Annotated in this window: 58 protein-coding genes and 1 riboswitch (1 of these 59 cut by a window edge); of the genes, 43 read left to right on the forward strand and 15 right to left on the reverse strand. The window is 46.6% G+C overall.

The features are described 5' to 3' along the window. The first annotated feature begins 331 nt into the window (after positions 1–331). Positions 332–730 carry a VOC family protein gene (locus BIT28_RS03265; protein WP_075762214.1) on the forward strand — a complete coding sequence of 133 codons (399 nt, stop codon included), beginning with the start codon at positions 332–334 and terminating at the stop codon, positions 728–730. Positions 731–787: 57 nt separating this feature from the next. Here BIT28_RS03265 and BIT28_RS29475 read toward each other — a convergent pair whose 3' ends face one another. Together BIT28_RS29475 and BIT28_RS03270 are read right to left on the reverse strand one after the other, a co-directional pair. Further along, positions 788–955 carry a hypothetical protein gene (locus BIT28_RS29475; RefSeq protein WP_175577486.1) on the reverse strand — a complete coding sequence of 56 codons (168 nt, stop codon included), beginning with the start codon at positions 953–955 and terminating at the stop codon, positions 788–790. A gap of 305 nt (positions 956–1260) precedes the next feature. Continuing rightward, positions 1261–1572: a DUF3081 family protein gene (locus BIT28_RS03270; protein ID WP_075762215.1), complete on the reverse strand. Its 312-nt coding sequence runs from the start codon at positions 1570–1572 to the stop codon at positions 1261–1263. Positions 1573–1829: 257 nt separating this feature from the next. On the opposite strand from BIT28_RS03270, the gene BIT28_RS03275 reads away from it, so the two are divergent. Then, positions 1830–3011 carry an amino acid aminotransferase gene (locus tag BIT28_RS03275; RefSeq protein WP_075762216.1) on the forward strand — a complete coding sequence of 394 codons (1182 nt, stop codon included), beginning with the start codon at positions 1830–1832 and terminating at the stop codon, positions 3009–3011. A 23-nt stretch (positions 3012–3034) separates the two neighbouring features. Here the strand turns inward: BIT28_RS03275 and BIT28_RS03280 are convergent, their stop codons facing one another. The 4 genes from BIT28_RS03280 to BIT28_RS03295 form a co-directional block, all read right to left on the reverse strand. Continuing rightward, complete coding sequence (locus tag BIT28_RS03280) at positions 3035–4756, reverse strand: ATP-binding protein (RefSeq protein WP_075762217.1); 1722 nt, start codon at positions 4754–4756, stop codon at positions 3035–3037. Positions 4757–4758: 2 nt separating this feature from the next. Beyond that, complete coding sequence (locus BIT28_RS03285; RefSeq protein ID WP_075762218.1) at positions 4759–5298, reverse strand: heme NO-binding domain-containing protein; 540 nt, start codon at positions 5296–5298, stop codon at positions 4759–4761. A gap of 207 nt (positions 5299–5505) precedes the next feature. Then, complete coding sequence (locus BIT28_RS03290; RefSeq protein ID WP_075762219.1) at positions 5506–6024, reverse strand: hypothetical protein; 519 nt, start codon at positions 6022–6024, stop codon at positions 5506–5508. An 82-nt stretch (positions 6025–6106) separates the two neighbouring features. Then, positions 6107–6835 (reverse strand): nitroreductase family protein, encoded by a 729-nt coding sequence (locus BIT28_RS03295; protein ID WP_075762220.1) that lies wholly within the window; start codon positions 6833–6835, stop codon positions 6107–6109. 232 nt (positions 6836–7067) lie between these two features. On the opposite strand from BIT28_RS03295, the gene BIT28_RS03300 reads away from it, so the two are divergent. The 5 genes from BIT28_RS03300 (at position 7068) to BIT28_RS03325 (ending at position 12060) form a co-directional block, all read left to right on the forward strand. Continuing rightward, positions 7068–8090: a sensor histidine kinase gene (locus BIT28_RS03300; protein WP_075762310.1), complete on the forward strand. Its 1023-nt coding sequence runs from the start codon at positions 7068–7070 to the stop codon at positions 8088–8090. Continuing rightward, the gene (locus tag BIT28_RS03305) at positions 8090–8884 is read left to right on the forward strand and encodes a LytR/AlgR family response regulator transcription factor (protein ID WP_075762221.1); all 795 of its coding nucleotides are present in this window, start codon (positions 8090–8092) and stop codon (positions 8882–8884) included. The genes BIT28_RS03300 and BIT28_RS03305 overlap by 1 nt, the downstream gene beginning before the upstream one ends. Positions 8885–9205: 321 nt before the next feature. Further along, positions 9206–9931 (forward strand): ABC transporter ATP-binding protein, encoded by a 726-nt coding sequence (locus BIT28_RS03310; RefSeq protein WP_075762222.1) that lies wholly within the window; start codon positions 9206–9208, stop codon positions 9929–9931. Positions 9932–10536: 605 nt separating this feature from the next. Then, a complete protein-coding gene (locus BIT28_RS03320) occupies positions 10537–11355 on the forward strand; it encodes a hypothetical protein (protein WP_075762224.1) in 819 nt (272 codons plus the stop codon). A gap of 210 nt (positions 11356–11565) precedes the next feature. Further along, entirely contained in the window at positions 11566–12060 is a 495-nt protein-coding gene (locus BIT28_RS03325; protein ID WP_075762225.1) for an acyl-CoA thioesterase, read from the forward strand. A 94-nt stretch (positions 12061–12154) separates the two neighbouring features. Here the strand turns inward: BIT28_RS03325 and BIT28_RS03330 are convergent, their stop codons facing one another. Next, positions 12155–13783: a methyl-accepting chemotaxis protein gene (locus BIT28_RS03330; protein WP_075762226.1), complete on the reverse strand. Its 1629-nt coding sequence runs from the start codon at positions 13781–13783 to the stop codon at positions 12155–12157. A 215-nt stretch (positions 13784–13998) separates the two neighbouring features. Between BIT28_RS03330 and BIT28_RS03335 the strand changes: the two genes are divergently transcribed. From BIT28_RS03335 to BIT28_RS03345, 3 genes are all read left to right on the forward strand, one after another. Further along, positions 13999–14847 carry a patatin-like phospholipase family protein gene (locus BIT28_RS03335; RefSeq protein WP_245823639.1) on the forward strand — a complete coding sequence of 283 codons (849 nt, stop codon included), beginning with the start codon at positions 13999–14001 and terminating at the stop codon, positions 14845–14847. A gap of 31 nt (positions 14848–14878) precedes the next feature. Further along, the gene (locus tag BIT28_RS03340; RefSeq protein WP_075762311.1) at positions 14879–15337 is read left to right on the forward strand and encodes a GNAT family N-acetyltransferase; all 459 of its coding nucleotides are present in this window, start codon (positions 14879–14881) and stop codon (positions 15335–15337) included. Between the two features lie 87 nt (positions 15338–15424). Beyond that, positions 15425–16852 carry an NAD-dependent succinate-semialdehyde dehydrogenase gene (locus tag BIT28_RS03345; RefSeq protein WP_075762228.1) on the forward strand — a complete coding sequence of 476 codons (1428 nt, stop codon included), beginning with the start codon at positions 15425–15427 and terminating at the stop codon, positions 16850–16852. A 3-nt stretch (positions 16853–16855) separates the two neighbouring features. Here the strand turns inward: BIT28_RS03345 and BIT28_RS03350 are convergent, their stop codons facing one another. Then, positions 16856–17338, reverse strand: a complete 483-nt coding sequence (locus BIT28_RS03350) for a GreA/GreB family elongation factor (RefSeq protein WP_075762229.1) — start codon at positions 17336–17338, stop codon at positions 16856–16858. A gap of 135 nt (positions 17339–17473) precedes the next feature. On the opposite strand from BIT28_RS03350, the gene BIT28_RS03355 reads away from it, so the two are divergent. Both BIT28_RS03355 and BIT28_RS03360 read left to right on the forward strand, forming a co-directional pair. Continuing rightward, a complete protein-coding gene (locus BIT28_RS03355) occupies positions 17474–18301 on the forward strand; it encodes an N-acetyltransferase (RefSeq protein ID WP_075762230.1) in 828 nt (275 codons plus the stop codon). 123 nt (positions 18302–18424) lie between these two features. Further along, positions 18425–18787, forward strand: a complete 363-nt coding sequence (locus tag BIT28_RS03360; RefSeq protein WP_075762231.1) for a cupin domain-containing protein — start codon at positions 18425–18427, stop codon at positions 18785–18787. 74 nt (positions 18788–18861) lie between these two features. Here the strand turns inward: BIT28_RS03360 and BIT28_RS03365 are convergent, their stop codons facing one another. Both BIT28_RS03365 and BIT28_RS03370 read right to left on the reverse strand, forming a co-directional pair. Next, positions 18862–19857, reverse strand: a complete 996-nt coding sequence (locus tag BIT28_RS03365; RefSeq protein ID WP_075762232.1) for a Gfo/Idh/MocA family protein — start codon at positions 19855–19857, stop codon at positions 18862–18864. A gap of 2 nt (positions 19858–19859) precedes the next feature. Then, positions 19860–20174 carry a putative quinol monooxygenase gene (locus BIT28_RS03370; RefSeq protein WP_245823640.1) on the reverse strand — a complete coding sequence of 105 codons (315 nt, stop codon included), beginning with the start codon at positions 20172–20174 and terminating at the stop codon, positions 19860–19862. A gap of 106 nt (positions 20175–20280) precedes the next feature. Between BIT28_RS03370 and BIT28_RS03375 the strand changes: the two genes are divergently transcribed. The 3 genes from BIT28_RS03375 to BIT28_RS03385 all read left to right on the forward strand — a co-directional run bounded on the left by BIT28_RS03375 (position 20281) and on the right by BIT28_RS03385 (position 23980). Then, complete coding sequence (locus tag BIT28_RS03375; RefSeq protein ID WP_075762234.1) at positions 20281–21159, forward strand: LysR substrate-binding domain-containing protein; 879 nt, start codon at positions 20281–20283, stop codon at positions 21157–21159. 269 nt (positions 21160–21428) lie between these two features. Further along, entirely contained in the window at positions 21429–22085 is a 657-nt protein-coding gene (locus BIT28_RS03380) for a Qnr family pentapeptide repeat protein (RefSeq protein ID WP_075762235.1), read from the forward strand. Positions 22086–22405: 320 nt separating this feature from the next. Continuing rightward, a complete protein-coding gene (locus BIT28_RS03385; RefSeq protein WP_075762236.1) occupies positions 22406–23980 on the forward strand; it encodes a BCCT family transporter in 1575 nt (524 codons plus the stop codon). A gap of 50 nt (positions 23981–24030) precedes the next feature. On the opposite strand, the gene BIT28_RS03390 is transcribed toward BIT28_RS03385, so the two are convergent. From BIT28_RS03390 to BIT28_RS03400, 3 genes are all read right to left on the reverse strand, one after another. Further along, positions 24031–24768 (reverse strand): 3'-5' exonuclease, encoded by a 738-nt coding sequence (locus BIT28_RS03390; RefSeq protein WP_075762237.1) that lies wholly within the window; start codon positions 24766–24768, stop codon positions 24031–24033. Further along, on the reverse strand, positions 24768–26648 hold the full coding sequence (locus tag BIT28_RS03395; RefSeq protein ID WP_075762238.1) for a DUF294 nucleotidyltransferase-like domain-containing protein: 1881 nt from the start codon (positions 26646–26648) through the stop codon (positions 24768–24770). Before BIT28_RS03395 ends, BIT28_RS03390 begins: the two co-directional genes overlap by 1 nt. 101 nt (positions 26649–26749) lie before the next feature. Beyond that, the gene (locus BIT28_RS03400; protein ID WP_075762239.1) at positions 26750–27499 is read right to left on the reverse strand and encodes a LuxR C-terminal-related transcriptional regulator; all 750 of its coding nucleotides are present in this window, start codon (positions 27497–27499) and stop codon (positions 26750–26752) included. A gap of 181 nt (positions 27500–27680) precedes the next feature. Here BIT28_RS03400 and BIT28_RS03405 point away from each other — a divergent pair, with 181 nt between their 5' ends. The 5 genes from BIT28_RS03405 to BIT28_RS03425 all read left to right on the forward strand — a co-directional run bounded on the left by BIT28_RS03405 (position 27681) and on the right by BIT28_RS03425 (position 31271). Continuing rightward, positions 27681–27920 (forward strand): hypothetical protein, encoded by a 240-nt coding sequence (locus BIT28_RS03405; protein ID WP_075762240.1) that lies wholly within the window; start codon positions 27681–27683, stop codon positions 27918–27920. Between the two features lie 39 nt (positions 27921–27959). After that, positions 27960–28331, forward strand: coding sequence for a GNAT family N-acetyltransferase (locus BIT28_RS03410; RefSeq protein ID WP_075762241.1), 372 nt, complete (start codon positions 27960–27962; stop codon positions 28329–28331). Between the two features lie 69 nt (positions 28332–28400). Continuing rightward, positions 28401–28922, forward strand: a complete 522-nt coding sequence (locus BIT28_RS03415; RefSeq protein ID WP_075762242.1) for a GNAT family N-acetyltransferase — start codon at positions 28401–28403, stop codon at positions 28920–28922. Positions 28923–29053: 131 nt separating this feature from the next. Beyond that, complete coding sequence (locus tag BIT28_RS03420) at positions 29054–30106, forward strand: lipase family protein (RefSeq protein ID WP_075762243.1); 1053 nt, start codon at positions 29054–29056, stop codon at positions 30104–30106. 73 nt (positions 30107–30179) lie between these two features. Continuing rightward, the gene (locus tag BIT28_RS03425) at positions 30180–31271 is read left to right on the forward strand and encodes a hypothetical protein (RefSeq protein WP_075762244.1); all 1092 of its coding nucleotides are present in this window, start codon (positions 30180–30182) and stop codon (positions 31269–31271) included. Positions 31272–31288: 17 nt separating this feature from the next. Here the strand turns inward: BIT28_RS03425 and BIT28_RS03430 are convergent, their stop codons facing one another. Further along, on the reverse strand, positions 31289–31513 hold the full coding sequence (locus BIT28_RS03430) for a YgjV family protein (RefSeq protein WP_075762245.1): 225 nt from the start codon (positions 31511–31513) through the stop codon (positions 31289–31291). Positions 31514–31744: 231 nt separating this feature from the next. Between BIT28_RS03430 and BIT28_RS03435 the strand changes: the two genes are divergently transcribed. The 22 genes from BIT28_RS03435 (at position 31745) to BIT28_RS03540 (ending at position 53306) form a co-directional block, all read left to right on the forward strand. Beyond that, positions 31745–32152, forward strand: coding sequence for a hypothetical protein (locus tag BIT28_RS03435; RefSeq protein WP_139310429.1), 408 nt, complete (start codon positions 31745–31747; stop codon positions 32150–32152). A 35-nt stretch (positions 32153–32187) separates the two neighbouring features. Continuing rightward, entirely contained in the window at positions 32188–32649 is a 462-nt protein-coding gene (locus tag BIT28_RS03440) for a methyltransferase family protein (RefSeq protein ID WP_075762247.1), read from the forward strand. 197 nt (positions 32650–32846) lie between these two features. Further along, positions 32847–33599, forward strand: coding sequence for a metal-dependent hydrolase (locus tag BIT28_RS03445; protein WP_075762312.1), 753 nt, complete (start codon positions 32847–32849; stop codon positions 33597–33599). Between the two features lie 88 nt (positions 33600–33687). Further along, positions 33688–33862: riboswitch (cobalamin riboswitch) on the forward strand. Between the two features lie 249 nt (positions 33863–34111). After that, positions 34112–34711 (forward strand): cobalt transporter CbiM, encoded by a 600-nt coding sequence (cbiM, locus tag BIT28_RS03450; protein WP_075762248.1) that lies wholly within the window; start codon positions 34112–34114, stop codon positions 34709–34711. Positions 34712–34727: 16 nt separating this feature from the next. Continuing rightward, positions 34728–35327, forward strand: a complete 600-nt coding sequence (locus tag BIT28_RS03455) for an SdrD B-like domain-containing protein (protein ID WP_139310430.1) — start codon at positions 34728–34730, stop codon at positions 35325–35327. After that, entirely contained in the window at positions 35324–36121 is a 798-nt protein-coding gene (locus tag BIT28_RS03460; protein ID WP_075762249.1) for an energy-coupling factor transporter transmembrane component T family protein, read from the forward strand. Before BIT28_RS03455 ends, BIT28_RS03460 begins: the two co-directional genes overlap by 4 nt. Next, complete coding sequence (locus BIT28_RS03465; protein ID WP_075762250.1) at positions 36118–36849, forward strand: energy-coupling factor ABC transporter ATP-binding protein; 732 nt, start codon at positions 36118–36120, stop codon at positions 36847–36849. The genes BIT28_RS03460 and BIT28_RS03465 overlap by 4 nt, the downstream gene beginning before the upstream one ends. Beyond that, entirely contained in the window at positions 36846–38129 is a 1284-nt protein-coding gene (locus BIT28_RS03470; RefSeq protein ID WP_075762251.1) for a cobalt-precorrin-5B (C(1))-methyltransferase, read from the forward strand. Before BIT28_RS03465 ends, BIT28_RS03470 begins: the two co-directional genes overlap by 4 nt. Next, positions 38086–38739: a precorrin-8X methylmutase gene (locus tag BIT28_RS03475; protein ID WP_075762252.1), complete on the forward strand. Its 654-nt coding sequence runs from the start codon at positions 38086–38088 to the stop codon at positions 38737–38739. Before BIT28_RS03470 ends, BIT28_RS03475 begins: the two co-directional genes overlap by 44 nt. Next, on the forward strand, positions 38736–39995 hold the full coding sequence (locus tag BIT28_RS03480) for a bifunctional cobalt-precorrin-7 (C(5))-methyltransferase/cobalt-precorrin-6B (C(15))-methyltransferase (protein ID WP_075762253.1): 1260 nt from the start codon (positions 38736–38738) through the stop codon (positions 39993–39995). Before BIT28_RS03475 ends, BIT28_RS03480 begins: the two co-directional genes overlap by 4 nt. Beyond that, the gene (cobI, locus tag BIT28_RS03485) at positions 39988–40770 is read left to right on the forward strand and encodes a precorrin-2 C(20)-methyltransferase (RefSeq protein WP_075762254.1); all 783 of its coding nucleotides are present in this window, start codon (positions 39988–39990) and stop codon (positions 40768–40770) included. The genes BIT28_RS03480 and cobI overlap by 8 nt, the downstream gene beginning before the upstream one ends. A gap of 7 nt (positions 40771–40777) precedes the next feature. Continuing rightward, the gene (locus BIT28_RS03490) at positions 40778–42403 is read left to right on the forward strand and encodes a cobalamin biosynthesis protein (protein WP_075762255.1); all 1626 of its coding nucleotides are present in this window, start codon (positions 40778–40780) and stop codon (positions 42401–42403) included. After that, positions 42400–43272, forward strand: coding sequence for a sirohydrochlorin cobaltochelatase (locus tag BIT28_RS03495; RefSeq protein ID WP_075762256.1), 873 nt, complete (start codon positions 42400–42402; stop codon positions 43270–43272). The genes BIT28_RS03490 and BIT28_RS03495 overlap by 4 nt, the downstream gene beginning before the upstream one ends. After that, complete coding sequence (cobJ, locus tag BIT28_RS03500) at positions 43265–44089, forward strand: precorrin-3B C(17)-methyltransferase (protein WP_075762257.1); 825 nt, start codon at positions 43265–43267, stop codon at positions 44087–44089. Before BIT28_RS03495 ends, cobJ begins: the two co-directional genes overlap by 8 nt. 11 nt (positions 44090–44100) lie before the next feature. Then, the gene (gene cobM / locus BIT28_RS03505) at positions 44101–44937 is read left to right on the forward strand and encodes a precorrin-4 C(11)-methyltransferase (protein WP_075762258.1); all 837 of its coding nucleotides are present in this window, start codon (positions 44101–44103) and stop codon (positions 44935–44937) included. Next, entirely contained in the window at positions 44924–46312 is a 1389-nt protein-coding gene (cobA, locus tag BIT28_RS03510) for a uroporphyrinogen-III C-methyltransferase (protein ID WP_075762259.1), read from the forward strand. Before cobM ends, cobA begins: the two co-directional genes overlap by 14 nt. After that, positions 46302–47300: an adenosylcobinamide-phosphate synthase CbiB gene (gene cbiB, locus BIT28_RS03515; protein ID WP_075762260.1), complete on the forward strand. Its 999-nt coding sequence runs from the start codon at positions 46302–46304 to the stop codon at positions 47298–47300. Before cobA ends, cbiB begins: the two co-directional genes overlap by 11 nt. A gap of 14 nt (positions 47301–47314) precedes the next feature. Then, positions 47315–48337: a threonine-phosphate decarboxylase CobD gene (gene cobD / locus BIT28_RS03520; RefSeq protein ID WP_075762261.1), complete on the forward strand. Its 1023-nt coding sequence runs from the start codon at positions 47315–47317 to the stop codon at positions 48335–48337. Between the two features lie 68 nt (positions 48338–48405). Next, positions 48406–49434, forward strand: a complete 1029-nt coding sequence (locus BIT28_RS03525; protein WP_075762262.1) for a nicotinate-nucleotide--dimethylbenzimidazole phosphoribosyltransferase family protein — start codon at positions 48406–48408, stop codon at positions 49432–49434. 58 nt (positions 49435–49492) lie between these two features. Next, positions 49493–50857 (forward strand): cobyrinic acid a,c-diamide synthase CobB, encoded by a 1365-nt coding sequence (locus BIT28_RS03530; protein WP_075762263.1) that lies wholly within the window; start codon positions 49493–49495, stop codon positions 50855–50857. Further along, a complete protein-coding gene (locus BIT28_RS03535) occupies positions 50854–51429 on the forward strand; it encodes a histidine phosphatase family protein (RefSeq protein ID WP_075762264.1) in 576 nt (191 codons plus the stop codon). Before BIT28_RS03530 ends, BIT28_RS03535 begins: the two co-directional genes overlap by 4 nt. A gap of 245 nt (positions 51430–51674) precedes the next feature. Next, a complete protein-coding gene (locus tag BIT28_RS03540) occupies positions 51675–53306 on the forward strand; it encodes a methyl-accepting chemotaxis protein (protein ID WP_075762265.1) in 1632 nt (543 codons plus the stop codon). A gap of 188 nt (positions 53307–53494) precedes the next feature. On the opposite strand, the gene BIT28_RS03545 is transcribed toward BIT28_RS03540, so the two are convergent. Continuing rightward, complete coding sequence (locus BIT28_RS03545; protein ID WP_075762266.1) at positions 53495–54136, reverse strand: T3SS effector IpaJ family cysteine protease; 642 nt, start codon at positions 54134–54136, stop codon at positions 53495–53497. 500 nt (positions 54137–54636) lie between these two features. Here BIT28_RS03545 and BIT28_RS03550 point away from each other — a divergent pair, with 500 nt between their 5' ends. Continuing rightward, positions 54637–57313, forward strand: partial view of a hypothetical protein gene (locus tag BIT28_RS03550; protein ID WP_139310431.1) — the 5' portion only. Its footprint extends 1598 nt past the window's final position; the window shows 2677 of its 4275 coding nt (coding positions 1–2677); it begins with the start codon at positions 54637–54639; its stop codon lies beyond the right edge, outside the window.

Here is a 57313-nt window from a genome sequence, read left to right on the forward strand (position 1 = left end):
ATTCGGAACCGCCGTATGCGACCCACGCTTGTACGGTGGTGTGAGAGGACGGAGGCCGCGAGGCCTCCTCCTACTCGATTCATTCTAGTGTGATCCAGAGCCGAAAATGTGCGGTGTTCAGCAAAGCTGCATTCTTAACTTTGATTAATATATCTAATGGCTTGACGGTATGGGCAATAGCTGTAAAAGTATGGGTATATTCAACCCTTTGAGTATTGAGGGTGAAAAATATCAATATTGTTATTTAGTGTGGTGATTCATTTTATATAGAAAAAATAATACCGGGCTATAACGCGATAGAAACAATTTAGAATCAAAGGATGATACGGCCATGATACCAAGAGACGCGACACTCCGTGTTGTCAGACCTACGGATAATCTAGAGCAAATTGCTGTGATGTATAGTAAGGCACTTGGCTTTGAGATGCTTAAACAGTTTAAAGATCATGATGGCTTTGATGGTGTAGTACTAGGTCACCAACAACATGCCTATCATTTGGAGTTTATTCATCAACAAGGCGCCACTGTAGGAAAAGCACCTTCACAAGAACATTTGTTAGTGTTTTATATTGACTGCAGCAGAGTATGGGAACGTACCTGCCGTAATATGATTGATGCCGGATTTAGCGTGGTAGAGTCGACGAACCCGTATTGGGAAAATGTTGGTAAAACATTCGAAGATGTTGACGGATACCGCGTGGTACTACAAAATCGAGATTGGGATTGCTAATTCCAATTGAACCTTAAAAGCTCAGGCTAATACCTGAGCTTTTTTTGTTTATCTTCCCTAATGTCGCTTTGAGAGATCCTCGTAAGCTGACTTGAACATTAGGGTGAAGCCATCCTGCGACAATTCCTTGGCTGTCATCTCGGCTGCGTTCAGACGCCTATAACATTCACCTAGGGCAGCAATCGCATTATCAATCTCTTTGGTACTGAGTTGTGGAGTGTGCATCTTGGTTCTCTTCCTGGTAAGACAGAAACGTTATTAGTACATGCCGTTAAAGTGGGCCGTAATTTTATATTTCGACCATATCTTAGTCCGTATGAATAGAAACTGAACGGCGTGTAATTGTTTATTTGTTGTTGTTGGAAACGAATCTAGCCTATTGATTTTGTTAGCTGGCTTTGTCAGGAAAGTGTCAAATAAAGAAAACATCTGGTTTAAATTCAGAGCGTTGAGCAGGCTGATGCTGAGGGCTGCTTATATGAGCTATCAATATCATGCCTGCCGATTATTATTGGGAGGTTTTCGTCATGTTAATATCTTTTGTCCAGTTCCATTAGCTTGTGAATGAATGCCTGAATCTGAGCTTCATTGTTATTATGAAACTCTGTTGTGGTTTGGTTTATGACTGTATCGGGATCTTCATTCGCGGTATGGAAGTGGTATGTATTATGGAAGTTAATATCGAGGCTGACATTGCTATCAGATAGATTGACATAGTATCCATCCGGGTTCTCAGTGCAGGTGACTCCACCAAGCTGGATGCCCGTATCTGTCGCTGTTCCCTGAGTTTTGATCTTTTCGTACACACTAAGTAAGGTACGTACATCAACACTGTTTTTCATAACAACCTCCACCCAATTTCATATTGTTCCTACGGTAAAAAACGCAAGTTACACTTATAAATTTAGGTCCTGTCTCGTTGACTGCAAGCTAAGTTAGTTGAATGTTATTTAAGATCAAAAATAGAGCCCGTTAGGGGTCACAGTTTTGCCAGAAAAGGAACAGAACAACATTGATATTTTTAATGATTTCATAGTGACCTTTCGTAAGCTAAGTGATAGGTTGAATCTATGAACAGCCACTAAATGGAATTTATCCGATGTTTAAGCAGCTTACCGAAGCACAACTTGACCCTATTTTGTCGCTTTCAATTGCCTACCGAGAAGACGAGCGCGAAAATAAGATGGATTTAGGTATAGGGGTGTACCGGAATAGCCAAGGTGAAACGCCGATCATGCAGGCAGTTCAGCAGGCTCAGCAGCGTGTATTGGAGACACAAACGACCAAAGCCTATGTCGGGCTTGCCGGAAATGAGGTGTTTAATCAGTCAATGATGGATCTGTTGCTGACAGACACATCTGCATATAGCCGTGCTGCCGCAATTCAGACTCCGGGAGCTAGCGGAGCACTGCGGATGTTGGCCGATTTAATGCGTATTGCCCAGCCTGACACAACGGTATGGATTTCAAACCCTAGCTACGTCAATCATAAGCCTGTTATGGAAGCTGCTGGGTTGAAAGTTCGCTATTACCCGTATTTCAATCCAGTCACGAAGCAAGTTGACAGCCATGCGATGCTGACCGAATTAGCGAAAGCTGGTCCGAAGGATGTTGTGTTACTTCATGGGTGTTGTCATAACCCAACGGGGGCTGATATTTCGTTTGCCGACTGGCAGGCGATTACGGAGCTCGCTAATAAGAACGGTTTTATGCCATTTGTCGATATTGCCTACCAGGGCTTTGGAGATGGCCTGGAGCAAGATGCGGCTGGCTTGAAGCATATGGCCGACAATACTGAAGAGATGATTATCGCAACATCTTGTTCTAAGAACTTTGGACTGTACCGTGAGCGTACTGGTGCCGCGATTGTGATTAGTGATAGCCTGAAGGAAGCGAAGAAGGCGAAAGGGCGGATTATGAATCTTGCACGCTCGACATATACCATGCCACCTGATCACGGTGCTGCACTTGTCGCGGCCATTCTGAATGATTCTGCTCTTACTCAAATTTGGAAGCAGGAACTGGATGAAATGCTGGGGCGTTTATTGAGTTTGAGAGCTGGGCTGACAAAGGCGGTACGTGCACAAGGCTCAGATGAATTCGATTTTATCGAGCAGCACAAAGGGATGTTCTCGGTAACAGGTTTAAGCCCTGAGCAGATTGGCCGTTTGCGTGATGAGTTTGCAATCTATGCTGTTGGTGACGGGCGGATCAATGTCGCTGGCTTGCAGGAACAGCAGCTAGATTATCTGGCTAATGCGTTAGTTACCGTATCACGCTGAAGTCGTAACGATGAGTGAGGGAGCTAGTGAGCTCCCCACCTTTCAAGCATTTCTTTCAGTTCTTTGGACTGGTAAGGCTTACAGAGGATATCGTCCATACCGGCATCAATGCACTCCTGGCGTTCAGCCGTTGTTGTTCCGGCAGTTAAAGCAAGTATTGGCTTTTGGTAGCCATGTTCGCGCAGTTTCTTGGTTGCGCAGTACCCATCCATAATCGGCATTCTGCAATCCATCAAAATCACATCAAAAGAATGGTCGATTAAAATATCGAGCGCTTGCTGGCCATTATCAACAACTGTCGGGACAAGGCCGAGTTTACCTAACATCAGCTTGATTAACATCTGGTTGGTTTTGAGGTCTTCAACTACCAGTACTTTAAGTTCATCAAGTTGTCTGCGTTCTTTTCTACTTGTGGGGATTGGTTCCACCGGTGAATGATGGATAGATAAGGGGAGGGCGACGGTGAAGGTTGCTCCTTTACCGGCTTGGCTCTCAACCGTTATTTTGCCTTGCATTTGAATGGCTAGTTTTTTGCAAATAGCAAGGCCAAGCCCTGTTCCTTCATGGGTTCGCTTGCTGGAAATATCGATCTGACTAAAGGGTTTAAACAGTTTGCGCTGCTGTTCAGGAGAAATACCGCAGCCGGAATCGGTAATAGTAAAGACTAAATGCCCTTCCTGCCAGTCAACGAGAGCTGTGACATGACCCTGAGTTGTAAACTTGATGGCATTACCAATTAGGTTCACGCAGATTTGCTTTATTCTGTCCTCATCACCAATTAGTTGGTTTGGCACCGAGCTACTACATTTTACCGATAGTTGGAGCTGTTTTTCTGATGCACGAAGTTGGAAAATATCATCGAGCTTATTTGCCATGTTATGACAGTTAAAGGGTTTTTCTGAGAGCTCCAGCATACCTGCATTGATTTTGCTGTAGTCGAGCAAGTCGTTAATGATAGACCGCAAGAGTTCACCAGAATGGTTTAGAGTGTTTAAGAGTTTGTGCTGATGTTTAGTGAGTTCGGTATCTTCTAACAGCTCTGCAGAGCCCAAGACGCCATTCAGCGGCGTTCTGAGTTCATGATTTATCATAGCCAGAAAGTCGCGTGTGGCTTGTTCGGAAGCTTCCGCGCGTTCTCTTGCCGAGATCGCTTCTTCATAGTTTAACTGCCGGCCGATCGATGAGCGGAGCATTTCACTAAATATCGCCATGTGTTTCTTAATAGTCTGAAACCAGGTGCCTGTTGCCCGTATTCGAATGGCAAAATAGCCATTGATTGCCGGAGGTGTGCTCATCGATATCCATAGAATACCCTCCGAGTTATCCCAATACGTGTTAGTGTTTTTTAATAAAGCGGGAGGTTGCCATACCTGACGTCGACCTGAAATAAAGCTAGCGTTTATGCCTATGTCAGGCTCGCAATTAACTTTAATATGGCAGGCCGTTACCGAGAGGTTATCGACTAAACTATCTGTCAGTTGCTGAATAATGGCTTTGCTGGGAGACTGAATGAGGAACAGGCGACCATATTCCAAGAGCATGGTTTCCATTTTCGCTTGATAGGCGAGCAGCTCTGAGTCAACTTCTGCTTGGGCTTTTAGTTTTTCAACAGACTGTTCAACAAGCTTTTTGGCTGAGTAAAGCTCATGACTTTTTACTTCAAGTAGCTTTTCGGCCTCCTTGCGAGCGAGCTTTTCGCGTTCAAGCTTTTTGTGCAGTAACGCTATATGTTGGCTGGGATCCATGTTCATTCCACAATTAACTCGAGGTTAAACCGGACGTGACTTTCCTTTTTATTTATAGGCTCCATCATAATGTAGACAGTTTGGTCAAAATGCTTTGCACAGCCTTTGATTAGTCCCAGACATACATGTGACATACAGCGTGCGGACTTATAGTCCATGACCATGTTGCTTTCAGTTTCTGAAATAAATTCGAACCGGGGAGGAGTGGCATCCGGGTAGAGTTTTTTGACTTCTGTATGGATATGATCCTCGACTTTTCTGATGAAACTAAATGTATCTTGTTGGCGATCAGCCATCGCTGGCAATGTTTCCAGCAAGCGAACGAAAACGGCCTCGCCGTATACCTCCTGAAGGGACTCTGCTTTAATGCCCGTAAGCTTACTTAATGTAATGATGAGTTTTACAAGTGCTCGGTGGTCATAACTACCGACGGCAGTATAACTTCCTGTATCAGCGGCTTCATCAAGCATCTGTTGACAAACTTCAAGCCCAAAAGTCTCTTCGATAATGTCTAAAAACTCAGTAAAGATGATTCCTTTCATATTCTTACCTATTTCGCACCATCTATGATTCATTATGGTAAGCGAAATATGGAGCGTCAAAGTTCATTGAAGGAATGTGACGGGCAACATGCTAAAAAAGCAACGAAGAGAGCAATTAACTCTTGGAAAATACCAAAAAGAGATGCATTGCCTTTTGGTATTCGCCTGAAGAATGAAGGTGATATTGATTGTAGGTGTTCGTGTAACTTATAGCGAGTTTCGACTGATGACTAGCGCGTAATTATTATCAGTTCCGGCTTTCGCGAGTAAGCTGTTTTCCATTTCTTCAATTAAAGCTTGCTGGTTAGCTAGTGGTAGTGCATGTATATCTGATACCAGCGTTAGTCCATTATTCGTGTGATAAAGCATCCCGCAGGCCGCAGGTTTGCCTTTATAGAAACCGACAAACAGTTGTGCAGGTGATTCATCATCAAACATCATTTGCGTTAGAAATTCGACAATAGCTTCTTTTTCGGCCTCATCTTGCCATTTACTGGATAATACTAGCGCATAGCGAATTGTCAGTGGGTGGCAGTCAACGGGGTAGATTGTGAGCGCCGGTTCAGGGGTATCGGGAATAGATGATATCTGTTGGCTAGACTGTTGTTGCTGTTGATAGAGAGCAAGCCCTTGTTTGCTTAATGGCGTTGGGAATTCTGCCTCGGTTATGTGTCTTGCCATCCAGGCATTCTTTGCATTGATGAGTTGTTCAATCTGTGAAGGCATATCATCTATTCTTGAGTAGTGGTTCCCACACCTTACCGCAATTGTGTTTGATAAGGTATGGTGAAGCAGGTTAATTGGTTAATTAATGACTTATAATGATATCTTGATTAGGTACGCGATGCCGTTCGCTATAGATTCCTTCTTCTGTGCGTCTACCGCAACTGACAATCATAGTAATTTCAGCCTCTTTGGGTAAACCAAGAAGTTTCTTGGCTCGCTTGGAATCAAACCCTTCCATCGGGCAGGTATCATACCCTTCGGCCCGCATTGCCATCATGAAAGTCATTGCTGCCAGAGAGCTGCTTTTGTGCAGGCAGACTCGAAGATCGCTTTTGCTGACTTCTCGTACCATAGGCTTTTTAATTCCGAGACAATAGCTGAGGATCTTTCTGCCAACACCGAACAAACCTAATTGGTCGTTGCGATAAACAAAGGGAATGAGCTTCTCATAGTATTTTAAGGCTCGCTTGGCCGTTGCGTCTTCGCGTCCGTCGAATGCCTGGCGAATTTGTGCTGCATTCATTTCAGCTCGAGACTTCCATTTATAGGGAGTGATAACAAAAGCTACGAGTTCATTCGCTGTTTTTGCCGCGTTTTGCCCCATGCAGATATTGGCCAGCTGATCTCGTTCATTATCACTGATTACACGGTGGAATTCCCATAACTGCATGTTAGAACTGTTAGGGGATAGTACGGCCAATTCCAGTGACCGAGCGACAGCATCATGATCAAACTCAGAGTGTTGGTCATACTTCCTGACAGAGCGCCGAGAATGAATGAGGTCGTTAAAATAAGGGTGATGTTCTGACATGCTGAATTATCTGCGTTTTCAATATGAGATTATGTAAATTATATCAACCAGCTCCACTGAGCTAAACAACCATTTGCCTTTACTCTGGAACTAAAGCAGAACTGGTGTAACGTCATTTGCGGCTCTTGACATTAGTGTCTGCTAGATCGCAAATCTAATTATAACCAATGTGCCACATGGTGCGTATGATGTCTAATAGCCAGTTATGTTTGAAATATATAATCAGAGTGTTATGAGGCTTTACAACCCAGTAAGTGACATATATATCAGCATATTGCTATGTATAGGTATCGCGTTCGTAACTTATCTTGCTCGAGGGGGGGAGTTTAGCCGCCAGCTAATCATTGTGCTTGGCTATGGCGGGGTTTGTAACTTAATTAGTTTGCTTTTGAGAAGTTATTGGCCGTCTTGGCAGTCTTATGCCCACTTTATTGTTGTCGTCAGTGGTACTGTTATTTTCGGAACATTACATGCCATGCTCTGGTCGGCCTGGACGCCGTATGAAAGTGATCTCTGGCAACTTTTTAGCTTGCTAAGTGCAGCCCTATTTTTTTCAACCCTAATCTATTACTTCTTCCATAATCGCGAAAAGGCACTGAGGTACGAGTCCGAGCTGAAACAGGCCAGATTACTTCAGGTGGAACATGAGAAAGCGCTTGTTATCAGCCAGCTACAAGTTCTTCAAAGTCAAATTGAGCCCCACTTCTTATTCAATACGTTAGCTAACCTGCAAGTCTTGATCGACACGGATGCCAAGAAAGCCAATCTGCTGTTGGAACGTCTTACGGATTTGTTGAGGATCAGCTTAAAGAAAAGTCGCCAAGAATCGATAATGCTGGAAGATGAAATCGAGCTACTTGATGCGTACTTGGGGATTCAATCAATACGCCTCGGGGAGCGGTTAACTTATCAGCTTACTGTTGATGAAAGCGTAAATAAACGATGCAATATACCGCCTCATATGTTGCAGCCGCTGGTTGAAAACGCTGTGTACCACGGGATTGAACCTCGTAAGGAGGGGGGAGAGATTATGGTTCACCTGACATCTCTGAATGGACGAATAAGAGTAGAAATTAAAGATACCGGTGTGGGTCTTGATGGCAAATCCTTGCATAAGGGAAACGGAGTAAGCCTGGATAATATCCGGCAGCGGTTGATTGCCTTGTATGGGGATCATTCCTTTCTGTCGGTCACGTCACCAGATACGGGAGGAGTAACAACCAAAATCGAATTTATCCCGGAGGAATACATATAATGGTCGACTTGAAAACGATCACGGCTGTCATTGCTGATGATGAACCATTACTGCGACACCACTTAAATCGTTCACTTTCCGATGCGTTTCCCCAGCTTGATATTGTTGCCAGTGAAGCGGATGGTAAGTCAGCGTTAGAGAGCATAAAGCAAAAAAGACCCGACGTCGTTTTTTTAGATATTCGGATGCCGGGGCTGGATGGTATCTCTGTGGCCAAGGCGTTAAACGGAATCGATCCAATTCCCTTGATCATTTTCATTACGGCCTATGACGAGTATGCCATTCAAGCCTTTGATGAACATGCTTTTGACTACTTGCTCAAACCAATTACCGAAAAGCGTTTGCTAAAGACTTGCGAACGAATCAGATCATATTTGTTTTCCGTACGGACGGAGCAAAGACGTACCGATCCTAATTCTGTTGAAGCGATAGAACGATTGGTTGCGAGAATTCAGTCTCCGGCTAATAGTTATCTTCGGTGGATTAAAGCAAGTAAAGGGGATGATATTTGTCTGGTTCCTGTCGATGATGTGAACTATCTAAAAGCTGAAGATAAGTATGTCAGCGTATATACACGATATGGTGAGTATCTCATTCGTACTCCGCTCAAAGAACTCATTAAACAGCTTGATCCAGATCTTTTTTGGCAAATCCACAGAGCGACGATTGTGCGAGTTGATGCGATAGATCGTGTGAAGCGTGATTTCACGGGGAAAATGTACGTTCATTTATCGTCAGATAATGTGAAACTAGCGGTAAGTCGAAACGCACAGGGGCTATTCAAGCAAATGTAGCCCGCCCGCTGGGTAGCTATGACATTAGCGTTTATCGAAGAGATCTTTATATACTCCATTTATCGCGGTATCTTCCTTTTATCCTTCTCAATAACCATTTATCGCATGGATGTTTACGAAGTCCGTATAATTGGTAATCTATCAGCATATACGGAGACGGCCTAAAGTTTATAGCTGAAGAGTTGCAGAAATAACGAAACAGCTTGTTAATATCACTCTGTAATGAATAAAAATAATGTTGGTTGGCACTTAACCGAGCCCCCTTTGGGGGGGCAAGGTTAAATTAGTGATCTGTACTCAGTTCTATTATGAGGAATGATTGTGATTGAGTTTCAGAGAATACAAAAGAATTATCATTTATCAGGCCAGAAGGCCTACGAAGCCCTGAAGGGGGTTCACGGCATAATTAACCGAGGTGAGACTGTCGTTTTGTTGGGCCCATCAGGCTCGGGAAAAAGTTCGTTGCTGAACATTTGTAGTCTGCTTGATAATAGTTATAAAGGGCGAGTGATTATAGATGGTGAAGCAATTACGAAAACGCCCGAATTTTCAGTCGGTATTCGCCGTGAAAAGATAGGATTAATTTATCCCGGATTTAGTCTGGTAGCAGCCTATACTGTGTTCGAAAACATTGAATTTCCACTGATCCTCAATCATGTTCCTGATGAGATTCGCCGTGCGCGCGTGTCGGATATGATATTGAAGTTAAATCTGGAAAAGTATGAAGAATTTAAGCCCGATCAACTCCCTGTCGAACTGAAGCGAAGGGTTGTGGTTGCCAGAGCCTTTATTAATCGGCCTGCTGTTGTCATTGCGGATGAGCCGGTCGCAGACCTAGAGAGTAGTGATGCATTGAGCCTGATTGATTCAATAAATCAAATAGGGAAAGAAACAGGAAGCGCGGTGCTAATCGCAACATGTGACGCTGAGTTGACCTTGGGCTGCGATCGCATCATACACCTACATGATGGCAATATTGTAGAGCATGTGCCTTTGGCCTCTGTTCATCGAAGTAAGATCTCAGAGGCGCTTCCATGGGGAATCTAATTCTGCAGATGAGATTGATGAAAAATTGTCTAATTTATCACTGGCGCTCGTCTTTGCTCTCGATAGTCTCTGTCGGCTTCTTTTCTATGCTGTTATTGATTCTACGTTATAACATGATAGATTCAATAGCATATTATGATAATAGCAATTCTCTATATTTATTTGGGCAGATTCTGGTTATATTATTATTTATATTATGCACTTGGGGTATAGCCATAAATAAAGTTTTAAATAATGCATCTGAATTCAAATCATTTATTGTGATTGGCTTGAATAACAGTGAGATATTACTTTGTCTAGTGGCTAATTCATTGATTGTAACTGTGCTAGGATTTTCCCTGGCTGGAGTTCTTGCAATACATTACCTACCTATCGGACAGCATGTAATGGAGCACTCTCTATGGGAGGCATTATCAATGGTCATTGGAGGGACATGTATATCGGTAGCCATAGGTGCGACTGTGTTAAAAAGATGCCTTGATGATGGCAGATGATAATGAGGTAGGCTGGTTGCCCCCTGAGGCGTCATCAAAAATATATATGCGTAGTGTATGTTTATAGTCTATAAATTTAAGTGTTTAAAACACAATTCAGGGAGAGAGTGAATGGACTGTAACTCGCAAATTAACCGTTACCATTTCTTATCATCGAACATGCCAATAGAGAATTTTTATCAATCAATACAGTTATTTATGTTGCCTGGGAAAATGCTGGAAACATTTGCATTGACTCAGGCTCAATATTCTATTGAAACAGCCGCTATTCAAACAAGCAACTTGCTTGAAGGCATGGATGCCAATCTTTCGGCAACGGTAAGCGAAATGGACAACAGCTTGGTCTTTCCCTTTGATGTCATGGATTACGTATCCAGAACGACGTCTGATAATTGGCGAGTGTTGCTGGGCGGTAAAACAACGGCTGAGCTTAAGCTGGTTGAGCAGGTTGAAAGTCAGGAAACGTTGTTCTCCCGAATCGAAAAGCAGTTAAAAAAAGAGAATGCGGTATTAACACAGAGTCTCACGGAAAAAGAGAGGAGGTTAACATCACAAGTAGCTGAATCAGAGAAGGCCCGGAAAGCCAAACTATCGGCGCAGCGTGCTCAGCGAAAATTAAAAGCAGAACTTGAAAAAAGTAACGATCAGCTAGCGGTTTTTAGAGCTGAATGCGAGACATATACAGAGAGATACGATCAACAGTTGTCGGACAATTCAGTATTGAAGACAGCAAATAAGCACTTAGAGCTTGAGCTTGCTGAAGCAAGACAAGAGTCGATATTACAAAAAAATGACTCTGAGCAGATGGCTAGAGAAGTTGAAGCCCTGACTACAGAGCAATCAAAACTAATTGCCGAGAAAGACGGCTTGCAAAAACGTATAGAAGAGTTACAGCACCAGTTGGAACATTCTTCAAACTATACCGAATAATAATTCTTTCCATCTTATCAAGCGCCCCGCTCACAGGGCGCTTTTTTTATGCTCCATTGCTTATCTGGTACAAGGTGCTCGAAAGTTCTTGCCCAACAAGGCTGAGATTGATAAATGTTTGGATTATGTTAATTGTTTTTAACGCTTAGTGTATCGTAAGACTAGGATCAATCGGGCATGAGCCGCGAAGTTACAGTAGGGAGAGTGGATATGGAAGGTGGGCAACGTGATGTGACGTTGAGGTTTCTTGCGGAGCCGGGAGATGTGAATTTCGGTGGTAAGGTTCACGGTGGGGCTGTGATGAAATGGATTGATTTGGCGGCCTATGCATGCTCGGCTGGGTGGAGTGCGAAATATTGTATTACGGCTTATGCTGGTGGTATCCGTTTCGTGGCGCCGATTCATGTTGGCAATCTGGTTGAGGTAAGTGCAAAGGTTATCTATACCGGTAGCTCTTCTATGCATATTGCTATTGATGTACAGGCGAGTGATCCAAAAACACTGGAAAGAAGGTTAACAACACATTGTATTGTGATAATGGTTGCCGTAGACGAAGACGGTAAACCGACACCAGTCCCTGAGTGGGTGCCTCAAACCGAGGAAGATAAGATGCTGCGTGACTCCGCGATTAAGTTAATGAACATGCGCAAGGAGATCGGTGAGGAGATGGAAGCACATGTGAAGTATCTGAAAAAAGGGCACTGACAGGAAAGATGCCGCCCCACCAAACTGTGGGGCAGGCATTGATATGATATACCCAAGCTACCTCAAGATGCTCGTTTCAACGAGAATTACTTGGTTACTGACTGTGGGTGAATTTCGATACTTGCTCAATCAGATCTGAAGATTGGCGACTCAGTGTGTCCGTTGTTTGAGCAAGATGATTGACGAGATGCTTGTTGTCTCTGGCAATGTCATCAATGCGTTCGATTTCGGATTTGATATTGATACTGTCGTTGGCCTGCTTGGCGGCGATTTCTTCCAACTTTTCAAGCTGACTCAGAGATAGTTTAGCCCCGGCACTGAGCTCACTTAGCGGCTTAACCATATCAGTGACCATCGAAACACCGCGTTCCATTTCGGAACGTCCCTCGACCATACTTGTTACTGCTTCATTGGTTTCCCTGTCGATCTTGTCGATAACATTGTTGATCTCGACGGTAGCCGTGCCTGTTCGCGTGGCTAGGTTCCGGACTTCGTCGGCAACGACAGAGAAACCTCGTCCGCTTTCTCCGGCGCGAGCAGCTTCGATTGCAGCATTCAAGGCTAGTAGGTTAGTCTGTTCGGCAATTTCTCTGACGGTGGTTACCAACTGGCGCACGGAAGCGGCACTTTCCTGCAATGTCTCGACAGATGTAGCCGAGTGGCTGATGGCAGAGGCAATTTTATCAAATTCCTCGGTGACTAGATTAATGCGCTGTTGACCATCCAAAGCAAGATCATGGCCTTGCTGCGCTTGCTTTTTAGCCTCTTCGGCAGTTGCTGCGACCTGAACACTTTCATCCGAAAATGTATTGATAGTATTGCTGATTCTCTCGACAGCCAGTTCCTGGGTGTTCGATCCTGTTTGGATTTGGGTAACAGGGTGCTGAATGGTTTCCGCTGCAGTACTGACTTTGTCAGATGAATGGTGGATCGCCATAATGAGCTGATCCAGGTTCGAGCATGTCTCGGTCAGGGCATGGGTGATATCACTAATTTCATCTCGTCCCTGTGGCAGCGACGGATGTCGAAGATCACCACTAGCAAGGCGACGGACAGCCTCGACAACACCACGAATTGGTTTAACGATACTGCGGCTGACAACAAATGCCAAAATAATACCAAGAACGAGGGCTGCTGCAGAAAGGCCCATAACCCATTGCTGTGCTTGCTCTCCTTCCTGCTCAACGAAGGTCTGCTCTTCCATCATTAGCATCTGCTGCTGCATGCTTAATGCTTCGATGGCATTAAGGAATGCCGCTAGTGCTGGTTGCGTCTGTTCCGAGAAGTGGCCAGCGGCTTGTTTCGGTTCGATTTCGACAAGCTCTACAGAGGCAAGGAAAGCCTTACGGTAGGCTGCCTTGCTAGCCAGCAGCTGGTCAAACTTTTCGTTCAGTCCGAGGGTTTTTACTTCGGCAAACTGATTGATGATATTGTCCAGTTGCGCTAAGTGGGTGTCCATTTCTCGATATAGCTGCACTCTTTTATCCCAGTCACTGGTAGACAGGATCTGCAATAAGCGCAGTGCGGCTGCTTGTGCCTCAATATTCATTTCGGAAGACAGGGTGACGCGTTGAACATCATGTTCGATAAATTGTTTCGAAGCCGCTGAAGAGCTTTTCATTCGCTCAATTGCAACTCCGGAGATGACGAATAGCAGCGTTAAGATGAGTAAGAAACTCACTCCCAGACGCTGGCCTATCCTTAGATTGGAGAGAAAAGACATATATAGATTCTCTATTCCATAGGTAACAATAATGTTTCAATGATGACACATGTAATTAACGCTTTAAACTGAATAAGTTAGTTTTAATAGCATCTTTTTGTTGTACACATTCCTTGTTGTTATTAAAGACAGATATTCTAGTTTGGGATCAGGTTCAGACAAGGTTAGGATTAATGCTATAGAATCATAGCGGTACGGCAATGAAAGGACTCAACATGGTACATAATCGAATGCAGGACACTTTTCAGTCAGCGCTGGTTGTCGAGGGCGGTGCGATGCGGGGGATATTTGCAGCAGGAGTGCTCGATAATTTCATTGATAACAATTACCGCCCTTTTGATTTTTGTATCGGCGTTTCTGCCGGCTCAACGAATCTGGCGGCCTGGCTCGCCAATCAGCGGGGCAGAAGCTATAGGGTAATCACAGATTACTCTTGTCGACCCGAATTCATCAACTTCCCGCGCTTTGTAAAAGGGGGACATTGGCTGGATCTTGACTGGTTATGGGAGATAACCATAGAAGAGATCAAGATCGATGCAGAAGCAATGATGAGCCAGCCGATTCCCCTGTATGTTGTTACTACTAAAGTGAATACCGGCGAAGCCGCATATATCAAGGCGACGGCAGATAATCTCAATGAGTTGTTGAAAGCATCGTGTTCGGTGCCAGTTGCTTATCGCCATTTTCCCTTGATTAATAATGAGCCGATGACAGATGGTGGAGTGGCAGATTCCATTCCTGTGATTAAGGCTTATGAACTCGGTGCCAGAGACATAACGGTTGTCCTATCACGCCAGTTTGGCTATCGGAAAGCCCCTGTTCGAAACAAGTGGCTGGTAAAGAAAATGATGTCTGAGTTTCCGGCCTTGTCGGAAGCGATGATAAGACGAGCTGAAAGTTATAACAAAGCCATTGATTTTATCGAGAACCCGCCCGAAGACTGTTCCATTACTGTTATCGCACCGCCAGAGTCGTTTTCCGTTGGCAGAATTACTACCGATCAGGCCAAGCTTAATGCGGGTTATCAACTCGGAATAGAAGCTATAAACCTCCAGCAGGTATGAGTTCACGGTATTGATAATGAAAGGAGTTTTTGTGATTGAAAACGCGCAGGAAAATGATATTGCTGAAATAACGGTTCTGATTGAGCATGTTATAAAAACCTGCATTGACGTAACCGATCGTGATGCCAATGACCTGGTAGCCCATAGTGTCTACAACATGTTGTTATGGAAGAAAAATAAACATAATGCTGCTCACTTAGTCTATCGTTTCGATAACAGGATCGTAGGCGTAGTATTGGTCAAAGAATTTTGGAATATTACCAGCTTATTTGTTGATCCGGACTATCAGGGCAGAGGTATAGGTAAAGCCCTCATTACTGAGGCCTTAGCTCAATGCAGGGTAAAGTCGCCCAAAGGGTTAGTGAGGCTTTCATCGTCGACCCATGCTCAAGATTTTTATCGTGCGATAGGTTTTGAGCAGGCAGGAGAATCGAAGCCTTTGCCTGGTGGATGTATTCCGTTTCAGTTTGTATTCAATAGCATTGATTAACAGTTGAACCCGGAAGTAAAGAATGACCAGGTTTTAATTACCCTCAATGCGATTATACGCCGGATATAGATAGACTTAGGAGTAAGCATGCAATCTATTCAAAACCCTTCGCTGCTGTCGTTTTTATGTGAGCCGTCGGAGCAATCACTTGCTGTTACGAACCCGGCTACCGACGAGGTTATTGGCCATATTCCGACCCAGTCGAAAGCTGAGATTGAAGCAGCAATAGAAAGATCGCATGAGGCGCAGGGGTACTGGAAAAAAAGAATAGCAAAGGAGCGGGCAGCGGTGTTAAAGCGTTGGTTCCAACTGATAATGGACAACCAGCAAGATCTGGCTCGCATCATGACTTTGGAGCAAGGTAAGCCGCTGACCGAAGCAATGGGAGAGGTTGCCTACGGCGCATCGTTTGTCGAATGGTTTGCTGAAGAGGCCAAGAGGGTTTACGGTGATGTGATTCCGGCACCAATGAGTGATCGTCGTCTTGCAACGATCAAACAACCTATCGGCGTAACCGCGGCTATTACCCCTTGGAATTTTCCTATTGCGATGATCACCCGCAAAGCGGCACCTGCCCTGGCGGCAGGCTGCAGCATGATAGCCAAACCTGCAAACCTTACCCCTTTGTCAGCCTATGCCGTTGCAGAATTGGCCTATCAGGCCGGTATTCCCCGTGATTTGTTAACGCTGGTCGTGAATGCTTCAAGCAGCATGGTCGGCGAGGTATTTTGTTCCCATCCGAAAATTAGAAAATTATCCTTTACCGGCTCGACTCAAGTTGGACGCTTGTTGTTGGCACAATGTGCCAACGACATTAAGCGTACTTCGATGGAACTGGGTGGCAATGCGCCCTTTATCGTTTTTGATGATGCCGACATCGACAAAGCCGTTCAGGGGGCCGTTGCTTCCAAGTTCAGAAACGCCGGTCAGACATGCGTTTGTGCCAATCGCTTCTATGTTCAGGACTCGGTCTACGAGACATTTGTCGATAAGTTTGTTGCAGCCGTCAAGGCTCTGAAGGTGGGCAATGGTCTTGATGATGGCGTTGTGATTGGACCCGTTATCGAGCAAAAGGCCAAAGAGAGTATTGAACACATCATTGCCCATGCCAAGCAAGAGGGAGCAACGGTTGCCTGTGGAGATACTCAGCAATCGGGATTGTTTGTCTCTCCGACTGTCTTGACCGAGGTCAGACAGGATATGGATATAGTTCAACAAGAGATTTTTGGCCCTGTCGCACCGATTATTCGTTTTAACAGCGACGAAGAACTCATCGATATGGCAAATGATACAATTTATGGTCTAGCTAGCTATTTCTATAGTCGTGATATTGGCCGCATCTGGAAGGTCGCCGAAGCGCTCGAATACGGCATGGTTGGCGTCAACGAGGGAGTTATTTCCACTGAAGTCGCCCCTTTTGGTGGCGTTAAGCAGTCGGGGCTTGGACGTGAAGGGGCGAAGCAGGGAATAGATGAATTCCTCGATGTAAAATACCTTTGCTTTGGCGGATTATAGCAACTAGTAAATCGCGACTATATCAAAGACTTTTTGTTCGCCGCCGATGTGTACGATAACTTCGTCATCAACATGGCTGCCAGCCAGGGCATGCCCAAGTGGAGCTGAAGGTGTCACGATAATGATTTCTTTGTCAGAAAAGTCGAATTTCAGACCACCGGCGGCTGGTCCGAGAAAGACAAATTTATCGTTATCATCCTCGTCAACCAGATGGATCAGACAGCCGAGGCCAATGGCATCCTCGCTGGAGAACTGCTTTATATCAAGCTTGGCATACAGTGACAAATCTTCTTCACACTCGGCAACTCGTTGAGCTTGCCCCTGAGCAAGGTATGAGGCTTCCAGGCTTAAAGTGTCATATTTATGCTCAGGTGCGTTTTCCTCGTCTGTTGCTGTCTCGTATGCGCGCGTAGCTGCATCTATCGCAGATTGGTGGACAGTTTTAAGCTCATCTACAATGTGTTTGAGTAACAGTGTTTTATCCATGCTTATATATTCATTGTTATGCAGGTGGTCATCGTACCTGAAAGCGAACATGATGTCATAGACATCTCATGACGTAGTTATTTCTGAGTCTGTACGTATAAGTATATGACGAAGAAGTGACGAAAAGGGTTGAGTATGCCAACAGTCGGATTCGGTGGCAGCTGCTATTGGTGCACTGAAGCAATATTTCGTTCCTTGGCAGGGGTCGAGCAAGTCAGACAGGGCTGGCTAACTGCTTGTGGTAATGACGGGCCGTCTGAGGGGGTTATTGTCAGTTATAATGAGCGGATCATAGATCTGCATACATTGATTCAAATTCACCTGCACACCCATGGCTGTACATCAAATCATGCATTGCGTGGCCGTTATCCCTCGGCTGTCTATGTTTACAGTACTGAGCAGGGAATAGAAGCTGATGCTTGCCTCAAGGTATTACAGGCTGAGTTTAATCAGCCAGTCATCACCCGGGTACTGGACTTCGTGGCGTTCAAACCGTCATGCGAGCAGATTCAGGACTATTATTATTCCAACCCGGACAAGCCATTTTGCAGAAATCGCATCACTCCTAAGTTGCAGAGGCTATTAGAAAAATTTTCAGACAAAGTAGACCAGAGCCAAAAAGCTGTGATTGAGGGAGAGGTGGGCCAGATAACAAGAGGTAGAGCAAAAATGACAACCACTAAGGATTACCCACTCGAGCACGATACGGTAAAGCATGAATACCGAATGGAGCTCTCCGAAGATACCTATGCGTTGGTGACCTACAGCCTTGAAGGTAATGTATTGCACCTCAACTACTCTGAGGTACCGACTTCACTCAGAGGGCAGGGAGTTGGTGAAATATTGATGGAGTCGGTACTTACCCGAATTCGGGAGGAAGGTTACAAGATTTTACCTGTGTGCGGTTATATCAGTAACTACATCACCAAGCATGAAAAATGGCATGATTTGGTCGCGGACTAGTCCCGGTTAAATCACTATTATGTGAGACGCTGTTCACCATATTGGTTTTAGTTAGGGTAGTTGAAGATTTTTGCTCTACATTTGTTATATAGATAAGAGTAAAAAAAGCAGGGAGGCTAGCCTATGACAAAGCGGGCAGTAAAATATTGGAATGTTCTGGCAGAATCGAGTCGCAACCGTTGGCAAGTGCTCGATGGAACCGATGGCATGATAGAGCAAGTGACATTAAGCATGGATGACTCGACGGGTGACTATACCCGTTTGACCCGCTTCAAGGCGGGGGCAGATACCACACCGTTTGGTCGAAATCGTCATGATTACCCCGAAGAGGTGTTTATTGTATCCGGTCGACTTTATGATCAGACAAACGGCACCTGGCTAGAGCAGGGGCATTATGCCAATAGGCTGCCCGGTGAAATACATGGCCCCTTTTTGTGCGAGCAGGAATGCATTGTGCTGGAGATATCGACACCGAGCCAGGCATAGATTACTAAATCATCATGGTTAAATGTTCATGCCCGATGCGAAAGTGCATCGGGCATGATTGTTATCTGGTACTACTACTTACAGACGGTGGCTTGTTCCCAGCGAGTCAGTAACTCCATAATTTGGTAGGAGTCAGTGGGTAGTGCTGCCGGGCGATTGGCTTGTTTTAGACCAGCTTCGAGGAATTCTCGAGTCTTGCGTACTTGGTAAAGGAAAGCATCGCCGTCGGCATCAATTTCAACAATCTCTTCCTGTTGTTCGTACTTTTGGATGATGAGCTGATTGCCAGTAGCCTCAGGCAGCCACGGGTTTGATTTTAGCTGTATACAGCCTTCAGTACCGAGAATAGTAAAGCCGGCTTGCAGGCCATAATCTTCTGCCGTATGAAGTTGGCAGACAACACCATTGTTGAAGTGAAGTGTTGCTGCAGATTCACAGATATTGCCGTCATTCCCCCGGCGGCCATGGGCTGTGAGGGTGTAATTGTCGAAAATTTGGCTTCCAAAGCTGTGCTGCATCACGAGGTGAAGCAGTGAGGCTGGGTAGCAGCCAAGGTTGTACAATGCTCCTTTACTGCCCGGATTGACAAACTGAACGATGGACGCACAGTAATGCCCTTGAATAGAACGTACTTCACCAATGATGCCACTGTCGAGCATCTCCAGGATCTTGCTGGTGAATGGGTGATGCAGGTACATCAAGCCTTCCATAAAGAAGACGTTGTTCTGTTCAACGGCAGCCAGCGATTCAGCCGTTTTTTCCATATCAACAGACAGTGACTTTTCGCATAATATCGCCTTACCAGCGTTGGCTGCTTTGATGATGTATTCATGGTGCAGGTGGTTAGGCAGGGCAATATAGACAATATCGACATTGCTATCTTCGATAACAGCATCGAAGTCTGATGTCACCGTCGCGATATCATGGTCTTGTGCGAATTGTTCAAGTGTAGGGAGGGTTCTCCCTGCGACAGCATGAATACGGGTATTTCCCTCTTTATGAATTGCATTGGCCATGACGCCTGAGATAAAGCTTGTTCCCAGGATCCCCCATTGTAGTGTTTGAGACATGCTTATAGCTCCTTGATGAGTAGTTTAGATTCGAATGCCTGAACCAAATCAGTTAGCCCTGCAGCAATAAAACGTTGGGTATGGTCGGCTTGAAAATGTTGCTCAAAAGCAGCGTGATCTTCATAACGTTCCCAGAAAATGATCTTTCTGGGTTCTTTTTGATCTTGAAGCGCCAAAGCAAAAGAGCACCCCGGCTCATTATTCATCTCATCGCAAAACTGGTGTATCGCGCTGATGGCGTTATCTAAGTCAACATCAGGTTTAATGTGAAGCTCTGCGGTAATGAACAGACCTTGTTTGAACATTTCAGACAGCATAAGAAAGTCATATTGGGTAATTGAACGGCAAGAACTAATTTAATTGACTCCTTGTGGTTGATAAACAATGATCTGGTTTAATGTTTATAAACTATAGGTTGCTAATGTGGATAAGTTGAAGAATATGCAGGTATTTGTCTATGTGGCGCAAAACGGTAGCTTTGCCAAAGCCGCAACGCATTTTTCGGTATCCTCAACAATGATTGGCAAACATGTAAAATCATTAGAAGCGCAACTTGGGGTTAAGCTGTTAAACCGTACAACACGGAAGCAGTCTTTAACTGAGGCCGGGCAAATTTATCTTGTCGAGTGCGAAAGGATTCTGAGTGATATCGCAGACGCTGAGAACAACCTTCAGACAATTGAAAATAAGCCCAAAGGAACGGTAAGGATTAATTCGCCAGTTACTTACGGCAATCTGGTATTGGCCCCTTTGATAGCAGACTTCCTGCATCATTTCCCCGATATCAACATTGAGCTGGTGGTAGATAACGCAAGGATCGATCCGATGCACGAAAGGTTCGACATCGTTTTCAGGGTGGGGGAGCTTGCCGACTCAACCTTGATAGCTAGGCGGTTACCGGACTATGAAATGTTGTTCGCTGCGTCACCCGATTATATATCGGACAAGGGAGAGCCTGTTTCTCAGGCTGATTTGGTTAATCATCATTGTCTGGGCTTTAGTTATAGCGATATTCAGCCCCAGCTTGCCGTGGGGATCGAAACTCATGCCTTTGACAGGCAGCATACACGGTTATTATCCAATAGTGGTCAGGCTTTGAAGGTTGCAGCAGAAAAAGGAGCGGGGGTTGTGCTGCAGCCGCGTCTTATCCTTTCGGATGCACTCTGTGACGGAGTTTTGATCGAAGTACTTAAGGACGAGCGGCCGAAAGCCATGCCTGTTCATATGCTTTATAAAAGCAAGCAATTACCCCTGAAAACGCGAACATTTGTTGATTTTGTCTTGGCGGTACTTGTTAAGTAAGCGTGAGTTTCTTATGTCTGTTTTTGTTGTTATAAGTGATTAGAAAGTGTTTGTGCTATTGATGCGCCTCAGTGAGTTTTGGCTAGCGCCTTTCTGTTTATAGCGGCGCTGTTCGATGGAGCAGAGAACGTAGCTCTGTGTGTCTTACAGTGCTCTCTATGGGGTGATTATAAAGGCTTTAAAAATATAAGTTTTGAAAGGTGTTTTTTCTGGATTTTCATCCATTTATCTTAGTAAGCTATAACAAATTTTAGCGATGAGTAAGAAAGATGAACGTATCTGGTTCAACATTTACTGAGGAAGACTTTTCGAATACGGACCTTGCCGGCTCGGTGTTCAATCAATGCAATTTCTATCGGTGTAGTTTTGTTCGAGCCGATTTGACCGATGCTACATTCACCAATTGTCGATTCATTGAACCTGGTGATATTGAAGGCTGTCGGTTCGAATATGCGAAACTAAAAGATGTCAGTTTTAAAGACTGTGATTTGAGCATGGCGCTGTTTACTGGTGCGCACAGTCTGGGTATCGAATTTCGAACCTGTAATATGAAAGGCTGCAATTTTTCGCGTGCGAACTTTTGTAATTACATCACTCATAATACTTACTTTTCCTCTGCGTACATTACCGGCTGTAACTTGTCATACTCGAATTTTGAGAATCAGCGTTTGGAGAAATGTGATTTGTTCGAAAATCGCTGGAATGGTGCCAATCTAATGAATGCTTCTTTAAAGGGCTCTGACTTAAGTCGTTGTGAGTTTTCCGAAGAACAGTGGGGCCAATTTGTGATTGAGGAGTGTAATCTGTGCCACGTAGATCTAACAGGTCTGGATCTGAGGAAAGTGAAGCTGAAAGGGGTCATGATCTGCGACTGGCAGCAAGAGCAATTACTTGAACCTTTTGGGCTTTGTGTCCTTCCATCCTAGTTTTTCTCAAGGACGGTCTCAAGGCCGTTCTTTCGTTTTAGGGCTTTCTGTCTGGAACCTTTTCCCGAGTCTGTTTTACTGCTGTTTTGGGTGCAAGAAAGCAGCAGTTTTTGCTAATTGATTAGAACACGAAATATTATTTTGTTGCTATGGTTAATAATTATCTAAGTAAACAAGAATTGTTGGTTGCTTCTTGTCCACTTTACAGTAATTTCCAATTAAACTTGACACTTCAGCCACATAAATGATTTGATCTACGCACTTACATATTATTTATAGGACTAAGTATTCTTGGCAGATGTTGTGCCAAGTAGGATTAAATGATGAGTAAACATGATAAATACAGTATAGAAAATACTGATTACACAGTTGGACAAGACAACATCCAAAAATGGGGTTTTGACGTTCACAATCCGGTATTCGGGACGAGTGCTGGCTTGATTGCCCTGTTTTTGGTTGCTGTTTTGATCAGTGATCCGGCAACGGCAAAGACAGCTCTGAACGGGGTAAAAAATAGCATCATAAATAACTTCGATGCGTTGTTCATTTGGTCAGGAAATATTTTTGTCATCTTCTGCCTGGCTTTGATCTTCTCTCCATACGGTAAAATTCGTATTGGCGGTCAGGATGCTGAAACGGATTACTCTCGCGTCTCCTGGCTATCGATGCTGTTTGCCGCTGGTATGGGTATTGGCCTAATGTTCTGGAGTGTTGCTGAGCCGGTAGCCTACTACACAGGTTGGTATGAAACACCTCTGGGTGTAACACCGAACACCCCTGAGGCTGCTAAGCTGGCGATGGGCGCTACCATGTACCACTGGGGATTCCATCCTTGGGCGATCTATGGCGTGGTTGCATTGTCTCTGGCCTTCTTTGCGTACAACAAAGGCTTGCCTCTTTCTATTCGTTCAATCTTCTACCCACTGTTAGGCGATCGTGTCTGGGGATGGGCCGGTCATATTGTTGATATTTTTGCCGTGTTGGCAACGCTATTTGGCCTGGCAACCTCTCTGGGTCTTGGTGCGCAACAGGCTGCGAGTGGGATCGAGCATGTTCTGGGCTTTAAGAGTGATATTACTTTACAGATAGGCGTGATTGCGGTCGTCACTCTGCTGGCGGTGTTCTCAGTAGCTCGTGGTATCGATGGCGGTGTAAAACTGCTAAGTAACATTAATATGCTGGTAGCCGTTGCGCTCTTGGTATTTGTTGCCTTGGTTGGTTTTGCCGTCTCAATGGGGACTATCCCGACAACTATTTCAGGTTATGCCGAGAACTTCTTTGCTCTAAGTAATCCTCATGGCCGTGAAGACGAAACCTGGATGCATGGCTGGACTGTGTTCTATTGGGCGTGGTGGATTTCTTGGTCACCATTCGTTGGTATGTTTATTGCGCGTGTTTCTAAGGGCCGTACTGTTCGTGAGTTCATGATTGCTGTTCTAATCGTACCGACATTTGTTACCGTTCTTTGGATGTCAGTATTTGGCGGTCAGGCGATTGATCAGGTTATTAATGGTGTTGGTGTCCTGGGCGAAAACGGTCTGACGTCGGTTCCACTGGCTATGTATGAGATGTTTGAAGCACTGCCTTTCAGCAATGTATTGTCGGTTATCGCAATCGTACTGGTTATGGTGTTCTTTATAACATCTTCTGACTCAGGCTCACTGGTTATCGATAACATCACTGCTGGTGGTAAGCTTGATTCTCCAATGCCACAGCGAATCTTCTGGGCAACTATCGAAGGTGCTATTGCTGCTGTGATGCTTTATGTCGGTGGTACGCAGGCAATCGAAGCGCTTCAGGCGGGTGCAATTTCAACGGGACTGCCGTTTACCATTATTCTGCTGCTGATGTGTGTAAGCTTGATAATGGGTTTCCGTACAGAACGTTATCGCTAATAGCTAAGCATAGTGATTATAAAAACGCCGCTAATATAGCGGCGTTTTTTTTACAACCAAATCTCCGATACCGGCGTATCGGGATCGAAGTGATAGGCAATTTGTGCCTGCAGAAGTTCAGCTGTGGCCAGAGCATCAGTGAGGGCATGATGGGGCTGATAGGTTGGTAGCCCATAGCGCTGACGAGCCTTCCCCAGACGCACAGAGCCGGGTCTCTTGCCTTGAAGCCGATTCCAGAAACCACCAAACTGACGGTGTTGTATGGCAGACTCAATCGCTAAGGTGTCGATAACCGGAAAGTGAATCCCCTCGTTTAGACGTGTCTTAAGTGCACTGTTCATAAACTCTCGTTCAATTCTCTGATAGTGAACAACGACAATCTTTCCGGCAAGGGCATCGAGTACCTTCTCCAGAATACGCAGCAGATCGGGTGCATCGCTGACATCTGAATCGGTAATACCATGGATTACAACCGACTGCTCGTCGAGAGGCCGGTGCGGATTTACGACCCAGTGAGCAGATTCTCTACAGCGAATACGCTGAAGGTTAAAGGGAACCAGCCCGATACTAATGATTTCATCGCTTTTGGGGTCAAGGCCGGTGGTCTCGAAGTCCAGTGCCACAAAAGGAACATCTTTTAGTGGTGTATCACCACTGATCATGCCGGCAGAATAGTACTGTTGCAGACGAGAATCTTTAGCTTGATCAAGCAAGGTCGTAAAAAAAGTCGGCCAGTCAGGTGTGTTTGTATTGGCAAGCAGTGGTCTTTGCTTTTTTTCTTTTATCATTATCGTCTGTTGCCTTGATACCGGAACTTGATGAAGTTCTGAGCATTACTGAGGATCTGAAATGCTGCCTTGAGGTTTCTGCGCTCAAAGTCAGACATGTTTTCAGGTTCGATACTGTTGTCCGGCTCGGTTTCAGCTTCGACGTCTAGTGCCTGGTGGCGTATACGAACCATATAGATAAACTCCATGGCATCTCGAAGGTCCTGACCGCGTCCTTTCGGTAGTATTCCCGCTTCAATGATGTCATCAAGTCGTTCGAATGAGTTTTGCGAACGAGAACCGACGGCGAGAGCATGAACGCGGATCAAGTCTGCCAGCGGTGCTGTTCCTCGACGCTTTAGGTTAATCGAGTTGTTGTGGCGACCGTCTTTTTCCATCACGAAATCTTTGAAAAAGCCAAGTGGTGGCGTTCGGCTGATTGCGTTGCGGGCAAGGCAAGCTAGGAAGCGGTTATTCTTTCTGGCTCTTCGAATGATAAAGCTATTAAGTTGTTCAGCCCATTTCACCCGTCCCCATACACCATCCAGGTCAAAGAAGATCGAGCTATTGAGCAGTGCCTGTGGCTTAGGATTATCAATCCAGTCACCGAAACACTCTTCCCATTCCTTGCGCGTTTTACGCCATTCCGGGTTGGTGGCCATAATCTCACCCTGGCAGTAGCTGTAACCGCATGCAGCGAGTCCGTCGCAGACAAATTTTGCTAGCTGGGCAAAGTACTCGCCATGCCGTTTTTCATCGTAGCTGTTGTCGAGAATCAGCGCATTATCCTGATCGGTTACGATTAGCTGCTCGTCGCGGGCCATAGAGCCTAGCGCGAGAAAACAATACGGAATAGGTGGCGGCCCTTGAATTTCTTCGGCAAGCTCGAGCAGCCGCTGTTTGAAACTGCGGCCAATCACGGCCATTGCACTGCCCACCATATGGGAGTTGGCATCTTCGTTGACCATCCGGACAAAGCAGTCTTTTACCTGCTCCGATAATGTTTGTAATTCTTCGACACTCTGCTGTTGGAAAATGGTACTGACCAATAACAGGCTATTTTGCGACTCGTACCGTACAATATCGGTCAGACCAATAACCCCGATTGGATGCTTGTTACGCAGAACTGGAAGGTGATGGACGTTGTAGCGCAACATGGTAAGCATTGCTTCGAATACATAGGCATTGTGATCGAGGCTGATTAATTCAGTGGTCATCACTTCTGATACCGGGGTAGAAACATCAATCCCCATGGCAAGAACGCGTGTACATAAGTCTCTGTCGGTGATAATGCCGACAAGGTGATCCCTGTCTTCATCATCTACTGAAGCTTCAGGGTCGGTAACCAATAGGGAAGAAGTACTTTCTTCTGCCATGGTTTGCGCGGCGACCTGAATTGACTCGTCCTTTGCGATGAGAAATGGATCGCGAGTCAATAGGGTTCGGACCTTGGATGTGGTGAGATCGTTGGCATCAGTGTGCGTAGAGACGACATTACGGAGCCGGGCGCTGTCTTCGACCTCGACGAAGTCGGCGAAGGTATCGAATTCATCATAAAGGCTGTTGAACATGTCCTCCGGAATACAATAAACCAGTGTATCTTCAATTGCTTTCGCTGGCATTCGGACACGGTTGTTCATCAACAGGCCCATCTGACCGAACAGATCGCCCTCATCAATGCGGTTATATAGCTCGCCCTTTCGGCGGTAAATTTCGACGGCTCCGCTTCGGATCAGGAAAAGGTCGTGAATCTCATCGCCTAAGCTGAAGATCATAGTACCGGCTCGGTAATAGGATACCTCGATTTGTAGTGCTACCTGTTTTTGCTTTTCTTCCGGTAAGTTATCAAAAGGAGGGAACTGGCTGATAAAACTAAGTATTTCTAGCTGTTCTGCTTCCATCGCAAGACCCGTGTTAGGAGATTAATAAGAGATATTCAGCAGTAAGTATACAAGGGTTGCGTTGTATATGCTTTTACTATCAGCTTGTTAGCTCTGATAATTTACTCTTTAAATCCACAGTAGATCTTGTTTATCAACTGATTCTGATGGCGGCATCCGGTTTTATGCAAGATACTTTTTATTTGCGATTTTGTTGTTTCTTTAGAAACGCCGCGAATCGCGGTTATTTCGCTGCCATCATACCCTTGGGCAAGTAAAGACACGACATTATGCTCTGCTTGGGTCAGGTTATCAGGAAGCTTCAGCATGCCTCGGGATATTGGTGCGGAGCCATAGAGGCTTTCCAGGGTGTTTCGTGCGATAAAAAATTGTCCCCATGGGGCAAGGGCCTCCAGGAGTTGCTGCATGAATTGCTGACAGCTGGGGTGGAAAGGCTGATGGTAGCGATGAAAGCAGAGGGATAATATTTTCCCGTCCGAAAGGGGATAAATACCGCTTATTGAATAATCAACATCCATCCTGGGGATCATCTCTTCGAGAAACCAGCCGTCACGAATTTGCTTGATAGGTAACATTTCCTGTAGGGCTATCATATTGCCGGTCAGCGACTGGCCGAGATAATGCTGGAGATAAATATCATCTCGTGAGTGGCGTAGATAAAAGTCGAAATCGCTGTTATCGATACCGTGATGGAGAATCCACTGCTGTCCTTTGTGCGGAGGGGAACCAAGGAATAACAGACTTATATCGGCACCAAGATATTGGCCGATATTACGGACAATTCTATTCAAGTCATCGCTGGATTCGCCAGCTTCCAGTAGCTCTTTTACCCAGTATTGAACCCGCTCCATGGACAACCCTCACTGGTAGGATCACTATTAATACAAGAATCAATGATGAATCAGTGTATTGCAATTATTTATGCGCAGGGTGTGATCAAGAATTGCGCGGGTAAATGAATGAGCATATCGAGCTGAAAATGATAATATTGACCTTATAAAAGAATCAGCAATATGGAAGAGCTCGATAATAATGACAAAGGAAGATAAGGCGTACCCATTAATCCGGTTGTTCAAAGTGCTCCATGTGGTGGGGTTATTGATGGTGATTGCAGGAATAGCATTGTTAATGGCAACGGAGGTTGGTCAGACAGTTAACGGCATGCTGGCAATTAGTAGCTTGATTGGGATAGGCGGTGTGTTGATCTCTCCGTTTCCGGTAGCCTTGTTTCTTCAGTGGGCTACAAGAGCCAAGATGGAACACAGTAACTAATTATCAAGTGAATAAAACGAAGTAACAGGGATGACGATAATGGGAACATCTGACCATATTACGCTGCGTCCAGCGGTGGTTTCAGATGTAAGGGTGGTGACTGATGTTATGCTGGCCTCAAGAAAGCAGCTACTGCCATTTGCCCCTTTGGTACACAGTGATGAGGCTGTTTTTAACTGGATCAATGAGTATCTTATCCCCTGCCATAGGGTTACGGTAGCGGTTGAGAATACTCAAATTGTAGGTTTGTGTGCTTTGTCAGAACAAGACGGGACAGGCTGGATAGAGCATCACGGTTTTGTTGCTGCTGCCTTTAGTGACGGCAGTAACAATGAAGAAGGCGTCCCTGATGTGCTTTATCGACGCTTTTCGACACACCTGTTCGATCCCTGTAACGCAAAAGAATGTTGACCGTATGGAATTATGGGGATAGCTTGAATGCGCTAGAAGGATGTGGAACAAAGGAAGTTATTCAAGGATATGAAGTTTATTAGCTGCAATTTTGACTCTCATGCAAATGAGATCTTAACCATTCTTAATGATGCGATAATTAACTCAACCGCGCTGTATGATTATAAGCCGCGAACAATGGATAACATGGTGTCATGGTTTAAATCCAAGGAAGAAGCCGATTATCCGGTCATCGGGGCCATTGATGAACATGGCCGGCTGATGGGATTTGCCACCTATGGGCGATTTCGTGAACAGCCTGCGTTTAAATACACGGTTGAACACTCTGTGTACCTTCACCCGGACTTCAGGGGAAGGGGAGTTGGTAAAGCCTTAATGAAAGAGCTTATTCAATGGGCTAAACAGCAAGATTACCATGCCATCATCGGCGCTATTGATATGGAAAATCAAGGTAGTATTTATTTGCACCAGCGATTGGGTTTCACCCATTCGGGGACGATTCAGCAAGCTGGATTTAAATTTGGTCGTTGGCTGGATTTGGGTTTTTATCAATTGGTATTGAATACACCTTCCTGTCCGGTGGATGGGTGATTTTTGCCACATCAACCTTGTTGATAATGTGATCTTTTTATAATTACTCGACACTGGTCCGACATCATATTTGCCGAACCAAATTAGAGCTTCTACTCTTCATTGTTCCATATGCAACGGAAATGATAACAATGAAGACAGTAACTAAGAGTATCTTAGCAGCGTTGGCTACGCTCTCATTTTCCGCTCATGCGGCAATTGGTGAGCACCCTATCATTTTGATCCACGGTTTTCAGGCTGATCAATTGCAAACAAAACCTGGTCGTCAAGCCGTCGAACAAGAAGGTGCTGATTATTGGCGCGATTTCTGGCTCGCGAAAGCCGATGATCGTATTGATTGGCCGTCTCAGGAAAGGGTTGCGGGTAAGATCTCGTCAGATTATATCTGGCCGAAACTACAGGCGTTATCGAAAAACCAGACTTGCCGCAACGGCTGTATTTTTGTAACTCACTCAACCGGTGATCTTGTTGCGCGCTATATGCTGGATAACCAGGCTAACTGGTTGGAAAATGCCGGCCTTCAGCCGCTGAATGTTCTGGCGACCTTCGATTTTGCAGGTGCTGGCGGTGGCTCTGAGCTCGGTGACTTGGCAATCAATGTGGCGGAAGGAAGCGGCTGGGTCAACGGTGCGCTGAAATCGGCGATTAAGTTATGGCTGGGTGAAATCCCAAATAGCTCAAATACCGGTGTATTGAATGACCTAAAAGTGGCGAATGCCCGCCAGCTGGCACCTTTGCCGGATGGTCGGATCCCTAGGGTACGCTTTACCGGTGATGGGTCGGACTACTTCAACTTAACAGCAGGCTTTTTGCCAGGACATGATGACGGTGTTGTTGCCAGTCACTCCACGTGTGGTGCAAGCCAGGCCGGTGATTTTAATAGTTGTTCGATGAGCGTTGCCTATGATGGCAAGTTGGCGACACAGTCGCGTGGTGTCAGTGACTTCATGCCTGATCATTATCCATTATTAATGGGTGAAGATTATAGCCATGGCGGGTTGATCACCAATTCACATAGCGGGCAAGTCACAGCGGCTAATCAGCAAGCGACGCTGACTAATGGTAAAACGCTGACGGTGAATACAACAGATGAAAAGTATTGGCTGACAGGCAACTATTATCGCTATGTTGATGGCTCTGATAAGGTGACAATGTCACAACTTGCGGTTGATTTACTCAACTAATAGACCGAAGCAAGGGGGCCGTAATAAGCCCTCTTGCTAAGTAATTACTTATATTATTGATTGCGAAACCTTTATGAAGAATAACAAGCATGTTGCAATTGCGGTGATTGTCGGGGCATCAGTGCTGGCTTATTGGTTGGCCACACCATCAAAGGACGAACGCCAATTCGTTTCGCAATCCTTAGAAGCAGGGCAAGATGATATGGTGTCAGGTGACAGCTCGGCATCGATAATAGCAGCTGCTGGCAGCGAAGCAGTAAGCTCAGCAACACCAAGTGCTGAACCTGATCCTGCTGAAAAGAAGGATAGTGATCCTGAACTTGAGCCTGTGACTCGTCAGTTGGCTCAAATATCTGCAGCCTATGCCGCTGAGATTCAATATCCTCCTTACTCGAAACCCATTTCAGCCTCGAGCAAGAGCTACCTGGAGCCAAACTATTTCAATGTCGTTGAGGTGCCCGTGTTAGACGGATCGCATACGGCTTCAATTTCACTGGCAAAATTTCGGTTTTTCTATCCGGAGCCTGTCGTTGTATCTTTAAACACCAAGCTGGCAATCAGTAATATCCGTTATGAGTTTTATGAACCGACCACCAAGCAGGTGTTGGCCGTTGAACAAACTGAGCGCAAAACATTAGAGGTAATGTCAAGTCAGGACTGGCCGCAGGAAATTCGCATTAAAGCAACTATTGATTTCGAGCAGGGCAGTGACATATTGACGACGGACTTTAATTTTTTTGTACCGTCAGCCCGTTTAGTCTCTGTCGATGAACCGATATCGGATGGGGCGGATATGCTGATCCCCGTCAAGTTGGATATCAAGCAGGCGGGAATATACCGTGTGCGTGCCAATTTATATGGTCAGCAAGGGGGGGTGATAGCGGCACTGAATGGAAAGTCTAAGCTGGAAGAGGGTGAGCAAGAGATGGTGTTAAAAGCCCATCAAAGTGTCTTAGCCGGAACTGATGGTTTATATCAGTTAAAAGACTGGGTGATTGAAAAAATGTCGGGCTTTCCTGGTGAAAAAGCCAGTTTCGGGATCAGCGAGCAAGATACAATACCCTTGGCACCGTTTGATTTATCTGCGCTCAGCCAGGAGCCCTATACTCCGAGTGCGGAAGAGCAACAGCGGCTTGAATTTCTGCGACAGGCAGCAAACCAATAGCGCGATCGCCTGGCCAGTTAGCCGGGCGTTTTTGCCGAGAGTTTATGAATATGGTAGAGATTGACGACAATGCAGAAGCTGTTCATGATCACCACTGGGTAAGCGCCCAGTTGCCAGCCATAGATGACGAACAGCAGGCATCCCAGCCCGTTAATATATCTTAGCCGCTTCATATCACCCATTAACAAAGACGTTCCTACCAGCAGAGAAGCCGCGTAACCGATGGTGTCTGATAATTCCATTCTTATTTTTTTCAATTCGTTCCTGAATATCATTAACTTTAGAACAAATCTCATCGCGTGAAGGGGCTCAACTGGAAGTTACTCACAGGGATGTAGTCTATGTTTAAGTGGTAGCCCTTCTATTTACAGTAAGTTGGAGGTCATGTCATTGAAACGATAGATTATCTAAAAGACAGGTACACGGAAGAATTGGCCAGGTTTGCTTATTGCGAGGGCCAGTGTTCTCGGCTGTTGGTATTCTTAACTACGATTCTCGCTGCCGTCGGTACGGTAACTGTGATTAAGAGTGATAGTTTTTTTCAGCCCGCCTTACCGGTTGAGTGGATCAAACTGCTGGCACTGCTGCTTGCTTTGTTTGCGGTTGTTTGTGCCTGGGGGCATGCACTACTGGCGCTAAAAATTGGCGGTCATATCGAGCTTCCCAAGGGACGCGAAACAACAAGAGATCTGGCTGCGCATGATATTGCGAGCCGGGAACAGTTAATTATTAATTATTATCATCAGGCAATAGAAGAGCTGACAGAAGTCATTCACGAGAAAAACAAGTATATTATTATCGCCTATGAGGAACTGACAATGAGTGCTTGGTTTTTCGGGATAGTTTCAGCCGTCGCGATCGGAACGGAAATATTAAGCTGAGCAACAGAGAATAGTCATGATTATGGAAGAGGATTATGAGGAAGTTGGAATTAAAAATACCGCCCGTTGTTTTGATGGGGATGTTTGCGATTGGAATGTGGCTGCTATCAATACAGTTACCTAAACAGACACTATTCGCTACTGGCAGTACACTCGCTGCCGTGATTATTACCCTGCTTGGTGCCATCATTGCTATTTCAGGTGTGTTGGCTTTTCGAAAAGCCAGGACCACGGCCAACCCAATGGAACCGCAGGACGCATCTACATTGGTAAACAGTGGTGTGTATCGAGTGACTCGTAATCCGATGTATCTTGGATTTCTACTAATGCTTGTTGGCTTTGGTATCTTTTTGCAAAGCGCTTATTCGCTGGTACTCTGCGTGGGTTTTATTCTTTATATGAACCGTTTCCAGATTGAACCGGAAGAGCGGTTTCTCGAAGTACATTTTCAAGATGAGTTTGTACTGTATAAAGGAAAAGTGCGTCGCTGGATTTAGACAAAAGTCAGCATAGTGTTAATTACGCTCAAAAAAACGTCACTTGGCCACTTAAACGCCTGAAGTTTCTGATTTTCATTGATGTCGAAAAGAAATACGACATAATACTGGTTATTTATCCAGTTAAAGGGGCAAGGTGTGTTGCTCAAAGGTACTAGGCTGAAAAGTACTCAACAACCTTGCTCAGTGTGAATTCTGTGGCTAATTTCAACGTACATCTTGGATCAGCCGCGCTAACCAGTAGTTTGGCGGCTACCGCATTATTATCGGCAGGGCATATCGTACCGATCACTGCCTTATGGCTGATGTTTCTTGGCACCATGGGTGGATTGTTGCCGGATATTGATTCAGACAACTCCACCTCGATGAGTACTTTATTTCGGTTTTTCGGCGGAATGATCACATTCAGTTTTGTTGGCCATATCTACCGAATGGTCTCAATGCTGGAGTTGATCGTATATGCTTTTTTTTGCTATTTGACCATCCGCCATAACCTAAAAGCTTTGCTGGAAAAAGTGACAGTACACAGAGGTTGCTGCCATTCATTGGCATTTATTAGTGTTTCCGGTTTAGGCTGTGCTTCCCTTGTTTATTTGCTTGGCTACAGTGAAAAAACGAGCTGGCTATCAGGGCTCTTTTTATTAGGTGGAAGTCTTGTACATTTGCTGCTTGATGAGGCATACAGCGTCGATCTTGCTAACCGAAAAATTAAAATGTCATTTGGCTCGGCATTCAAGTTATGTTCGAACCGTAATCCAGTGATTAGTACTTTTCAGTTTTTGCTGATAGGAGTGCTTGTGATTCATAGCCCGCCCTGGAACGACACTTGGCAGCAACTGTCGGACTGGAGTGATTTTAGGCTTAAACCGAATTGGCTCAATCGAGAAGATGTCACTGCGTTTTTTGATGATGTTGTCGAGTCTACAACCAATGCAATTCAACCTCGCTAGTCACGAATGTTTATAATCTCAATAGAACCTACCTAAGTTTGTCGACTTTGATTTGCATCATGTGCCATTTTTAAGAAAAGTGCTTAACTGTCACAGCTTTAATGATAGTGCCTTAATCGGCTAAGAGGGAATCAGGTTAAAGGCCTGAGCTGTACCCGCAACTGTAAGCGTTGAGTGTTACCTTGAACCACTGATTATTCGGGAAGGAGGGTAATACGTTGTTATACGCAAGCCAGGAAACCTGCTATCAAAACATGCTTCTAGATACTGGGCGGGAATACTCAGTGATGAAGGGGTTGATCTCACGTCTGTGTTATCAACCGTTTTCTCATACCTGATATCTAGTGCAAATATTACTTAACGTATAGCGTGCATTTGATATGAAACGGACCTTCATTTTAGTTTTTCTTGCCTTTACGTCCACCATCAGTGTGGTTACGCACTCACTGTTTATTACGCTAGTGACTGGACTCCAAACTATCGCTATTGATAGCAAGTACTAGGAGGCGGGGATGCATATTGTAGATGGCGTTCTTTCAACTCCAGTGCTGGCTGTCGGCATTACCATTACTGTGCTGGGAACCGGCTTAGGTCTACGTAGCCTGTCCGACGACAAGTTGCCTCAGGCTGCGGTACTTGCCGCGTGTTTCTTCGTTGCCTCCTTGATTCATATCCCACTTGGCCCGACGAGTGTCCATTTGATCTTTAATGGCCTGATAGGCCTGTTGTTAGGATGGGCTGCATTTCCTGTCGTGCTGATCGGCTTAGTGCTCCAGGCCGTCTTTTTTGGTTTTGGCGGGCTCATTGTCCTTGGGGTCAATTGCCTCAACATTGCTTTGCCGGCCATTGTTATCGGTTTAGTCGTCAGGCCTTGGCTGGGGCGGCTCCCTGCAGTGGCTCTTGGGTTTGCCGCCGGTTTTGGTGCGGTGTTGCTAACGGCATTGTTTGTCGCTTTATCGCTGGCCTTGTCTGGTGAAGGGTTTATCACCAGTGCCAAGCTAGTAGTGATAGGGCACTTGCCTGTTGCTGTTATCGAGGGTGTCGTATCAGCATTTGCGTTAAAGCTGCTTTGTAAGGTTCGGCCGTCCCTTGCAATGTCTTCCTATCAGTGAGGCCACAGAGTTAATTATGAATAGTATTACTTGTGCCCGGTGCTCAATCGCCAATATCGCAGGCCTAGCCTTGTTGAGCGTAAGTCTGTTAGCCGTTAGCTCAACTAGTGCCTACGCTCACAGAATGAAGGCTTTTTCATGGGTTGAAGGGGAGGCCATTGAAGGCGAAGCCTATTTTACAAATGGCCAAATGGCTGCTGATTCAACCGTCGAGTTGCTTGTTGACCAGAAAGTTGTAGCAACCACTCAAAGTGATGAGGAAGGGCAGTTTCGCTTTGAAGCATTAGCAGCTGGGGATTATCAAATCCGCACCGATGCCGGTCAGGGCCATGTCGCTACTTATTACATTTCGGCGAGTGAATTTTCCGTCGATGAAAGTGATATGGATATCGTTGTTGAGCCTTCTGGCCCAGAAGCTTCACAGTCACAAAAAACTGTTGATAGTACTCTTTCGAAAGCTCAGGTAGAGCAGGCAGTAGCGAAAGCAATTCGTCCTTTGCGTGAGCAGCTTGACCAATATGAGGCGAAAGTCCGACTTCACGATATCTTGGGTGGGATCGGATATATCTTTGGTCTGTTCGGGCTGTTTGTTCTCTATCGGTCTCGTCGCCAATGATAGACGCTTTGCTTGCTACATCATCGACACAGATGTCATCAGTTAATGCTGCCCCAAGAGTGCGGTTGTTGCTGGCGATTGTTGTTGCAGCTGCGGTTGTGATGAACAAGCAATGGGTGCCTCTGTTTGGATATGGGCTGTTGGCACTTCATCTATGGCAACATAGCCTTGTCGGGCTTTGTACTGGATTGAAACGTCTGGCAGCCGTTGATGGTTTTATTGTGTTTACCGTTATTTTATTACCGTTTACCGAGCCGGGAGAGGTCGCATTTCATGTCGGTGAGATGGCGGTGACCCGAGAAGGCATGACACTGACAGCAATGATTTTGTTTAAGGCGAATATCCTTGTTATCACCTTAATGGCCCTGTGTGCGGGGCTAAATGCAATGAGTTTGAGCTATGCTCTCGCCGAGCTGAAGGTACCGCATAAATTGGTGCTGATAATGCAGCTAAGTATTCGCTATATCAGTGTTATGCATTTGGAATTTAAGCGATTACGTCAGGCCATGAAGGCCAGAGGGTTCCGGCCTGACAGTTCGCTACACACATGGCGCAGTTATGGCTACCTGTTTGGCATGATGCTGGTACGGGCGTTGGATCGTGCCGATCGGATTTGGCTGGCAATGAAATGTCGTGGTTTCAATGGACGTTTCCCGCAGACTCCGACGGTCCCTTTGTCTGCACGTGACAAACGTTATCTTGGCGGGTATCTCATCATTGTTGCCCTGATTTTTCATGGAGATATCGCTGTGAGTTGGTTAGTTAGCATATTGCCTATTCAGGAGTGGTCATGAGTGAATTAATTGCCCTCGAACAACTGAGTTATTCGCGCCCTAACGGGAAGATTTGTGCCGAGCAGCTAGATTTCAATCTGTCAGGTGGCGATCGAATAGCAATAACCGGGAGTAATGGCTGCGGGAAAAGCACTCTGCTTCAATTGATCATGGGGTTACTGCCAGCTGACAAGGGCAACGTTCGTCTGTTTGGCGAGAGTTGTTATAGCAAAAATCGACTCGATGAAGCCAAGTTCAGACAGTACCGGACTCGTATTGGTCTGGTTTTTCAGGATCCCGATGATCAGCTTTTTTGCCCGACTGTGATTGATGATGTTTGCTTCGGCCCTTTGAACCAAGGGTTTAGTGTTATTGAAGCTCGTCAGAAAGCCATTGCGATACTCAGTCAGCTTGGTATTGGTGACTTAACCGAATGTGTCAGTTATCAGTTGTCCGGCGGCCAGAAACGCTTGGTGGCCTTGGCAACCGTGTTGGTGATGGAGCCCGAGGCTCTGCTCCTGGACGAACCCACGAATGACTTGGATCAGGAGAATAAGCAACGGTTGTTAGAAATTCTACATGACTGCCAGTTGCCAATGATCATTGTCAGTCACGATAAGCAATTTCGTTCTGAACTTGTATCGCAAGAATATTGTTTGCAACAAGGCCGGTTAGTGCCTGTTTCTACCGCGAATATCGAGGGTGCCAGCATGAATCAAGAGGCAGTTCAGGTAGGTGGTGGCGCGTGATTACTCAAGTGAAACGCTCAAAGCATTGTAATGAACTACGTTCAGGGTTTACGACGGGGGCTTGTGCGGCAGCTGCCAGCCGGGCAGCGACACACTATTTGCTGACTGATGAATGCATTCGTCAGGTAACGATTACTTTACCCAATGGTGATAAAGCCTGCTTTGAGTTGTTTCGTCTCGTACACACTTCTGAGGGGGTGCTGGCGAGTGTAATAAAAGACGGCGGTGATGATCCCGACTGTACCCATGGCATAGAGATTCAATGCATGGCGTCGTGGTATGCCGAGCCGGGCATTCATATTGACGGTGGAGAAGGGGTGGCGACAGTTACTTTACCTGGGCTGGAACTCCCTGTGGGAGAGGCGGCGATCAACCCCGTTCCTCGGCAGAATATATACGATATGGCAATGGCCGAGTGGTTGGCATGTCCGCCTGAGCAGCACCGTGAGCCGGGATTGGCACTGGAAATCCGTGTACCGGAAGGCAAAGAGTGTGCGAAACAGACTATCAGCGAACGGTTAGGGTTGGTTGGTGGCATTTCGATACTAGGGACCCGTGGCACGGTTAAACCTTACTCGACCTCTGCATTCTCGGCGTCGGTACGCCAGTCGGTGCAGGTGGCCAGTGCAAATCGCCTTGATCATGTGGTACTGACTACTGGAAGTCGATCAGAGCGATCGGCAATGGAGATGTTGCCCCAGCTTAACGCTATGGCGTTTATACAAGCGGGCGATTTTGTCGGGGTTGGGTTGCGTGCCGCCAAGCGATACCAGATCGGGAAAGTGACTGTCGTCGCGATGATCGGCAAGCTGGGGAAAATGGTGTCCGGCCATATGATGACTCATGTGTCCGGCCATGCGATTAGTTTTTCCCAACTGGCCGACATTGCCGCTCAGCATGGTGCAGATGAGGTGCTGTGCGGAGACTTGGCGAATGCCAATACCGGGCGACACGTGCTTGATCTTGTTCAGGCTTCAAATAACCGTTCAAACCCTTCTGCAGTGACTTTTTCTTTTTCAGCTAGCAGATATTTACAGGCTCTTTGCTGCCATGCAGCCAAGTATGCGACTGATTATGTGGCTGACAAGGTCATGATTGAATTTCGCCTGATTGATTTTGATGGCAGCTTGCTGGCTCAATATCCGGCTGATAGTCGTTGCAAGCAGCAGTCAGGGTCGTGCAACAGATTGATTTCACCTTTAACCAACAGAAAAAACCATAACAAGGACTGCCGTAATGAAAAGCATGCAGCAATTAACCCGGCAAGGCCGCCAAATTGAAGAAAGCTCATTTGACATCATTGATCGTGAAATCGAACAGATTCACGGTGGACATAGCTTTACGCCTGCCCAATGGGCGGTTGTACGTCGAGCGATTCATACCACAGGCGACTTTGAGTTTGAGGACTTATTTCGATTCAGTGAGCAGGCAACATCTTCCGGTATTGCTGCGCTGAAGGCAGGGGCTCCGATCATTACCGATGTCACCATGATTACCAGCGGGCTTAGTCAGCAAAGGCTATCAGTCTATGGGAATCAGGCTCACTGTTTTATCAGCGATGCCAAGGTTATTGAAATTGCCAAGAAAGAGGGTGAAACGCGAGCAATTTGGGCGATGCGTTATGCCAGAGATCTCGGGTTGCTCGATGGCGCGATTGTGGGGGTGGGTAATGCCCCGACCGCGCTTTTTGAGGTGCTTCGAATGGTTGCTGACAACGAAGCCAAACCTGCATTGATTGTGGGGATCCCGGTGGGTTTTGTGAAGGCGGAAGAATCAAAACAGGCGCTGACAGAACAACATATCGTGCCTTATATCGCCAGCCTTGGTCGAAAAGGGGGGAGCCCTCTGGTGGTCTCAACTATTCATGCTTTGCTCACGGAGTCTGTATGACTGCAGCCATTACTATTGTCGGTGTGCCGGAAGATGGCTGTATAAGCCTTACCAGTCGTGCTGTAAATGCTGTAGCCCAAGCCCGGGTGCTGGCCGGACACTCACGTTTGTTGCATTGGTTTCCCCAGTTTAAAGGCCGTTTATTGCCAATGGACAATGGGTTCAGACCATGGCTGAACCAGCTTATCGATGAGAGTGAAGAGGGTGAGGTCGTTGTTCTTGCTTCGGGGGATCCGCTGTTCTATGGCATTGGTAGTACCTTGAGAAAACAATTCGATCAGCGTGAGTTGTGCTTTATCCCTTCACCCTCTTCCATGCAGTTGGCTTTCTCTCGTCTGGGCTTACCCTGGCAGGATGCTCGTTGTTTGTCATTGCATGGCAGGAAAATAGCAGGTTTGGTTTGTCAGCTGCAGCAGGGCGATTTGTTCGCGATACTGACGGATAGTACCAATACACCATCGGTAATTGCACAACATTTGCTGCATTACGGAGAAACCTCATGGCAGCTCAGTGTTTGTGAGCAACTCGGGGCTCCAGGCGAACGCATTACGGAATATCGTGTCTCAGAGTTGGCCGAACTGTCAGGAGATGAGTTTGACCCGCTAAATGTAATTATTGCTGAACGAACAGCACCTGGGTTTTGGGGAGAGTACGGCCAGTTTGCCGATGATGATGCCTTTGAGAAGCGCATGCCGCAGCGAGGGTTGATTACCAAGCAGCCAATTCGGCATTTGGCTCTGGCAGAAATGAGGCTTCGACCTGCTACCACTGTTTGGGATATCGGCACGGGGTCGGGTTCGATTGCAATTGAGGCCGCCAAGCAGTGCTGGCAGGGGAGTGTTTATACGGTCGAATGCAACGAGGCCTGTTACACAGCTATCGAGGCGAATATCGCAGCTCACGGCACCGACAATGTCACTCTGCTAAAAGGGAGAGCGCCAGAGGCTCTGGTGGGTTTGCCTGCGCCTGATGCGGTATTTGTCGGCGGAACACGCGGGGCGATGGGCGATATATTATCGCATTGCTGGCAGCAGCTAGCTGAACAAGGGGTGTTGGTCGTGACAGCCGTCACTATTGACTCTGTTGTTGAAATTCATCAATGGAGCAAACTAAACCAGCTTAACCCGAAAGTGCAGCTTGCCTCCGTCTCACAAGGGGTCCCTCTGGCACATTATACCCGATATCAGGCTGAAAACCCGATCCATCTTTTCATATTTAATAAGTCAGTGACGCAACAAGGTAATAACAATGAATGATAACTCTGCTGGTCAATTATTTGCTGTCGGTGTAGGCACCGGAGACAGCGAACTGCTTACCCTCAAGGCAGTTAGATTATTGCAACAAGCTGATGTGATAGCGATTCCGGAGAAAACCTTGGGTAAGGGTGATTCATTTGCCTGGCAGATAGTGACTGGTGCGATTGACGATGACGAACTGGCAGCTGAGCGTTGTTTTTTGCATTTTCCGATGACTCGGGATGCTTCGGTAAATGTTCCTGCATGGCGTCGTGCCGCATCGCAAATTGCTGATCATGTTAAAGCCGGAAAAAAGGTAGTGTTTGTGACAGAAGGCGATCCGTCTGTATTTAGCACCTGGGCTTATGTTCAGGAAGAACTTAGCGAGATCATGCCTCAGTTGGAGCCTGAAATAGTTCCCGGGATTACGTCAATCACTGCGATTCCGTCCCAGACAAAGATTCCGCTGGCAGATGGTCAGGAACGGTTTTGTGTGGTGCCGGCAACCTATGGTATGGAATGTCTGCCTCGCTTGATGGTCGAGTTCGACACTATTATGTTGATTAAGGCGGGCCGGGTGATCCCTGAACTTACAGCGATGTTGGAGGATATGGGGTTGCTGGATTGTGCGACCTATGTGTCTCACGCCACGATGGATAAGCAGGAAATCTATCATGATCTTCGAGAAGTACCTGCGGAGCATCGCTACTTTTCAATGGTTCAGTTGTCTATCCGAAGCCGCCGGGGCATTTTGAGAGGTTCCCAGCAAACTAGTGCCGATGAATGGGTGGGGTGAATGCTCAATGAAAATAGCTGTTTATGCGATCACCCTTAATGGTGCCAGACAAGCGCAGCGGTTACACCGGGAATTACCTTTTGCCGATGTTTTCGTCAGCGAGGTCGGGCTTGAAGAGTGTGTCTCAGCATCATTGCTGACGTTGCCGCTGGCTGAGTTTATCGCACCGAATTTCCACCATTACGATTGCCATATTTGTATTTTTGCGACAGGCATTGTCAGCCGCATAATGGCACCGTTACTGACAGATAAACGCCAAGACCCTGCAGTGATCTGTGTTGATGACCAAGGCCAGTTCGCGATCCCAATGTTATCTGGCCACCGTGGTGGCGCTAACACGATGGCACAGCGTGTGGCACAAATTCTTAAAGCCACGCCGGTCGTGACAACTGCATCAGACGCCGCCAATACACTGTCGGTCGACATGATGGGAGCACCGTTTGGCTGGGCACTGGATCCCCAGTGTGAGGCCGCAATCACTTCGGTTTCCGCGGCAGTCGTCAATGATAAACCTGTTCTGGTGGTACAGCAGGCGGGCGAAAGAAGTTGGTGGCCCTATAAACGTACCATGCCGAAGCACATTTATTGCCATGCTCAATTAGCTGAAATTGATAGCGAGCTTTGGCAGGGGCTGGTGCTTATTAGCGACCGGAGAGAGCCAGAGCACTATGAACATTGGCAGCATAAAGCCGTTTTATGGCGGCCTAAGTCACTGGTGCTAGGAATCGGTTGCGACCGTAACACTCCATTATCAACAATTCAGGCCGGTATCGACAGGTTCCTGGCTGAAAATAACCTTTCCATTGATAGCGTATCAGCGATGGCCAGTATCGACCTGAAGGCTGATGAAGCAGGTTTGCTGGCCTATTCCCAACAGCAACAATGGCCCTTTGTTACCTACAGTGCGGAACAGTTGCGTGATGTCGAAGGGATCGAAAATCCATCTTCCTATGTCGAGAAGGTGACTGGTGTGGCATCGGTTGCCGAAGCGGCGGCATTGAAGCATAGCCATACCAATAAGCTGCTAGCGCCAAAATGGAAATTCAAGCTGGATGGTTACAACGTCACTGTGTCGTGCTGTCGAATCGAGCATGAAGAAGCGTTCTCGAGACACAATTGGAAAAACTGGCTTGGGCAGAAGAGCAAAATAAATGCCCATGGAAGTGACGTGGTAAAAGGGTATCAATGCAAACCCAAGCATGTCGATTTAGACCGGCCGATGTTGTATCACCGGCATCACTTATTGCTGTGCGAAGGCGGACGGTGCAGCAAGGAAGGCAGTAAAAACCTCACGCATGAACTTCGCTCTCTTATCAAGGAGATGGGGCTTGCCAGCGGTAACAACCGCATCAAACTGAGCCGGACACAATGTGCGGGAGCATGTCGCAATCGCGCCACGCTGGTGGTTTACGAACGTCTTGAAAGCAACGAGACGCCAGTCAACAACGGGAGCTGGCTGCGAAATGTTGAAAACCTGACGCTGACCCAGTGGCGCCGCTTGTTCCTGGCACTGGCTGATCGCGTACCGCTGAGTTCTGTTTTGGAGCCGGAATACTTCGCCGCCATAGATGCGGCAAAGCCGATCACCCGAGACGAGATAATTAATAATTCACAAGGATTGGCAACACAATGAAACGATTGAGGCACCATAACAAAGGGACGGCTATTGTCTTAACTTGCTTTGGCTCGGTAGTCGAGCAACAGCGTTATTTGGCTTTGCGACAGCGACTGGCTGAACGTTATCCGAGCTGTATGGTAAAACTTGCCTTTAGCTCAAAGATGGTGATTAAAAAGCTGGGTCAGCAAGGAGAGCGTTATCAAAGTCTGCCGCAGGTGTTGGCAGATCTTGATATGGAGGGGTATCAGCATATTCTGGTGGTTTCCTGTTATATGTTCCCGACAGATGAACATTTGCAATTATCTAAAATGGTGAAAGGCTTCCGCCAGTTCTCGCTAGCCAGCATTGAGCATACGCCGGCAATCATGCATCACACTTTGCATGCTAGTGCCATTTTGGCAGCGCTGAACCACCGTTTTTCCCAAGGGAGTGATGTGAATCTGTTTATCCATCATGGTGCCCCGTTACTGGATAACCCTGGTCATCAGGCTATCCAGTATTGCGATAGTATGCTGATGAAGCTATCGGCGAAGAACTTTACCTGCTCACTCGAAGGAGCATGGCCATTCCGTCTGATCGCCGAATCACTGTCACAGGAAATGCTGGCAGTTGGACAACAGGCTTCTGCTTGTACTGAGCACGCGATTAAGCCACAGCTACGCTTGATCCCACTGTTGCTCGTGTCCGGCAATCACTTCGTCAATGATCTGGTTGAAATTAAGCAATCTCTGGACAATAGCTTTGATGTTTCTTTGGCTGAACCGATTAGCGGTGACAGATTTTGTCTGCTTGATCTTCCTGAGCTGGTTTCAGTGTTAGAGCAGCAAGTGGAGGAAGGGCTAATTCGCTTGCGGGCACCTGAGTCAGAGGTGTCGTGTGGCTAAGCTAATTCTGGTCGGGTTAGGGCCCGGAAGTTTGGATCTTATGTCTTTAAGGGCCAGACAGGCCATTGTCGATGCCGATGTGGTGGCTGGCTATAAAGCCTATGTAGATCTTATTCAAGATCTCATCACGCACCAGGAGGTGATCCAAAGCGGAATGACTCGAGAGTGGGACAGAGCGGCCGCAGCGGTTGCACAAGCAAAAGCAGGGCGCGACGTGGTGTTGGTCTGTTCTGGTGATGCAGGGATGTATGCGATGGCCCCCTTGGTACTCGAGCTGCTGACGGAGCAAGGATGGAGTGCCGAGCAGGGACCCCAGGTAGAGATTATTCCCGGTATTACGGCGGCCAATGCCTGTGCCTCTTTGGTTGGTGCGCCGCTTGGCCATGATAGTTGTACGATTTCACTTTCCGACTTGCTCACACCTTGGCCAGTAATCGAAAAACGGATCCATGCTGCAGCTGAAGCTGACTTTGCTATCACGTTTTATAATCCACGCTCGCGTAAGCGTAAAAGTCACATCGAAAATGCGCAGCGTATTTTGCTGGCTTACCGTGAGCCGAGTACGCCTGTCGCGGTGGTGAATGCGGCCTATCGTGATGAGCAGCATGTGAACCTGACAACGCTCGACCAATTTACCGAACTGGAATTTGGGATGAATGCGGCGGTGATTGTCGGAAACAGCAGTAGTTTCCTGTATCAAGACTGGATTGTTACCCCGCGTGGATACCGTAATAAATATCAGCTGGACGATGGTGTGACCTTGCCCGGACAGAAGCGCGGGCATGCACTTGCAGTCGATAATGCAGAAAGAGAATAACGGAGACAACGATGACTGTGTATTTTATTGGCGCAGGTCCGGGTGAACCGGACTTGATCACGGTAAAGGGAGCGAAGTTGGTTGAATCCTGTCCTGTCGTCCTTTACACCGGCAGCTTGGTTCCCAAAGCTGTCATTGACAGGGCGCAGCCCGATGCCTTGGTCCTCAATTCTGCCGATATGGATCTTGACGAGATAACGAAAGTGTACGTCAATGCTTTCGAGCAGGGGCAGGATGTCGCGCGTGTGCAAACGGGGGATTTATCGATTTATTCTTCGCTTGCCGAACAAACCCGCCGTTTGAAAGCGTTGGGCATTGACTGGCAGGTGATACCCGGTGTGTCATCGTTTCAGGCTGCCGCTGCAGCACTTGGTCAGGAGCTGACAATTCCGGAGCAGTGTCAGACGATTATTCTCAGCCGTGCCTCGGGTCGAACGCCTGTTCCTGAAAAGGAAAACCTCAAATCTCTGGCAGCGCATGAAGCAACTCTGTGTTTGTTCCTCAGTGCCACATTGATCCGCAAGGTGGTGCGTGAGCTTGAAGAGGTTTATCCCGTAACATGGCCGGTCGTTGTGGTTGAAAAAGCCTCTCACCCGGAGCAGCGTATTATTCGCGGTACATTGGCGGATATAGCAGAGAAAATGCATCAGGCAAAAATCCGTTCGACGGCAATGATTATTATCAGCAAAGTGTTTGCCATTGAAGATTTTGCTGACTCTAAGCTCTATGACCCGGCGTTTTCTCATGCCTGCCGCAAAGCAACAGTCGTCAATGATGTCGTTACTGTAGATAACGGAGCAACAGCTGATCAACTTGTTATACCGGGGCATTGTGATGAGTGTAGGTAAGGTCATCGGTAAGGTATTTTTGGTCGGCGCGGGGCCGGGCGATCCTGATTTATTAACACGCCGTGCTTTCGACTTAATGCATCGGTGTGATGTGGTGTGCTATGACAAGCTTGTAAGCCCGGCTATTTTAGCCTGCGTTCCCGATCATATTGAGTTGTTTGAGGTTGGCTATCGGGGATACCGCCATTGCCATATTGATTATGGCATGCACCCCGAGGTGATTAATTTTGCCAAGCAGGGCAAACACGTTCTGAGATTAAAAGCGGGCGATCCGTGTATTTTTGGTCGCATTACGGAAGAGTGCCGTAATTTGCAAGAGCATGGCATCGATTATGAGATTGTGCCGGGTATTACGGCGGCTCTGGGGGCCGCTGCCTATTCAGGGTTCCCTTTAACAAGTGCCGGTATTGCTTCCGATGTGACCTTTGCAAGTGGTCATCAAGGCTCAACGTCGCTGTCTTCATGGGCGGCTCTCGGCCAGTCAAGCGGGACGCTTGTCCTCTATATGGGGGCGAAGAAGCTTGCACAGCATGCAGAACAATTAATGGATCAGGGGCGGTGTCCGACAACACCGGTTGCACATATCTCCTCGGCTACTTGCGCCAGCCACACTGTGACCAAGGGAAGTCTGGCAACCATAGGTGATCAGATACTGGCGCTCGATAACCATGATCCGGCACTGGTTGTCATGGGAAATGTTGTCAATTTGGTAGACGAGCTGTCATGGCGCCAAGGGATGCCGCTCTCAGGCAGCCGCGTGTTGCTCTGTGGCCAATACTCAGGCCTCGATAAATTGAAATTATCAGGTGCAGAAATATACAACGCGCCAGAGCCACAGCTGGAAAGTTTCGTTGACCAATCGCTGCTGACGGAACTGTGCCAATATTCGGTACTGTCATTTGTCGACTCGGCTTCGGTAACGCTGTGGTGGCAGGGGCTACGTCGCCATAAATGGGATATTCGCCGTTTCTCTATGCTTATCTGCGCCGAAAGTACCGAAGCGGCAAAAGCTCTGATGCAACTGGGTATTGTTGCCGACTCTTCTTCTGATACAGGCATCTATAATCGGGCGGTGCTATCGGTTCCTGTTGGGGCCAAGCGCAACTCGCGTGGCCATGGTATGGAGCGTTGTCTTGGTTCCCGGCACTATCCGCCAATGCGTGTTGAGCTGCCTCGGGTAGATTGGTTAATTGTGGAAGATACCGCCCAGGCAAAGTCCTTGCTACCTCAGTTGCCAGAATTGGCGCATGCAGTAATCATTGCATTGAACGATGAGGCAGTAGAGTGGGCCAGCTCCTTGCCTAACGAGCAATTGCCTATCACTACTTTCGAAGCGATGCTTGAACTCAAAAACGAGGTGCTGGATGTGGTTTGATGTAGGGGCGCAGGCAACCGATGTTGAGTTGTTGGTTGTTGCCGTCGCCGTGGCAGCAGCACTATTGCTGGATAGCTTTCTTGGCGAGCCAAGCCGTTTTCATCCGTTGGTGGGTTTTGGTAACTGGTCTAACTGGGTTGAAAGGGTTTGCCGTCAGCAGTTCTTGCTGATAAGTCGGCAAAGTGATACTGGCAATCAAGAAGCACGGCTCCGAAGCGTCGGAATAGCCGCCTTGTGTCTGGCTGTGTTACCTATTTTGATAGTGGTTTGCGCTTTAATGTTATGGCTTGCACAAGTGTCATTCTGGCTCTGGCTGCTTATTAACGTGGTCGTGTTGTATTTCACCCTTGGCGGTAACAGTTTGACTTTTCATGCCGGCGAGATCTATCGCCCGCTCAAAGCTGGGGATATCACGTTGGCCCGTGAAAAGATCAGCTTTATTGTTAGTCGCGAAACAGCATCTATGAACAAAAAGCAGATAACTTCAGCGACAGTGGAGTCCGTGCTGGAAAATGGCAACGATGCTGTCTTCGGGGCCCTATTCTGGTTTGTTGTTGCAGGTGCTCCGGGCGCGCTGCTGTTTCGACTCGCTAATACACTGGATGCGATGTGGGGCTATAAGAATGAGCGTTATCGATATTTCGGGTTTGCAGCCGCCAAGCTTGATGACTTTCTTGGCTGGATACCGGCACGCCTGACTGCCCTGACTTATGGCATACAGGGAAATTTTCAACTGGCGATGAAATGCTGGCAGGAACAAGCACCTTTGTGTGCCAGCCCCAATGGCGGGGTAGTGATGTGCGCAGGTGCAGGTACGCTGAATACAACCATTGGTGGTCCCGCGATCTATCACGGGAAACGTCATGAGAAAATCTATATGGGCAGTGGTGAATTTGCCGATTACCCGGTGATCATCCAGGCCAATCGCCTGGTCATCTGCGGGGCATGGGTTTGGGTGTTAGTGTTACTTCTTTTGGGACTAGGTTAAGCAGGCAATACAAGATGTTAGAACATGGCGGTAATTTATTGGAATATTCCCGGCGATATCAGATACCTGTTGCCGAATGGCTGGATCTTTCAACTGGAGTCAGCCCTTTTGCTTATCCTTGCCCGTCGATACCTTCAGCGGTATGGAACAGGCTTCCCGAACTGAATGACGGACTCGAGGAGGCGGCAGCCGGTTATTACGGCTGTGAGCCATTGCTGGCGGTTGCCGGTTCTCAGGCTGCCATTATGGCGTTGCCTGAAGTGATAGCGACACAGCGCGGAGAGCTCGGTGTCGTGTTATTGCCACGGGTGGGCTACAAAGAGCATCAGTATGCCTGGCAACATTTCATTGGGCCTAATGGCGCGAAGTGGCAGATAGAGTTCTACGATACCGCTCCGAGTGAAGCACAGTTGGCACGCGCAGATGTTATTGTTGCCATCAATCCTAATAACCCAACAGGTGTCATGCTACCGATAGAGACGCTACAGCAGTGGCAAAGTCAGCTTCAGCAAAGACAGGGGCTGTTAATCGTCGATGAGGCGTTTATTGACTGTACTCCCCGGCACTCCCTGCTGAGTCGGCAACTGGGTGACAATGTTGTTGTGCTACGATCGGTAGGGAAATTCTTTGGTCTGGCTGGTGCCCGGGTCGGTTTTCTTTTCGGAAATCATCTGCTTCTTGACGCTATTGCACTCAAGTTGGGGCCGTGGACAATTCCCGGCCCGAGTCGTTGGGTTACACGCGAGGCCTTGCTTGACCAGCAGTGGCAGCGACGGATGCGGCAACAGTTGGCGGGGTACTCGTCGCGATTACGTACATTGCTTACTTGCTATTTTTCAACTCCAGTGAGTGGATCAGAGTTATTTCAGACAGTTGGTCTGCATGATGCACCTATAGTTCATCAGCAGCTTTGTCGACATGCCGTATTAACCCGTTTGTGCGATGAGAAGAATGCACTTAGATTTGGCCTGCCGCGAGATGAATCAGAATGGCAGCGACTTGATGTGGTATTAAAAGCCATAACGCAATCTGTGTGATGTTTCTTAAGGAACCAATTAAATGATGATTGTGATGGAATACGGCAAACAAAGGCAGGGCAATAATCGTGCAGTGGCTTAACTTTATCATTTTTAATGCTGTCGCACCCTTGCCCGACCTCCATCGAGTGAGTGATGCCGGTGCTGGCGAAAACTTGATGCAGTTGACACCCACAAGGGATGCCGAATTAATCGCTTGCGGACGTGCCAACACACCATTAAACGGGGTGTTTTCACCATCACCGGTAGCGGGCTCTGAGTCCGTTAGCCCGGCAATCTTGGTGCATGGGCTGCTGAAAGCCTTGCAGCATCAGGGGCTAAAAGTACGCCTTCATTGCTATCAGCTCGGTCTAGAACAACAGCCGGATTTTAGTGGCAGTATGCTTGATGACATTGTTTGCCATTACTGTCTGCCCGGTGAAGAAGCTCGTCTGGTCAGGCAGCAGTTGTTGCCAGAATTAGTACGTCAGTATCACGCCGGTGAAGAGCATGTTATTGCCGAGTGTGGCGTCGGAGGGACAACATTTGCGACCTTGTGGCTAAAACATTGGTTAGCAAATGAAATTACTTTAGCAGGTAGTACAAAGGATCCGGAAAAGCTGGTGATGAAGGCTAAAACCATTAAGCAGTTGATGGATCAATTCTCTTTTTTCCCCCGTGATGTCAATACATTCATACAGCACCAGCAAGCTTCCGATCCCGTTCAGCGTGCCCTGTGCGCATTGCTGATGACACAAAGTCATGACAAAACCGTACTTGCCTTACGCCTTGCGGGCGGAATGATGTTTATCGCTCCGTTGTTGGCAATGGGAGTCGATGTCATCCAACACCAATTACATATCGCGACAACAAGGTGGGTATTAGAAGGAACAAATGCCCGTAAGGTATTGTCGAACTTACCTTCTTCAATCGAAGTTGTGCCATCAGTGACTGACTTTAATCAGTCATCCTATCGCGCGCTGCATTTGTATGAGCAGGGTTATGTAGTTGAAGGCTGCGGCCTAGGGGGAAGCCTGGTCTTTGCAGAGCAACTGGGTTTATCTCAGCAGCAGATCATTGAGTGCTTGGATGCAGCAGTAAAGCCTTGGCTGGAATAGGCTGAATATTGGATAGATTACATGCGTAGTATGAGCATGAGAGTTAGGTAACATAATAATGAAAAATACGTCAGTTCAATGCCCGGCATTGGTAGTTAGCGCGCCATCTTCTGGCAGCGGGAAAACGACGGTTGTGGCAGCCCTGGCTCGCCATTTTCACTTACAGGGAAAGAGAGTAAGGGTGTTTAAAACCGGACCAGATTTTATTGATCCGCGTTTTTTGGAGTTTGCTTCTCACCATCCTGTCTATCAGCTAGATTTCTGGATGTGCGGTGAGAAACATTGCAAAGCCCTCATCGCAGAGGCAGCGAAAGATGCTGATTTGATCCTTATCGAAGGTGTGATGGGGATGTTTGATGGCCACTGCTCGAGTGCCGATATTGCGACAAGGCTCGGCATCCCGGTATTGGCGGTTATTGATGCTGGCGCGATGGCCCAGACATTTGGTGCCTTGGCCTATGGCTTGGCAAATTACAGGGATGATATCGAAATGTTTGGCGTGGTCGCCAACCGTGTAGGCTCGATTCACCATGCGCAAATGTTGCAAGAAAGCTTACCGGAGAGCTTGGCATTTTGTGGCTGGTTACCCAAAGACGGCGATATTACACTTCCAGAGCGTCATTTGGGATTAGTTCAGGCTGATGAGCTTGATGATTTGGATATCCGGCTAGACAGAGCAGCCGGTTTGATTGGAGAGCATGGAGCTGTCTCGCTACCGCCTTCAACTGTTTTTGATGAGGTATTTGACGATACAGTTTCTCCCATGCTGGCAGGCAAAACGATCGCCATTGCCAGAGATAGGGCATTTAGCTTTATTTACCGAGCCAATGTGGATTTGCTGAAAATGCTGGGGGCGAAACTGCACTTCTTCTCGCCGGTGCTAGGGGATAGCTTGCCAAAGTGTGATGCACTGTATTTGCCGGGGGGATACCCTGAGCTATCTGCTGGTGCGTTGGCTGAAAATCAAAGGCTGATTGAACAGATAAAACAACATGTTGAACAAGGTAAACCTTGCTTGGCAGAGTGTGGCGGGATGCTTTACCTGAACCGAGCGTTGAAGACATTGGATGGTATGACGACTACCTTGAGTGGCGTACTTGAAGCAGAGTCTGCAATGCAGCCGAAACTGGCAGCACTGGGTATGGTCGAAGCAGATTTTAATCCTTATCGAGACGGCGGTGCTGCCGCTGATCACTATGTTCTCGATGATGATAATAAGTATGTATTACGAGGTCATACCTTCCATTACTCAACAACCCAGTCAACAGAACAAGTGCTTACCCAGCCTTTTACTCAGCGTGGGCACAAAACGGATCCGGTATGGTTCAAGAATAATTTGATTGCCTCTTATATCCATTGGTATTTCCCGTCGAACCCTGCCTTGGTTGCCGACATTTTCTTAGGTAACGTGATTAAGCGATGAAGCTGATTTTACTCCGTCATGGTCAGACTCAATGGAATCTTACAAACAAGCTTCAGGGTTGGCGAGATAGCTCGCTCACTCCGGAGGCTAAACGTCAGTTGTCGGCCTTGTCACCAGCATTAATCAAAAGCGATGTGATATACAGTAGTGATTTGGGAAGAGCACAGTCAACGGCACGTATTATTGCCAATATCTCCCGGGCTCATATCATCACTGACACTCGCTTGCGTGAGCGCTGTTTCGGGGCACTGGAAGGAAAGCAGGTGCTTGATAGCGTAAGTGGCGGAACATTTTGGCACGGTTATCATCACCGGTATCAAGCTAAGATGACAAGTGTGCCGGGTGTTGAAAAAGAGCAACAGTTTGAGCAGCGAATAAACAGTTGGCTTAGCGATATTACCGCTCGGCATAAAGGCAACACCGTACTTGTGGTCAGTCACGGTGAATGGTTGCGGGCGCTACAAAACATCATTCTAGGCAAACCATCCTGGCGGCAAGGTAAGGGGATCTTGAGTAACGGTGAGCCTGTGGTGGTCCGGCTTGCTGAATCTGTCGAAAGAAGCATCATTTAGTCTTGCGATTAATGTTTCGAATTATTAACTAATCTTTCAGAATTTTCACATGCAGTTAATTGATTGCACATTTAACCTATTGATATTTAAATAAATAAAGCAGTGTCAAAAAAATATAGCCGAACAGTCGTAATATTGACGGCCTGGAACGCCATAACATGTTGATAAAAATCAATATTTTTGCTCTTTTCCATGCTAAATTCGAACGCTTTTTGAAATACAAACAATGCTTTATAGGCTAGTGCATGCTGTTTAATATCAATAACATATCCGTACGAAAGCAGGTTTTGTTACCTGTAGTCATGATCTGTCTGATCATGCTGATTGCTTTTGTTGTCGTAACCAAAGAATCGCGTCAGCAGCGGGCGTTATCTAACGAGGTAACCTTTAGCGCTCTTTCCGAAAAGAGTATTGCTCAAGATGTTCTGAAAAATACCTATCAGGTGCGGGTCAGTGCTATTTATAGTCTTTATGATCAAACGGTATTAGCTAATCTAGACAGTGCTGTGAGAACGGGCTTTAGCAATAATAATCGCTTGCTTGATCAGCTAAGTCAGAATGAGTACCTAAGCAGCTATATCAGTACTATTCGTAATAAGATGCAGGCTTATCAGGATTTTATTGATCGTGATCTAAAACCATTTGTCGCGCGGAAGAACGCAGGGAAAGTAACGATTAGCGACGAAGAGAAGTTAGCATCTCGTTTCCGGAATGTGGGAAGCGAGCTGATTGAGGCTATTGACCAGCTGGCTACTGCGATTGAAGAAGATGTCAAAGTCGAACTGAAGTCTGTTGAGTCAGACTACCGTCAGATGATGCAGGGTGTAATGGTTGTTATGGCCGTTATCGTTGGTGTTGGCTTGATGATCGCCTGGTATTTGTCGGGACTGATTATTAATCCGATTATGTCGGTGTGTGGTGCGCTAAAACGAGTTGCGCAAGGGGATTTGTCAGTTCGTACTGAAGAGCTAGGTGATAACGAGATCACCCAGTTGAGTCATGATCTTAACTTAACGCTTGGTAAATTAAATGAAACCATTGACTCTCTGAACCGAATTAGCCATGAGGTTGCGTCAGCTTCTACAGAGCTGGCCGAAGTTATGGTCTCTGCGCAAAATAATGCCCAGAGCGAACTGAGTGAAATTGAACAGGTTGCTTCGGCTGTAAATGAGCTTTCCAGCACTGCTGAGAATGTCAGCGGAAATGCTTCCGAGGCTGATACATGTTCCAAGCAGAGTCATAAGATGGTTAACGAGGGACTGAGTGTGTTTGCCCAGAGCGAACAGGCAAGTCGCGAAACCATGGTAAAGATGACTGAAGCAGCGCAGGTTGTGACGCATTTGCGTGAACAGTCTGAAGAAGTGAGCAAAGTAATAGAAGTTATTCAGTCTATTTCTGAGCAGACCAACTTGCTGGCGCTGAATGCAGCTATTGAGGCTGCACGAGCTGGTGAGTCCGGTCGCGGGTTTGCGGTTGTTGCTGATGAGGTAAGGATGCTTGCCGCACGGACTCAGGATTCGACACGCGAGATCCAGGCGATTATTGAAGATCTTCAGCACCAGTCGAGTGGTGCCAATGAAGGTATGCAAGAGTCGCTGAAGATGTTGCAGCAAGCCGAAGAGCTTAATGGTGTGGCAAATGAAGTACTGGGCGGCATCACTGATGCAATAGATATGATTGGTGACATGAATACCGAAGTTGCGACAGCTGCAGAACAACAATCTCAGGTCACACAAAATATCAACCAGAACGTTGTGAATATGTCTGAGCTGGTGAACCTGAACGTGGTTGGAATTACGCAAAGCGCAAGTGCAAGTGAGGAGTTGTCACGTTTGGCAGAGCAGCAGCGCAAGCAGCTTGAGTTTTTTCGCTGCTAGCAGGTAAAGGTTTGTTGCCTGAGTAATTAGCGTTACAGAATGAGAAAGTAACCAGATTAATAGGTAACCCTTATTTTTAAGAATAACAGTCACCATCTATAGGTGACTGTTTTTTTTATTTGAGGTATTTCAATTTCTAATCGCCTTTAATTAGCATCTTGAGGTAGCTTGGGTATATCAGTAGAAATCTAAATGCTGACTCTAATAGAAATTCCGAGCCAAGTGGCCTTCTCTCTTTTATTTGAACTAGTATCCCATTGCTCTATCGCGTCCCAATTTAACTGATGATCGTTGAGTTCGGAATCAAACCATTCACCCTTGTCATTATTGGCGACAAAGTGGAGGCTGTCTGGAAAAGCTATGACTGAGATAAGCAGTTGCCCGCCAAGCATAGCAGGCTGGTCATTTAGTACTGTGATAGGGGCTTTTAACTGATTGAGAAGCTCAAATTCGAAAGGAAACAGAGTCTGTAAGTATGTGTAATGAGTGCTATCAGCGATTACTACTTCAGTTTTTAGCCCTAATTTATTGAGCACATATAACACAGCGGCTAATGAGTTAGAGCCAGAACCATCGATGTAGGCAGGATCTTTTCCTTCAGACAATATGCCTGTTACTGAGTAGATCTTTAAGGCGAGTTCATTCAAGTTATAGGCTGATGTTAAATCTACTAATTCACCGTTGAAATTCTTTTCTTTAAAATTATATTTATTGATTTCTGTCAGCAATACGTGTGGTAGTAATTTCAATGCGTATAAACATGCAACAATGCAATAGGGGCCACAGTAGGCACTTCCTTTGGGTTGCCTTAAGTTTGGAAACTTGTTCATTCATGTAATCCGAGTACTTGATTAAGAATATTAAATTGGTATAAAGCGAGGTTATTAAATAAATATTGCCCACTAATTCTGATGGCCTTTTATTAACCATTAGGGGAAATAATATGTGAGAGAACGGTATTGACATATTTGTAGTTAATATAAATGCGAGAGAAACCGCATGAAACTAATGTTATGAGAGCTCAAGCGACATAATATTCTGGATCTTCCTCCAATGCATCGCTAGCCAATAGCTCAACACCTAGGATGGTGAATTGGCTTGCGTCCCCGATAACACAATCATGATTGAGATCAATACTTTGCTCCTTCTCTTATACAAGCAGTAACTTGTCCCCCGGACGGGGGATGCTGATCGTCATCCTAAGTTCTATAACCGTCAATAAGTGAGATTCACCCAGCTCAATAGCAAAGATGATCTGGTAAAGATGGGTCACTTTGAGCCAGCTATTGACGTTGGGATGTCTTTTCGTAGAAGAGATACAAGGAACCGTATGATGAAACAACATCCTCTTGCTATCGCAGTAGGGCTGGGGACCCTATTGATGCTAGCGGGCTGTAACGATGACAGCAGCAACAACAACACAGCTGTTGAAACGCCTCAGCCTAACCCGCAACCCCAGACGACCATGAGCGTGACAGCAATTGATGGTTATCTTAATAAAGCAACGGTCTGGCTGGATCTCGACAGAGACTACCAGCTTGACGCCAATGAGCCGAAGAGCAAAAGCGGCGATAAGGGGTATACAGAGTTGGATGTCACCGGGATTGATAATCCTGAGCAATATCCCATTGTTGTCAAGGCTATTACTGGCGAAACAATCGATGAAGACAACCCGGGTGTAACTGTTTCGAAAAACTTCATCATGTCGGCGCCTGCGGGGAGTGAAGTGGTTAGCCCCTTGACGACAATGGTTGATATGAAAGTACGTAGCGAAGGCATACCTGTCGAGCAGGCGGTAATAGACATTGCCAGTATGCTTGGCATTGAAGCGGAGTTGCTTACGGAAGATTATGGTGACAATAACCCACAAATTGATACCGTCGCGGTTAAGCTCGTACAACAATCAGCGAAGTCGATCGTATCAGCCGGCGTATTACCCAACGATGAAGATGCACTGAATGAAAGTAACCTCGCAGATACCCTTGTTGATGTCTTGGATAGCGGAGATGAAGTGGGCACGGCACTGAAGAGTGATCGAGGCGATGAGGTTGGTGATGATTATGACTTTGATCGTATAGTCAACGAAAGTAAGAATGTTGAATCTGACAAAGATAAAGACGGTGTCGCCGATTCTGAAGATAAATTCCCCGAGGACAGCACTGAGTGGGCTGATACCGACGGTGATGGCTATGGTGACAATTTAGCTGACAAGTTCCCGCAAGACAGTACCGAGTGGGCAGACAGCGACGGCGACGGTTATGGTGACGAGGCTGCCGATAAATTCCCTGAGGATAGCACCGAGTGGGCCGATACTGACGGTGACGGTTATGGCGATAACTTTGCCGATGTGTTCCCTGAAGACAGTACCGAATGGGCAGATAGCGATGGTGACAATTATGGTGACAATGTCGCCGATAAATTCCCTGAAGACAATACTGAATGGGCAGACAGTGACGATGATGGATATGGTGACAATCTAGCTGACAGGTTCCCGGAAGATAGCACCGAGTGGCTTGACTCAGACGATGACAATGTCGGTGATAATAGTGACAGTTATCCTGACAACGCTGAAAAGTCGGTTGCCGATACAACGACCACTGTCAACAATACGGGCCCGGTCATGATCTCCTTGCTCAGTGACGTGCGTGAACTGAACACCAATACAACCTCTGTGGTAGAAACGTTTAATAGCGGTAACATCAGAACAACCAAGATTACAACGTATTCTATGGTTGGCAGTAACCGCTATTTCGGAAAAGAAAATGAAGTCAGTGATCTGTCTCCAGCCGGTGAATTGGTACGGACACGGGGTTGGGAATATGATTTTAACCTCGATGGTGTCGTGGGCTTCAGAGGGAAAGCTTTTGAGCAGGGAAGCCGCACCTCGGAGGGGGAAACCTTCTGGCGATATATCGATGAATCGAGCGCTCAACCTGAAGGGGGAGACAATGGGGCGGACTCTCGCCAGTTTGACAACCTTGATCTTGCGGCGCAAATAGCAGCCAAAGATCTTACTGGGGTTGATGCCATACAGCACATTATTCAAACCAACGAACAAGGTGAGAGTAGCGACAAGGTCACGCAAGATGTTAAGCAATACCCAACTGACGGTTTTGATTTTGAAGCCGAACAATATATTCCTGAATACCAGTATCAGACGATTGCGACATTTAGTGGCGGGCTGCTTACTGGCTTCGAAGAGTTGAGAGACTGGAATGCTGATGGTCTGGTTAACGTCAGTCTTCAGCTTACTGATGTTGATGCGCAGGGCTACACCTTCGCCTATCAGCGTCCGGTTTGGTCAAATCCTCATAACACCGATTTTGAAGAGTATTCTCACTATACCTATGTCCAGGGCAAAGCCGGAGAACTTGGACCGCAGTGGTATGAAGTTAATCGACAAATCAGTTGGCAGGACGGGTTAAAAACAGCTACTCAGTCCGGCAAGCGCTTCTTGCTTGATGAAACAGACGGGCGTCACCAGAAACGGATGGATGAGGCTAATCCTAATGGAGTGCTATTTAGTCAGTATACGACACAAACCCGTGAAGTCAGCGATAGTGAGAAAGTGGAATCATCCAGTTGGGCGAGCTTTGCAGTAGATGACAACTACTTCGGCCAAGACAGGGAAAACTTCACTGTATTAACAAACGATATGGGGCAGGATTATAAAGTGTTCCAACGCTTGGACAATGGGATGTGGCTTGGGCATCGCTTTGCTGAATGGGGAACTCAAAACATTGTCGACTTAACCGGTAAGGTTGAAGCCCTTCGAGCCGCGAACTATGAGTTAGCTCAAATAACATCAGAGCAAATCCCCGGACTGAGTAACTACGATGGCAAAGTCCTAACACCGTCATTCCGAATTGATGACAGTGGCCAGCCTGTGGTTTGGCACCTTATCACCAATAACTCGGCAATTACGGGCAGTGATGATGGAAAGTATCAGTTACTAGATATTACATTGACAGATAACGGTATCAAGAATGGTTGGCTAGTCAATGATA

Source organism: Photobacterium proteolyticum (assembly GCF_001939735.1).
Lineage (GTDB): Bacteria > Pseudomonadota > Gammaproteobacteria > Enterobacterales > Vibrionaceae > Photobacterium > Photobacterium proteolyticum.

Coding starts and splice junctions, on each gene's coding strand:
- BIT28_RS03265 (WP_075762214.1), top strand. CDS start 332: ATGATACCAAGAGACGCGACACTCCGTGTTGTCAGACCTACGGATAAT.
- BIT28_RS29475 (WP_175577486.1), bottom strand. CDS start 955: ATGCACACTCCACAACTCAGTACCAAAGAGATTGATAATGCGATTGCT.
- BIT28_RS03270 (WP_075762215.1), bottom strand. CDS start 1,572: ATGAAAAACAGTGTTGATGTACGTACCTTACTTAGTGTGTACGAAAAG.
- BIT28_RS03275 (WP_075762216.1), top strand. CDS start 1,830: ATGTTTAAGCAGCTTACCGAAGCACAACTTGACCCTATTTTGTCGCTT.
- BIT28_RS03280 (WP_075762217.1), bottom strand. CDS start 4,756: ATGGATCCCAGCCAACATATAGCGTTACTGCACAAAAAGCTTGAACGC.
- BIT28_RS03285 (WP_075762218.1), bottom strand. CDS start 5,298: ATGAAAGGAATCATCTTTACTGAGTTTTTAGACATTATCGAAGAGACT.
- BIT28_RS03290 (WP_075762219.1), bottom strand. CDS start 6,024: ATGCCTTCACAGATTGAACAACTCATCAATGCAAAGAATGCCTGGATG.
- BIT28_RS03295 (WP_075762220.1), bottom strand. CDS start 6,835: ATGTCAGAACATCACCCTTATTTTAACGACCTCATTCATTCTCGGCGC.
- BIT28_RS03300 (WP_075762310.1), top strand. CDS start 7,068: ATGAGGCTTTACAACCCAGTAAGTGACATATATATCAGCATATTGCTA.
- BIT28_RS03305 (WP_075762221.1), top strand. CDS start 8,090: ATGGTCGACTTGAAAACGATCACGGCTGTCATTGCTGATGATGAACCA.
- BIT28_RS03320 (WP_075762224.1), top strand. CDS start 10,537: ATGGACTGTAACTCGCAAATTAACCGTTACCATTTCTTATCATCGAAC.
- BIT28_RS03325 (WP_075762225.1), top strand. CDS start 11,566: ATGGAAGGTGGGCAACGTGATGTGACGTTGAGGTTTCTTGCGGAGCCG.
- BIT28_RS03330 (WP_075762226.1), bottom strand. CDS start 13,783: ATGTCTTTTCTCTCCAATCTAAGGATAGGCCAGCGTCTGGGAGTGAGT.
- BIT28_RS03335 (WP_245823639.1), top strand. CDS start 13,999: ATGGTACATAATCGAATGCAGGACACTTTTCAGTCAGCGCTGGTTGTC.
- BIT28_RS03345 (WP_075762228.1), top strand. CDS start 15,425: ATGCAATCTATTCAAAACCCTTCGCTGCTGTCGTTTTTATGTGAGCCG.
- BIT28_RS03350 (WP_075762229.1), bottom strand. CDS start 17,338: ATGGATAAAACACTGTTACTCAAACACATTGTAGATGAGCTTAAAACT.
- BIT28_RS03355 (WP_075762230.1), top strand. CDS start 17,474: ATGCCAACAGTCGGATTCGGTGGCAGCTGCTATTGGTGCACTGAAGCA.
- BIT28_RS03360 (WP_075762231.1), top strand. CDS start 18,425: ATGACAAAGCGGGCAGTAAAATATTGGAATGTTCTGGCAGAATCGAGT.
- BIT28_RS03365 (WP_075762232.1), bottom strand. CDS start 19,857: ATGTCTCAAACACTACAATGGGGGATCCTGGGAACAAGCTTTATCTCA.
- BIT28_RS03370 (WP_245823640.1), bottom strand. CDS start 20,174: ATGCTGTCTGAAATGTTCAAACAAGGTCTGTTCATTACCGCAGAGCTT.
- BIT28_RS03380 (WP_075762235.1), top strand. CDS start 21,429: ATGAACGTATCTGGTTCAACATTTACTGAGGAAGACTTTTCGAATACG.
- BIT28_RS03385 (WP_075762236.1), top strand. CDS start 22,406: ATGATGAGTAAACATGATAAATACAGTATAGAAAATACTGATTACACA.
- BIT28_RS03390 (WP_075762237.1), bottom strand. CDS start 24,768: ATGATAAAAGAAAAAAAGCAAAGACCACTGCTTGCCAATACAAACACA.
- BIT28_RS03395 (WP_075762238.1), bottom strand. CDS start 26,648: ATGGAAGCAGAACAGCTAGAAATACTTAGTTTTATCAGCCAGTTCCCT.
- BIT28_RS03400 (WP_075762239.1), bottom strand. CDS start 27,499: ATGGAGCGGGTTCAATACTGGGTAAAAGAGCTACTGGAAGCTGGCGAA.
- BIT28_RS03405 (WP_075762240.1), top strand. CDS start 27,681: ATGACAAAGGAAGATAAGGCGTACCCATTAATCCGGTTGTTCAAAGTG.
- BIT28_RS03410 (WP_075762241.1), top strand. CDS start 27,960: ATGGGAACATCTGACCATATTACGCTGCGTCCAGCGGTGGTTTCAGAT.
- BIT28_RS03415 (WP_075762242.1), top strand. CDS start 28,401: ATGAAGTTTATTAGCTGCAATTTTGACTCTCATGCAAATGAGATCTTA.
- BIT28_RS03420 (WP_075762243.1), top strand. CDS start 29,054: ATGAAGACAGTAACTAAGAGTATCTTAGCAGCGTTGGCTACGCTCTCA.
- BIT28_RS03425 (WP_075762244.1), top strand. CDS start 30,180: ATGAAGAATAACAAGCATGTTGCAATTGCGGTGATTGTCGGGGCATCA.
- BIT28_RS03430 (WP_075762245.1), bottom strand. CDS start 31,513: ATGGAATTATCAGACACCATCGGTTACGCGGCTTCTCTGCTGGTAGGA.
- BIT28_RS03440 (WP_075762247.1), top strand. CDS start 32,188: ATGAGGAAGTTGGAATTAAAAATACCGCCCGTTGTTTTGATGGGGATG.
- cbiM (WP_075762248.1), top strand. CDS start 34,112: ATGCATATTGTAGATGGCGTTCTTTCAACTCCAGTGCTGGCTGTCGGC.
- BIT28_RS03455 (WP_139310430.1), top strand. CDS start 34,728: ATGAATAGTATTACTTGTGCCCGGTGCTCAATCGCCAATATCGCAGGC.
- BIT28_RS03460 (WP_075762249.1), top strand. CDS start 35,324: ATGATAGACGCTTTGCTTGCTACATCATCGACACAGATGTCATCAGTT.
- BIT28_RS03465 (WP_075762250.1), top strand. CDS start 36,118: ATGAGTGAATTAATTGCCCTCGAACAACTGAGTTATTCGCGCCCTAAC.
- BIT28_RS03475 (WP_075762252.1), top strand. CDS start 38,086: ATGAAAAGCATGCAGCAATTAACCCGGCAAGGCCGCCAAATTGAAGAA.
- BIT28_RS03480 (WP_075762253.1), top strand. CDS start 38,736: ATGACTGCAGCCATTACTATTGTCGGTGTGCCGGAAGATGGCTGTATA.
- cobI (WP_075762254.1), top strand. CDS start 39,988: ATGAATGATAACTCTGCTGGTCAATTATTTGCTGTCGGTGTAGGCACC.
- BIT28_RS03490 (WP_075762255.1), top strand. CDS start 40,778: ATGAAAATAGCTGTTTATGCGATCACCCTTAATGGTGCCAGACAAGCG.
- BIT28_RS03495 (WP_075762256.1), top strand. CDS start 42,400: ATGAAACGATTGAGGCACCATAACAAAGGGACGGCTATTGTCTTAACT.
- cobM (WP_075762258.1), top strand. CDS start 44,101: ATGACTGTGTATTTTATTGGCGCAGGTCCGGGTGAACCGGACTTGATC.
- cobA (WP_075762259.1), top strand. CDS start 44,924: ATGAGTGTAGGTAAGGTCATCGGTAAGGTATTTTTGGTCGGCGCGGGG.
- cbiB (WP_075762260.1), top strand. CDS start 46,302: ATGTGGTTTGATGTAGGGGCGCAGGCAACCGATGTTGAGTTGTTGGTT.
- cobD (WP_075762261.1), top strand. CDS start 47,315: ATGTTAGAACATGGCGGTAATTTATTGGAATATTCCCGGCGATATCAG.
- BIT28_RS03530 (WP_075762263.1), top strand. CDS start 49,493: ATGAAAAATACGTCAGTTCAATGCCCGGCATTGGTAGTTAGCGCGCCA.
- BIT28_RS03535 (WP_075762264.1), top strand. CDS start 50,854: ATGAAGCTGATTTTACTCCGTCATGGTCAGACTCAATGGAATCTTACA.
- BIT28_RS03540 (WP_075762265.1), top strand. CDS start 51,675: ATGCTGTTTAATATCAATAACATATCCGTACGAAAGCAGGTTTTGTTA.
- BIT28_RS03545 (WP_075762266.1), bottom strand. CDS start 54,136: ATGAACAAGTTTCCAAACTTAAGGCAACCCAAAGGAAGTGCCTACTGT.